Origin of the sequence: Meiothermus hypogaeus, assembly GCF_003574035.1 — a bacterium.
GTDB classification, from domain to species: Bacteria; Deinococcota; Deinococci; order Deinococcales; family Thermaceae; genus Meiothermus; species Meiothermus hypogaeus.
In genome coordinates this window covers 1-55,325 of the sequence record NZ_QWKY01000015.1, presented here as the reverse complement: position 1 = coordinate 55,325, position 55,325 = coordinate 1, and the positions used below count along the sequence as shown (strand labels likewise).

Sequence of the window (55,325 nt, the reverse complement as noted above, 5' to 3'; positions counted from 1 at the left end):
ACCGACAGTGAAGGGCCATCGGCCCCCGGCTAGCGCCGGTACTCAAGGGAGGGGTGTGCTCTAGGATTCAAAAAGACAGCCTCTGGTGTTTTTGGTTTTGTAAACTGTCTTTTTGAATCCGGTATTATCGCGCCCTTCACAGATGTTGCCGCCCGCGAAAACGAGAATGCGTCTGCGCCCAGACGCATGTTACGCACCCAAGCGTGGGCCGGGCCCGGCCCACGCTTGGGTTTCGAGTTTCCGGGCGGCAACTGTTTTGTCTGGGGCAGAAGATTCTTGATTCTCGGGAGGCTCATTCTATGTGAAGAGCGCTCTAAAGCCCTATTTAATCAGCCCGAGCTGTAACACCGCATCCCGCTCTTCGGCCAGTTCCCTGGCGGTGGCGTCCATCTTGCTGCGGCTAAATTCGTTGATGTCCAGCCCTTGAACAATCTCAAAGTCACCGTTCCTGCAGACGCAGGGGTAGCTGTACACCAGCCCCTCGGGGATACCATACGAGCCGTCGGAGGGGATGGCCATGCTCACCCAGTCGCCTTGCGGGGTACCCAGGGCCCAGTCGCGCATGTGATCAATGGCCGCACTGGCTGCCGACGCCGCCGAGGAAGCGCCACGGGCTTCGATAATCTCCGCCCCACGCTTGGCTACCTTGGGAATGTAGACATTGGCGTACCAGTCGTGATCGCCCACCAGCTCATAGGCGCTTTTGCCCCCTACTTCGCAGTGGTACAGGTCGGGGTACTGCGTGACCGAGTGGTTGCCCCAGATGGTCATTTTTTTGATTTCGCTGACCGGCACCTTGAGTCGGGCCGCCAGTTGGGAGATGGCCCGGTTGTGGTCGAGGCGGGTCATGGCGTGAATCTGGCGGGGGGAGAGGTTGGGAGCGTTTTTGTAGGTAATCAGGGCGTTGGTGTTGGCGGGGTTGCCTACTACCAGCACCTTGACATGCTTGCGGGCGTTGTCGGAGAGGGCGCGGCCCTGGGCGGTGAAGATGGCCCCATTGGCCTGGAGCAAGTCGGCCCGCTCCATACCCTGCTTGCGCGGCATGGCCCCGACCAGCAGGGCATAGTCGGCATCCCCAAAGGCCACGTTGGGGTCGTCGGTGGGTACGACCCCAGCCAGGGTGGGGAAGGCGCAATCTTCCAACTCCATAATCACCCCATTGAGGGCTTTGAGGGCTGGGGTAATTTCTAGAAGTTGCAAGATAACCGGCTGGTCTTTGCCCAGCATTTCACCGGAAGCAATACGGAACAGCAAACTATAGCCAATCTGACCGGCAGCACCGGTCACCGCCACACGCACAGGGGATTTCATCCTAGAAACTCCTTTCGTTGGGCTTCTGCCCATTTCTACCGTTCACGATAATAACGCGCTGAAAGCCGAATGTCGAAGGACAAAGGTCGGGGGTAGTTACACCAATGCGCTGTGGGTAGTTCCATCGAGGGGCGGCAATTTCTAAAAGGCTCGCCGTCTGGGTGTATGAGCAGGAAGCCGCATGGTGCAAGACCGCTTGCGAGCATTTGCTCTAGACCTAAAATACCCTCTGGGCGTAACATTGCCCCTATGACAGTAAGCCGCTATTACGACGTAAAGCGCGACGAGCGGGGCAAGCGTTACCTGGAGCCTTTCATTGAAGGTTCACTGCTGTTGGGGCTGCCCCTTCTGAACAAAGGAACTGCTTTTACCCACGAGGAGCGCAAAGCCCTCAAACTCGAGGGGCTGTTGCCGCCGCATGTGACCAGCCTCGAGGAGCAAAAAGAGCGTAACTACCGCCGCTATCGCCTGATTGAAAACGATCTGGAAAAGCACATCTTCCTGCGCAACCTACAAGATCGCAATGAGGTGCTGTTTTTTGCCCTTTTTGCCGACCACATGAGTGAGATGCTTCCCATTCTCTACACCCCCACGGTCGGAGAGGCGGTCAAGCAGTTTTCCCACATCTATCGGTACCCCCGCGGTTTTGCTGCTTCCACCGACAACATCCACGATATTGACCAGGCCCTCGCCAACGTGCCCCTCAACGATGTGCGCCTGGCTGTAGCGACCGATTCCTCGGCCATTTTGGGCATCGGCGACCAGGGCTTTGGGGGTATGGCCATCTCTATCGGCAAGCTGGCCATCTATACGGCCGCCGGTGGGCTGGGCCCCGACAAGGCCCTTCCCATCGAACTCGATGTAGGCACTAACCGCGCCGACCTAATCAACGACCCCCTGTACCTGGGGGTGCGCCACCGCAGGCTTTCGGGCGAAGAGTACTATGCCTTTATGGATCGCTTTGTGGAAGCCTTCTGTAGGCGTTACCCCAATGCGGTCATGCAGTGGGAAGACTTTGGCAAGGATACGGCTTTTGCTGTACTCGAGCGCTACCGCAAGGTGCTTCCCTCCTTCAACGACGACATCCAGGGCACCGGGGCGGTTACCCTGGCCGGGGTCTTGTCGGCTTGCCGCATCAAGGGCGAACAACTTTCCGACCAGCGCATTCTGGTGTATGGGGCGGGAGCAGGAGGGGTGGGTGTGGCCCAGGCCATGCTCGACGGTCTGATGCGCGAAGGCTTGAGCGAGGCACAAGCCCTGGACCGCATATTTGTCCTGGACTCCAAAGGTTTGCTGCTGAGCAACCGCAGTATGGAAGCCTACAAACAAAAGTTCGCCAAAGACCCCGCCCTCATTCAGAACTGGCGGGTCGAGGGCGATGCACCCAACCTGTACGAGACCATACTCAATGCCCAAATCACCGTTCTTCTGGGTCTTTCGGGTCAGCCGGGTTCGTTTTCCGAGCCTATCGTGCAGGCGGTGCGGGCGCACACCGACCGCCCCATCATCTTCCCGTTGTCCAACCCCACCAGCTCGTCGGAGGCCATTCCGGAAGACATCCTTCGCTGGACGAACGGCAAGGCCCTGGTGGCAGCCGGGAGCCCCTTTGAACCGGTGGAACTGGATGGACAGGTCTATCCCATTGGGCAGGGCAACAATGCCTTTGTATTTCCGGGGTTGGGTTTTGGTACGGTGCTTTCCAAGGCCCGGGAAGTCTCCGATGCTATGGTGCTAGAAGCCGCCTACACCCTTTACGACTACACCAGCAAGCATCACCCTGAGCGCATCTATCCCCCCACCTCGGAACTGCGTGAGGTGAGCCAGTTTGTGGCCTCGAGGGTGATTCGCCAGGCTATGAAGGAGGGCCTGGCCCGTGAAGAACGCCTGAAGGGGCTGGGTATGGAGGCCATTCAAGCCTATGTGGCCGAGCGCTTCTGGCAGCCCCGGTACTTGCCTTACAAACCCGCGGTGAGCAACCCATAGCGCAAACCTTTTAGCCGCAAACGTCTATCACCTAAGGCTGTTTCCGGCTTCACACAAAGCGACCGCCCCCAGCTTCGGTCAGCAAGCTATCTGGAGCTGGCCGGTTGGCCTATGCGCTAAACCTTGTAGATTTTCGTATACTGTACATGTCAAGGGCTCTTAGCCCCTTATATATATGGACAAAAAAGACCGCCCGGTGTACATCATTTCGGTTGCTGCCGAACTGGTGGATATGCACCCCCAGACCCTGCGGCTGTACGAGCGTAAAGGCCTCATTCAGCCCAAGCGTTCGGGGGGCAAGACCCGTTTGTACTCCGAACGGGATGTCGAGAAACTCCGGGAAATCCGCCGACTGACCCAGGAACTCGGGGTCAACCTGGCGGGGGTGGAAGAGATCATGAAACTGCGCGAAGAGCTATGGACGCTCGAGCAGCGCTTTCGGGAGGAAGCCGAGCGCCTCAAGGTAGAACTCGGCGAGAAGCTCGAAGCCTTAAAGACCCCCCCAGCCCTGCCTGCCCCCGGCGAGGGCAAGAAAAAAATCAACGAGAAGGAGCGGCCGGTCTATATCATTTCGGTGGCCGCCGAGCTTGTGGGCATGCACCCCCAGACCCTGCGCCTGTATGAGCGGGAGGGTCTGGTTGCGCCCAGCCGTACCTCCGGCAAGACCCGCCTCTACTCTGAGCGGGATGTGGAAAAACTAAAGGAAATTCGCCGCCTTACGCAAGAATTGGGCGTTAACCTGGCCGGGGTAGAGGAGATCATTCGCCTGCGTGACGAGCTGGATATCCAGCAAAACCGCCTCGAGTCGGAAATTGCCCGCCTGCGCCTGGCCCTGTTGCGTGAGCTGAAGCCACAAAATAGCGAACAAAAGAAAACGAAAACCACGGCAAGCTAGCCCAAAACCCAAAGCCGAAGGCCGAAAGCATGGGCCATGTCTTTTTGGCATATCGCGTCATGGCAACTTTGGGCTCACCGTAGCTTCAGCGGAAGCCGGAGCGCATAGGCCAGCCCAATAAATACGACCAAACCCGCCAAACCCCCCAGGGCCAGCGGTAGGAGGTTATGCAAAAAAAAGGTCGGAATTCCAAACTGCATCGCTACTATGTAGGATACCCAGCCTGCGGGGGTGGCAGCCAGTACGGTTTTTCCCACCACCCGCCCTACCTCGGCAGGGGTTACCATTTGAAAAGCCTGCAAGCGCCGGGTGTAAATCGCCAGGCCCAGCCAGCCAGCAACTGCCGTGGCCAGGTTCAGCACAAACAGCCCCTGTTCGCGCAACAGCCAGTAGCCAAAGGTGTTCAGCAGCGCCACCATTACCGTCACGCTGACCGCCTGGCCCACCTGCCCCACCGCGTAAAAGCCGCGAAGCAGCAGTTGATTCAAGCCCCAGGGCAGCAAGGCCAGGCCCAGTGCCATTACGGTCTGGGTGGTAAAGGCCCGGTTGGCGTCGGAGAAGTTTGTGGTGATGGCATAAAGCGTCCCCACCACCCAGGGGGCCAGCGCGACCATCATGGCGGCTGCGAAGGCCAGGGGTACCGCCAGCCGGGCCATCATGCGACGGAGCAACTCGCGGGCTGCCGTTAGGTCGCCGCCGCCCGCCAGTGCAGAGAGCCGGGGAAAGGCGGCCATGGCGGGCGAGACGGCCAGCAAGCCCAGCGCAGTGGTAAAGATGAGTTCGCCGTTCTGGAAGCCCGTGACCGCCGCCGAGGGGTAGGCGGCCAGAATGCCAAGCAAGACCAGGTTCAGAAACTGCCGTACGGAGGTGGTGAAGGCAAAAGGCCCGATGCGGGTGAGGGCTAAGCGGAAGGCCGGATGCCATTTGAACTCGAGCCCATACCCCCTTAGGGCGGGAAGCTGCACCAGGGCTTGCAGCGCGCCCCCCAGCGTGACCGAGAGGCCCAGCGCGACCACGCTGCCGGGAAAAAGCAGCATAAGCACGATAGAGCCCACATTGAAGGCAATGGGGCTAAAGCTGGTAATACCAAAGCGCTCACCCGACTGGAGCATCGAAGAAAAAAGCGAAGCCATCGAGATGGAAAGCAAAAAAGGCATCACCAGCCTTATCAGGAGCACCAGCTGCTCGAAAACAACCGGGTCGCGCAAGGGGCTGGCCTGGGCCAGGGAAAGCTCGGCCAGCCAAAGCAGGACACCCGCAATTTGGGGGGCAAAGAGTAGACCCAGGCCCAGAATGACCAAATTAATGCCCAGCAAAAAGGCCCCGAACCGCCGGGCAAACACCCGCGCCTCTTCAGCTGGCAGGCTGGTGAGTACCGGAATCAGGGCGTTCTGGATGGCCCCTTCGGCCAGCAGCTCGCGCAGCAAGTTGGGAATGCGGTACGCCACCCAGAAGGCGTCCTTGAGGGTGTCGGACAGGGGCAGGTTGGTCAGGATGGTCTGGCGTACCTGGCCCAGAAGGCGACTGGACAGGGTACCGGCCATGACCAGGAGAGTGTTGCGAACGATGCGAGACATAAGAAGGGCGGGGTTCGGCTAAGTCGAACGCTTGCGGGGTTCTGCACGGTCCAAGGCAGGCCAGAAAAAGGATACCCCGAAACATGGACCCCACTCCGCGCGACCCTTCAGGGGTTAATCCACCCAGCGCACCTTGCTGCCTGCAGGCGACTTCTCGACCTGCAAGCGGGCGGGCAGGCGTTCGGCCAGGGCCTCTACATGGGTCACGATGCCGACCAGGCGGCCCTGGGTGGGCAGGGCTTCCAGTATCCCGGCGACCTGTTCCAGCGTTTCGGCGTCCAAGGTGCCGAAGCCTTCATCCAGGAAAAGCGCCCCAATGCGGCCACGCGAAAGGTGCTCCGAGAGGGAAAGGGCCAGCGAGAGGCTGGCCATGAAGCTTTCGCCGCCCGAAAGGGTTCGCACGGGGCGAAGGGAGTCTGTCCAGCGGTCGAGCACCTTGTATTCGCCCTCCTCGAGGCGCAGGCTGTAACGGTTTTGCGAGAGGGTCTGGATGAGTTCGGAGGCCCGGCCCAGCAGGCCGGACTGGTAGCGCTCGAGCAAGAAGTCCTGGAAGCGGTCGCCCTTGAGATCCTGGGCCAGTTGTTCCCAGAGATCGGTTTGTTTGTCCAGCTTAGCTTTTTCCTTCTGGGCCTGGCGTTTTCGGTCAAGTTGTTTTTGCAGCCGGTCCAGGTCGGACTTCTTGCCGCCCAGCCGTTCTCTGGTCTCGGCCAGCGAGGTTTTGAGGCTGGCTACGCGGTTTTTTTGTTCCGATACCTGGGCAGGCGTAACCGGCTCCTGACCACTCAGGGCTTGCTCGAGTACGCGCAACGCCCTATCAATTTCAACCCCTTCGTGCTCGTGATCCTTGAGCTTTTTTTGCAGCGCCTCCACCTCCGCAGGGCTCAGACGGGCCTTTTGCACCGCCTCCGGCCCCGCGAACCCTGCCTCTTTGAGCAGAACCTGCACGTCCCGTTGCTGTCTGTCCAGGTTGGCTTGTAGAACCCGCACAATTTCGGCTTGGCTCGAGACCTTACTCTTCAGTTCGCTTTGCCGGTTTTCCATTTCGGCCACCTTCTGGGCCAGGGCGCGAGCGGACTCGAGGGCTTGCCGAAGCGCCTCCACATAGACCGCAACCTCGCGGTTGTCCGTGATGGCACGAATTTCTTCGGCCAGCCCTGCCAAGCGCTGCGTGCGCTCCTCTTTGACCTGTTCGGGCGTACCCAGACCGGCCACCTGGGCCTGCAGGTCGGCGAGTTCGGTGGCGGCTTCTTGGGATTCGTTTTGCAGCGTTTGGAGCTGTTCTTGTAGTTTGGGTAGGCGTTGCTGCAGATCCTCGAGGCGCTTTTGTTTGGCCTTGAACTCGGCCCGCAAATCGGTAAGCGTGGCCTCAAGCTGGTCGACCTGGGCTTGAAGAGCCTGTAGGTTGGCTTGCGCTTTGGGAGGGGGTAGGGTCTTTACCGGGTGCCCGCAAAGCGGGCAGGGTTCACCCACCTGGAGATGGGCATGGTACTGAGCAATCCCCTGGTGCAGTTTTTCACGCTCGAGGGTCTGTTTGGCTTCCTCAAGCCTGGCTTTGTCCTTCTGGCCGGTTTCTTTGAGGGTCTGGATTTCCGCCTGCAGCGCTTCGATGGAAGCCTGTTCCTTTTGCAGCTCTTGGGTAGCATTTTGCAGGCGCTCTTGGGCCCGCGCTGCTTTGGTGTGGGCTTTGTTTAGCTCACCAAATAAGCGCTCGGCATCGCGCAGGGCGTCCAGGCGTTCTTCCTCAAAGGGGAGTGGGCGTTCGTGGTAGAGACGTAAGCTGCCGCCATAGCGCTTCAGGCTGGCTTCCTTGGACTTGAGCAGGGGAATCTGATGCTGCTTTTGCTCGAGCGCCGCTAACTGTTCGGGGCGGTACTGGGCACGAAAGCGCTCGAGCTCGGCCCCGAGCGCCTCCAAGGCCGACTGGTCGCGCTTTAGGGCGTTCTCCTTTTGTTGAAGTTCGTTCTGGGCGGCCTGGAGGGCTTCCAACTGCGGCCAGATGCGCTCGGCCTTTTCGGCCTGGGCAACCTTGGCGGCAATTTCGGCCATGCGCGCCTGGTCGCTTTGCCAGGCGGCGCGTCGGCGGCGCAGGGCCTCGAGTTCGGCAAACTGCTTCTGGCGTTCTTCCAGGGTATGCAGGGTTTGTTCGGCGCTCTGAAGCTGGCTACCCAGGTCGCGCTCGCTCAGCTCGAGCCCCTTAATCTCCTCTCGTAGCGCCGAAACCCGCTCTTCCTCGGCCTCCGCCAGCGCATCGAGTTCGCCTTGCAGGCGGGCTCGTTCCTCGCCCAGGGTTTTGAGCCGGGCGGTTACCCGCTCCCGCATGGCCTTGAGCGATTCCAGACCGTAGAGCTTGATCAGGGTTTCGCGGCGTTCTTTGGGCGCGCCCCGCAGAAACAGGTCGAACTGGCCCTGCGGCAGCAGGATAGCCCGGGTAAAGGTCTCGTAGTCCATGCCTAGAATCTCGGCCAGCTTGGCGTCGAGCTCCTTGACCTTTTCTGAGGCGGGGTGGGTCTTCCAATCGGTGGATTGCAGGTATTCCAGGCGGCTCTGGTTCTCCTTGCCCACCACCCGCACGACCCGCCAGGTGCGGTCGCCCAGGGCGAAGGTCAGCTCCACTTTGGCCGAATCGGCCAGGGGGTGTTTCAAATCCTTCAAGTCCTTCGAGCTGATGCGCGGGGTGGCCTTGTAGAGGGCATAGGTTATGGCATCAAGCAGGGTGCTCTTGCCTGCGCCGGTCTGGCCGGTGATGGCAAAAAGCTCCACATCATCGAAGCTGATTTCCTGTGGTTCGGCGTAGGCGCCAAAGCCTTCAATGCGTAGTTTGAGCGGTTTCATAAAAAGTTGGGGAAGAAAGGTCTGGGGCAGGCTACTGTTTGCTGGCGGCGTGTACCTCTTCGTAGATTTGCCTGAAAGCGTCCAGCAACTCGGGGCTGGCCTCGCTAGCGGTGGCCTCCCGACGGTACTGGGCATAAGCCTCCACCCAGTCCAGGTTTTCCACCGCTACCACGGCTGGGCCGGCCTCCTGCACATCGGCGGTGTGGAACTCGACCTCGAGCAAATCCGGTAGCTCTTTGAACATGCGTTCGCGCAGGGCTGGGTTGCCCTTGCCTTCAATCACCACTTTGCTGTAACCCGGGAAGTCCCGAATTTCGTTCCAGCGCCGATCGAGTGATTCCCGGCTGACCCGGAAGGTTTTGAGCGGCTTGCCCCAGTGTTCTTTCACCTCATGTACCCTGGGGCGTAGCCCTGGCTCAACCTCCACAATCAGGGCGCCGCGGGGGCTGTCCTCGCTCTCGCCAAAATCGAGCTGGATGAGCGACCCGGCATACCAGGTCTCGGGGGCCTCGCTCACTTGTTGCTGGCGGTGCAAATGCCCCAGCGCAACATAGCTCAGGTTCAAGGGAAAATGCGCCGCCGGAAGGGCGTAGCTGTTGGTGGTATAGAAAGTGAACTCACCCCCGCCCAGCCTGGCGCCTTCTACGGTCAGGTGGGCCATGAACAGGTTGATATCTGCATCACAGCCTTGCGCGAGGTGGGCAATAATCTGGCGCATACCCTCAGAATAGATGCCTTTCCACTGCGCGGTATCGCCATTCAAAAGGTGGTGCGCTTTAACCAGCCGGCGCTCGGAGAGGAAGGGGAGCAGGGCTACCTTGGCCCCGTTGCTCCTGGCCACCCCCCCCTCCTCGACAAAGCGCATGTTGCCAAACACGGTAGCTCCGGTGAGCGAGAGCAGGGGCGATAGGGCCTCGAGGCGTTCGCGGCTGTCGTGGTTACCGGCGATGACCAGCGCCGGCACCTTGAGCTCCCGCAACCCCATAAAAAACTCGAAGGCCGCTGCCTCGGCCTCGGTGGACACCACGCTACGGTCGAAAAGATCGCCCGCTACCAGTACCAGGTCTATGCGCTCCGAGCGCACCAACCCCAGCAAGCCCTGAAGGGCCTGTTGAATTTCGGGGGTTCGCTCCCGTCCCTTAAGCACCTTACCCAGGTGCCAGTCTGCTGTGTGCAGAATACGCATGGGCTGATTGTACTTTTACAAGCCGGCTTTGAACATTAATTTGAACGTTACAACACCCCACCCCTGGCAAGCAGGCTAGCGCAAGCCCGGGTTGAGCTTCGTTCTAACAAACAATCAGGCCACAACCATCGGCTTTTCCGTAGGTTTTTCGGTCAGGGCAGCCTTGGTGCTCTCGATGGCCACCTCGATCATGTCGTCGGTGGGTTCGCGCACGGTGAGCATCTGGAACTTGAAGCCAATCCAGCGGAACAGCCGGGAGATGGGGTCCTGGTGGGCCGCCGAGTAGCGCAACACCTCAAACGAGACTGCCGCCACCACCGGAATCATCAGCAAACGCGGGATAATCCAGTACCAGGCCACCGTGAGGGGAGGGAAGAAGCTATAGACGAAGACCCCCACCACCGCCGTAAAGGCGATAAAACTGGTGCCACAGCGGGGGTGGTAGGCGGGCTGGGCCCGCACATTTTCCACGGTGAGCTCGAGGCCCTTCTCGTGGGCAGCGATGGCCTTGTGCTCGGCCCCGTGGTACATGAAGAACCGCTGCATGTCTTTCATGCGGCCAATAAAAACCAGGTAGCCAATCAGGATGGCGGTCTCGAAAAGCCCAGCCACCACATAAAACAAAAAGCGAAACCGCTCCTCGTCCACCAGCAAACCCGCCAGCCGGGCCGGCAGCCAGACAAAGAGCGCCAGGCCAATCACCAGCGAGACGGCCAGAGTGCCGTACATGGCCGCCCCAGAAATTTTTTCGTCTTCCTCGCCCGCAAGCTCGCCGCTGCGCGAGAGCGACTTGTAAGAGATGCTCATGGCATCCCACAAAGCCACCACGCCCCGAATCAGGGGCAGGCGGGCCCAGGGGTATTTTTTGGTCAGGGCCTCCTCCTCGTGTCGCTCCACATGAATCTGGCCGTTGGGCAGCCGTACCGCCAGGGCCCAGGCATCGGCAGCTTTCATCATGACCCCCTCGAGGGCCGCACTACCCCCTAAGGCTGCCTGACTCAGAAAAAACCCCAGTTTGCGAAAAAGATGTATACCTTTGACCCGTACCTTCATCACGGTTCATCTTAGCCTATTGGTGTGACCACACGACAGAGCGGCATGAGAAGGATCCTTCAAACCCCATAGAAATCGCCGATGGTCTGTGAATACCGCTCAAACCCGTTGTAATACCAGATTCGGTTAGTTCGTCACCGTTTGGTGACGAACTAACCCGACCGAAGTTATCCGCGTAGCGGAGGGCGATACCGCCCCTTGGAAGTTATCCGCGTAGCGGAGGGCGATACCGCCCCTTGGAAGGGAGACGCTTTCTTCGCCGACCGACAGTGAAGGGCCATCGGCCCCCGGCTAGCGCCGGTACTCAAGAGAGGGGTGTGCTCTAGGATTCAAAAAGACAGCCTCTGGTGTTTTGGTTTTGTGAACTGTCTTTTTGAATCCGGTATAAAAGCAGCTTAATCGTGTCTGCTTTGACCACGCGATCCAGCTCTCAGGGCAACCGTAAAGTCAGAAAACCACAAGGCGCACTCCCCTCTCCCATCAAGCGAGAGGTTGCATAAGGCAACTTTGCAGTTGCCCTACCCAGTACTGACCTGCTGGTCAGTTTGCCCCCGTGATATGTTATAGTTCGCACATTATGGAACTTTCACTAAAGTCTGCACGGCGCTTCGTAGACGAGATTCCTGTATCGCTGGCAGTGGTGGGGGTATGGGGGGGTGAGCTGAGCGAGGAAGGGCAAAGGCTGGATAGCAAATTTCGCAAAGCCCTCACCAAGTTGATGGACGAACTCCATTTCAAGGGGGACTTTGGCGAGACTTTGCTGGTTCCACTGGGCACAAGGCGCACCGAAGAGAAAGGCCCTGGCTTTGCCCTGCTGTTTGGTCTGGGCAAAAAACGCGGGGTCAGCCTGGAAACCGTCCGCAAGGCCGGTGCTAAGCTGGTGCAGGAAATTGCCCGACTGGGCTTCAAGGAAGCCGTTACCGAAACCTTTCTCTCGGAGAAATTAGGCAAAAAGGAAGCCAGCTATGCCCTGGCCGAAGGGGCTTTGCTGGGCGGCTATGCCTGGAACAAATACAAGACCAGCAGCCCTAGCAGTAAGCGGAGTGAAAAACTACGCCTATGGCTGGCCCGCTCTTCGGGGCCGGCTGTGGACCGGGCGGAAGTTGTGGCCGAGGCGGTTAATTATGCCCGCGACCTGGTTAACGAGCCCCCCAACATCCTGACCCCGGCAGAACTGGCCAGTCGTGCCAGCCAAATGGCCCAGGAGCTGGGGCTCGAGGTGGAGATTTGGGATGAGCGCCAGATCCAGCAGGCCGGAATGGGGGCTTTTTACGGGGTGGCCCAGGGTTCGGCCAATCCACCCCGGTTTATCCAGCTGACCTATAAGCCGCAAAACCCAGCAGAGCGCACGATTGCCCTGGTGGGTAAAGGACTGACCTTTGACACCGGCGGCTACTCCCTCAAGCCCTCCGAGAGCCAGATCACCATGAAGTGCGATATGGCCGGGGCAGCGGCAGTACTAGGAGCAATGCGGGCCATTGCCAGGCTACAACCGTCGGTAGAAGTGAGAGCTTATGTGGCCGCCGCAGAGAATATGATCTCGGGTGCGGCCTACCGGGTCTCCGATGTGCTCACCAGCCTTTCGGGCAAAACCATCGAAATTCTCAACACCGATGCCGAAGGCCGCCTGACCCTGGCCGACGCCATCACCCATGCCGATCGACAAGGGGCAGAGGCCATCGTCGAACTATCTACCCTGACCGGTGCTTGCGTGATTGCCCTGGGCGAAAAGGTGGCGGGCTTGTTTTCCAACGATGCACGCTGGGGCCGCGAGGTGCAAGAGGCCGCCGAGCGAGCGGGTGAAAAAGTCTGGCCGCTGCCCATGGAAGAGGAGTACCTCGAGGCCCTCAAGTCCAATACCGCCGACCTGAAAAACACCCACGGGCGCAGCCGCTACGCCGGGGCCATCAATGCCGCATTGTTCCTGGGCGAGTTTACCGAAAAGCCCCTGGTGCACCTGGATATTGCCGGCCCAGCCTACAGCGAAAAAAGCCACCCACTGGGCCCGGCGGGGGGTACAGGCTTTGGGGTTCGCACCCTGGTTGAATTGCTGGGGGTGTAATACCAGATTCGGTTAGTTCGTCACCCTTTGGTGGCGAACTAACCCGACCGAAGTTATCCGCGTAGCGGAGGGCGATACCGCCCCTTGGAAGTTATCCGCGTAGCGGAGGGCGATACCGCCCCTTGGAAAGGAGACGCTTTCTTCGCCGACCGACAGTGAAGGGCCATCGGCCCCCGGCTAGCGCCGGTACTCAAGGGAGGGGTGTGCTCTAGGATTCAAAAAGACAGCCTCTAGTGTTTTTGGTTTTGTAAACTGTCTTTTTGAATCCGGTATAATGCTCTACCCCTTGGTTCTGGTATCACCAACCAGAGCTTGTCTCCAGGAGCTTGGGCGACCAATCCGGGTCAGAAAGCTGGCTTTACAGGTATCAGTCACAGTTGGGGGTTCAATGCCTGCGCAGTGTGCAATAAACCTGATCGTTCAAACCTCAATACCGGTTTGGGACAGGTTTTGCTCTGTGTTTTGTACTTGACCCGATGCGAGCTTGATAGGAAAAGAGGCTTCAAAGGAAACTATAGCGCCGGGTTTATCTGCGCACTACTGGCATTCCGGGCAGACCCCGCGTAGCTCGAGGCGGGCTTCTTCCACAAACCAGCCATTTTTGGCTTCTATTACTTTCTTGATGGGCTCGGGATCGAACTCAGGTAGGTCATTGACCAGCACATCTTCTATCTTGCCGCACTGGAGGCAGAAAAGATGATGATGCCGCTCGTTGAAGCCGTCGTAGCGGGTATTGCCCTTCTGATCCTTGAACTCCCACAAAAGACCCGCGTCGCGCAGCACCTGGAGGTTCAGGTAGACCGTTGAGAGCCCGATGTTGTAGCCTTTCTTTTTCAGTCCGTGGTATAGCTCTTCTGGCGTAGGGTGGGTGCTTTTGCGGTCGAGGTAGGCCAGTATCCGTTCCCTGGGCAAGGTATGGCGCAGTCCCACCGCTTTTAACCGCGACCTGTAGCTTTCCCGCTCCTTGGTCTTTGACATTATTGACCCCCTGTACAACTTTCATTACTATAAAACATTTTCAGAAAAAAATCACTATTGCGATTACTATCGCATAATTCAGAGCCGGAAGACCGGTTTTGTAATGAATTCAATCCGGGAGTATGGCGATGGTCTGCGGCCGGCTGTCCAACCTTGCCTCAAAGGGGGTAATTACGGGTTGGGTACTGGGAATTTAGCCAGCCGTCACATGACAAATAACACCAGCACGCAACGGTGAAAGGTGATATACTGATTATATTGTGGAGAGGCCCATTCATCGCTTCTTACATTTGGTTTTTGCCCTTGGAGCGCTGCATTTGTTGGTTTTGCTTAGTCTAGAAATACAGCGCCACTTTCAAACCCGGCACGACATTGCAGCCGCCCAAATTCGCTTGGAGGAGCTCGAGCAGCGCAACCAAAAACTAAACGACGAGCTTCAGCTAGCTGCCGATGCCCGCTACCGTGAAGGGCTCGTGCGACAGATGGGCTATGTCCACAAAGATGAGCTTCTCTACTTGCGTGCGCAGCCCAAAGCGGCCCCAGCCCCCAACTCTTCTAACTGAGAAAGTCTACCCGTGTACATGTCCAATGATTTCTTGAACTGTTGTGCCTTGATAACAAGCAGTCAAACCAGGTCGTACTGCTCAGTCGAGGCCAAACGCCAAGCGATAAAGCAATCCGCCGTAAGACAGAACCTTGAACGGGCTCGCTGAGCAAATTTCAATTTCTTTTTAGTTCGGCTTAGTATGAAGGCCGCATATGCTTGAACGGCTGACCGAACAGTTTCTCGAGGACGAGGCACTCACCGATGGGCTCTCCGATGAGGATGCCAGCGAGCTGGTGGGCTGGCTGATTGGCATTGTAGAAGATCTCGAGGCCGAGTCCAGCGAGATGTCGGAGCAGTATGTGGGTCAGCTCAAACGACTGGGACATGAGCTGGCCCGAATAGCCCGCCGCTACAGCGTTCCCATTGAAGAACTAATCGATTTGATCGAAGTTGCCTGGGAAGAACCTGGTCAAGAACAATCCCCCAAACCCATGCAAGCCTGACCGGAGCCATAGACCCGGTCATCAAAACATTAAGGTTTCTTAATGTTTTTTGGTGCAAATGTAACGCGCTTGTAACGACGCAGGGTTTACTCTACGGGCATGAGCAGAGAGCATGCATTGATAACTGAATTTGGTAGCGCCCGGCCCTTCCGGGTTCGGCCCCACCCGATGAGTAGCATTCGTACCTCGGTTCGTAACTGGCTGCTACCCGCTCCAATCGAGTTTAGCGGCTATGTCGCCATGCGTAACCAGGTGGGCCGTTTGCGCTCGAGACATCTTGCCTGACGCCTTTGTCACGCTGGTAACTGCCCTGTGCCTCCCGGGGCAGTTATTTTTTTGCCTGCTGGATTGGCCCTTTCCTACTGATTTTGACCATTGGGGCTGGTGAAGTCGGCACCAATACGTACAGTCAGATCGGCATACAAAACGGCCTCCCCCGAGACCCTCGAGGGCATCCCGATGGCTTCTCCCAGCACCTGGGCCAGCTCCGAAGCACCATTGGAGAGCACCTCGCTCTGTGGGGGGGCACTCTCCACTTCGCGTAACAGCACCCGCAGCCCAAGTTCGCGAAGCTTGCGGCGCATCTCGATGGCGGCGGCCTCTTGAGGGGCCGTGTAGAGTACTACGGCCTGCTGTCCTCGTAAGTCCTCGAGGGTGGCCTGAGAGGTTGTGGGCGTGTCGCCAAAGTAGCGCTGTACCAGCTTGCCCAGTTCGGCCCGGTTGACCTCCCAGCCCTGGCCGAACTGGCCGGGAGTCAACAGGGAAACCAGCTGGGGCTGCTGAGCCGCGAAACCCATCAGACTGGCCATCTGTTCGCGGGTGAGGTCGGTACGGATGTTCTTTTCCACACTGGCAATGGCCTGGGGAATGCGCAACAAGCCGGCTGGCGTCAGCAACTGTTGCTTGAGGGCGTTAAAGAAAGCCTGTTGCCGCTGTATGCGACCAATATCGCCCAGGGCATCGTGGCGAAAACGCAGATACCCTTCGGCCTGGACACCATTCAGGTGCTGGCAGCCCGGCTCCAGGTTGATGTCCAGTTTGGCGGCGGTATCCCGGTACTGCATGGGCTTTTCCACACAAACCGTAATACCGCCCAGCGCATCCACGCCATTGCGGATAGCCTCTACGCTTACGGCTACATAAGCGTCAATCTCAACGCCTGTGAGGTCGGTGACGACCTGCTTAGCCAGCTCGGGGCCGCCGAATTTATTGGCGTGGTTGATGATGTACCAGCCATAGCCGGGAATACGCACGTAGACGTCTCTGGGAATGGAGAGCACCGCGACGCGTTTGGCTTTGGGGTCAAAGCGCACCAACAGATTTACGTCGGAGAGGCCGCGAAAGTCTTCCGGGGCCCGTTGGTGGTAGTACTTGTACTCGGGGGCCACCCCCAGCACCAACACCGTGAGAGGCTGCTCCAGATTGCGCGGTATTGCGCCAAAGCGCAAAAGTGGTTGCAATAGAGGATAGGCCCACCAGGCCGCTCCGGCTAGAAAAAGCAAAACCAACAAGGGAACGATACGCCGCATATCCTTGCCAGTCTAGCCTACTGAGGGTGAGAAAAGCTCGACTGCTTCAGTCCAGGGTGAAGCGGGGTTCCGACTCGTGCAGGCGTACCCGGCGGATGATGCGCTGGTCGTGTTCGGTGTCGTGGGTGCTGGCAATCACCGTCACGTAGTCGCGGATGGGGCTGCGCAGTACCTTTTTGGTCAAAACCTCTTCGACCTGGAAAATGCCTGCAGAGTTGTTCATAACCACCCGGATCTCTACCGGAACCTGTTCGCCCTTCAAAATCTGTACCTCGTCCACTGCCAGGGCGCTGATGGAGTGGATGTCCACCGAACCCAGGGCAAAGGCCTTGCGCCCCCGGCCTTTGGTGATGTCGGTGCCGTCGGCCACTGCGGTAATGCCTGCTTCGATGGTGAGGGGTTCGGGCTCCAAATCGTGGCAGTAGATGGAGTGGAGCATGAAGGCCCTGAGCTCGATGCGCTGTTCGGGGTCGCGGTAGAGCTTTTCTAAAATTCTGTCCAGGATGGGAATGGCCAGCGTTACACTGAAGGACTCGTGGCGTGCGCGGTGTACCTGGTTGCCAATGTCGTGCAGCATGGTGGAGAGCAGCACGGTCAGGAAGGTGTCATCGAGGTCGCCGACCCCGCTTTCCATCACATCGGGTTTGACCCCGTGGTCGGTGAGGAGTTGCAGGATGGTGACGCTGGCGGCCCCCGTCAAGAGCGCGTGCACCCGTCCGTGGTCGTTGTAACCCAGCTTACGTACGGTGATGTAGTTGGCCATGTCCCAGTGGCCCCGAGCTTCGGCATCGGAGGTAAGCATATCGTAGGCCGCAAGCGCCTTGGGATACCGCTGCAAACCCTCCCGTATGGCCAGGTCGGCCTCGACGTATAGCTTGGCCTTGGGCTGGGTGACCTGAACGGTGCGCTCGTTCATGACCGTACTGCCATCGCTCATACCCTAATGTTAGGGGCTAGAAAGGTGAGGGGCCGTGATAAAAGACACATGAGGAAGGGTCAAGGGCCAACTGCAAATGGCTCAATCTTGCTAAGCTTACGCTTTTCTGCCATGCAGGATTGCGGCATTACTCGCCCTTGAAATGTGCGGGGCGCTTTTCCAGGAAGGCCCGGGTACCCTCGCGCATGTCTTTGGTAGCGCAGGCCAGGCCGAACAGGTCGGCCTCGATCTCCAGCGCCTCCTGCAAGTCCAGGTTTTCACCCCGTCCGACGGCTTCCTTGGCCAAAGCCAGGGCCACCGGGCCGTTTTTCAGGATGGCCGCGGCCAGCTCTTTGGCGGTTTGCAAGGCGTCCTCGCCTACCCGGTTGACCAGACCCAGGCTCAGGGCCTCTTCGGCGCTGACGTGACGTCCGGTAAAGATAAGATCGAAGGCCCTTCCCCGGCCCACGAGGCGCGGCAGACGCTGAGTACCACCAAAGCCGGGGATGATGCCCAGGCCCACCTCGGGAAGCCCCAGCCTGGCTTTATGGCTGGCTACCCGCAGGTCGCAAGCCAGGGCTAACTCGAGGCCCCCTCCCAGGGCAAAGCCGTTGATGGCGGCGATGCTGGGCACCGGCAGGGCCGCGATCTCGTTGAAGACCGACTGGCCCATAATGGCGAACTCCCGGGCGGCGAACACGTCCTGCAGGTCGGCAATCTGCCCAATGTCGGCCCCGGCCACAAAAGCCTTGCCTTCCCCGGTGAAGATGGCCACCTTGACCTCGGGGTCCTGGGTGATGACCTCGGTCACGGCGGCCAACTCAATCAGGACATCCTGGTTGAGGGCGTTGAGGGCCTGGGGACGGTTGATGGTGACGATGCCCAGGTTTTCTTCCACGCGGTAGGTCAGGTACTCAAATTCGGGCATCTCGAGTTCAAAGGTTTCTGACACACTAAACCTCCTGGTAGGCCCAAGGGCCTGTTGTCCTGGGCCAAGCATAACAGAAGCGAAGGGCGGTAAAACCCTACTGCAATCCAGCATAACTTGCTGACGAAAAGGCGACGTTGATGACCTTTGGTAGAGGTCGAAGGCTACGTCAGGTTATCTGGACGGCGAGGACTTGCCAAGACTGGTGAAGGTCTATTTGCCCTTGAAGGCTTGTTACTTGGCCTCGAGCCAGTTATCCCCTACGCCTATGCCGACCTCGAGGGGCACCTCCAGTTGCCAGGCCCCTTGCATGACCGCCCGAACCGCTTCCGATACCTCCGGCACCCGGCTTTCTTCGGCCTCGACCAGAAGCTCGTCGTGCACCTGTAGCACCAGGTGGGCATCCAGGCGCTTTAGCTCGGGCTGCAGCTTGACCATGGCCAGTTTGATCAAATCGGCTGCTGTACCCTGTACCGGCATGTTGAAGGCCATGCGTTCGGCAGCCTCCCGCACGCTGCGAATGCGCGAGTCCAGGTCGGCCACGAAGCGCCTGCGGCCAAAGAGGGTCTCGACGTAACCTTTGTGCCGGGCCTCGGCCAGTACTTGCTCAATCCAGGCTCGCACCTTGGGGTAAGAAGCAAAATAACGCTCGATGAAGTTCTCGGCCTCGGCGTAGGGAATGGAAAGCTCGTTCGATAGGCGGTGCGCCGACATGCCGTAGAGCACGCCGAAGTTAATGGTTTTGGCGGCCCGGCGCTGCTCCGCCCCAACCTTGTCCAAATCAAGACCGAACATCCAGGCTGCGGTCTGGGTGTGGATATCCTTGCCTTCGCGGAAGACCCGGATCAGGTTCTCGTCGCCGGACATATGGGCCAGCACCCGCAGCTCGATTTGAGAGTAATCCGCAGCGATGAGCTTCATACCGGGTGCGGCCCGGAAGGCTTTGCGAATGCGGCGGCCTATCTCGGTGCGAACCGGGATGTTTTGCAGGTTGGGGTCAGTAGAGGAGAGCCGCCCGGTAGCGGTGCCGGTCTGGTTGAAGCGGGTGTGCAGGCGGCCTGTTTTGGGGTGGATCAGCTTGGGCAGGGGGTCGAGGTAGGTGCTTTTGAGTTTGGTGAGTTCGCGGTAGGTGAGGATGCGGTCTATAATCTGGTGCTGACCCAGAAGTTCTTCCAGCGCGCTGGCCGCCGTAGAGCGTTTGCCGGTCTGGGTTTTGCGGCCCGAGGCGTTAAGCTTTAGCTCATCGTACAGCACAACCTCGAGCTGATCCCTCGAGTTCACGTTAAAAGGATGCCCGGCCAGGCGGTGAATCTCGGCTTCCAGGTAGGAGATTTCTTTACCGAGTTCCTCCGAAAGCTGCCCCAGATAGTCGGTGTCGAGCGAGATGCCCCTGGCTTCTACCCGGGCCAGCACCGCCGAGAGGGGTTTTTCGACCTCGCGGTAGAGCCACTCCATCTGGGGGTTCTCGCCCATACGGCGCTGCAAGGTTTCCCACAGCTCATGGGCGGCCTGGGCCCGCTCGACGGGCTCGTTGTTCCAGTCGCCCGCGCCATAGCGCCGCACGGTGCTGGCGGGGTCAGTGTTGGAGGGGTCGTAGAGATAAGCCAGCAGCAGGGGGTCGTCGCCAGGTGGCACCCAGACCCCTTCCTTGAGGGCCAGCACCGATAAGTCCTTGGCTGCGATGCTACGAATTTCGGGGAAGCGCCGAAGCTCTTGCAGGCTGGGTTGGCTCCGGTAAACCTTGCCCTGTGCAAAAGCGGCGAACCCTACCCAGGTGGCCCACATGGGCTGGGCCCGGTCGAGGGTGTAGCCCAAAAAGGCGTCGGGTGGCGGGGGCCAGGCCGCTTCCTCGCTGGGGGGTGGGGCTGCCAGTAGGTTCAAGTCGCGCAAAATGGAGCCAAACTCGAGCCGCTCCAGTGCTTCGCGCAAGGCCGGGCGATCCGGTTCGCGGCGGTGACAGTCGCGGAAATCGAGCTCGAGGGGCACATCGGTGTGAATCTGTGAGAGGCTGTGGGAAAGCCGGACGTTATCGCGGTTTTCCTCGAGGCTGGCCCGCACCTTGGGGGCGAGGGCTTCCAGGTTGGCATATAGCCCCTCCAGCGACCCCCATTCCTGCAACAGCTTGGCCGCCGTTTTCTCGCCAATACCTTTAGCCCCCGGCAGGTTGTCGGAGGAATCCCCCACCAGCGAGCGGTAATCTACCCATTGCGCTACCGATACCCCATACTTTTCCTGCACCGCCTGAGGGTTCATCAGTCGTCCGTCCGGCAGCATGACCTGCACCCTCTCCGAGACTAGCTGAAAGCTGTCGCGGTCGCCGGTCAGAATGCGTACCGGATAGCCCTCCTGCTCACCTTTTTTGGCCAGTGTTCCAATTACATCGTCGGCCTCGTAGCCGGGCACCTCCAGCCGCCTGAGCCCCAGCAGATCGACAAGTTCCTTGATTTTTTCCAGTTGCGGGTGGAAGTCGTCCGGGGTGGGGGCTCGCCCGGCTTTATACTCCTCGAAGGCGTCGTGGCGGAAGGTTCTGGTGGGCGGGTCGAAGACCACGATCACACAGTCGCCGTCTTCTTTCAGCAGTTTGAGCAAGGTGCGCAAAAAGCCAAATACCGCCTGGGTGGGCTCGCCCCTCGAGGTACTGAGTTTTTCAAAAGCAAAATAGCTGCGGTAGGCCAGGTGATGACCATCGACCAGCCAGATCCGATCCGGCCTGGGTAACTCGGCCGAGGACGGTTCGCTAGAAAACAAGGTTGGTTGCTCCACCCAAATATTCTACCCTCATTCGGTTGATAGCAGAAAGCTCCTCGAAAGCTGCAAACCAATGGCATTGACTGTTTCCTTTGGCCTTTTGGAAGCCTTCGAACTCCTTTCGAAGCGGGTCATGCTGGTAGTATGTGGGGGTTGTGCGCGGGCAGTGTGCCCAATGAGGAACTTATGCAAAACGAGACCGAGAAACTCGAGTGGTTCGAAATCCAGCTCCGAATCAAGACCATTGAAGTGATGCTAGGGCCCAAGTACCGCGAGGCTATGGCCCTGACCCTCGGCACCCTGTACGACGAGCAGAAGATTATCGCTATGGCCAAGCGGCTGGGGGTTACGCCTGAGGGGCTCCTGGATCGCCTGGAAAAGATGCGCCTCGAGCTTGGTATCGAGCAAGAAATTACCAAAGGCGTACTGAAACTAAAGAAGTAGGGACAGCCCTTACGTCGTTCGGCGGTGTCGGTCGCGAGGTTACGGCGTGAGGCGGTGTCGGTCGCGGGGGAAGGCCCGCGCGTAGCGCACGTTGGGCAGGCCGACCAGCTTTTGCGTGAGGCGCTCGGCCCCAATGGCAAATCCGCCGTGTGGCGGCATACCAAACTTGAACACTTCCAGGTAGCCCGCAAAGTGGGCGGGGTCGTTGCCTTTCTTTTTGAGTTGCTCAACCAGGGTTTCGTACCGATGGATGCGCTGTCCGCCGGAGGTAATCTCCAGCCCCCTGAACAGCAAATCGAAGCCTCTTGTGGACCCGTCGCCCTCGGGATAGGCATAGAAGGGTCGGGCGGCTTCGGGGTATTTGGCGATAAAGAGGAAATCCACACCCCATTTCTCCTTGGCCCAAGCCCCCAGGGCCCGCTCGGCTTCCTCGTTGAAGTCGGCCCCTACCGGCATCCCCAACTCTTCGCGCAAAATGCGACGGGCTTCTTGGTGCTCGAGGCGGGGCATCTCGGCTAAGTTGGGCCACTCTACCTCCAGAAGTTTGCACTCCGCCGCAGTGCTGTGACGGGCCTCGTCCAGCATGGCCCGCAGGAGCTCTTCCTCGAGGTCCATCACGTCGTATTCCGATTCGATAAAGCCCATCTCCACGTCGAGCGAAAGGTATTCGTTGAGGTGGCGGCTGGTGGCGTGTTGCTCGGCCCGAAAGACCGGCGCGACCTCGTAGACGCGTTCGTAGACCCCCACCATAATCTGCTTGTAGAGCTGAGGGGACTGGGCCAGATAAGCCCGGTGCTCAAAATAATCAATTCCAAACAGGTTGCTGCCCCCCTCGGCCCCTGCCGAGACAATCTTGGGGGTGAAAATCTCGGTAAAGCCCTGGCGGTCAAGGTAGTTACGAAAGCCCCGCACAAGCGCAGCCTGAACCTTTAGGGGGGCCCGGGCTTTTTCTCCGCGCAAGCTCACATAGCGGTACTCCAGCAGCGTCTCGGGGTTGACCCGCCACTCCTCCTTGGGAATTTCTATGGGGCTGGGCTCGCTGGCTTTGGCGTAAAACTCGAGGTCTTCTGCAATAACCTCGTAGCCACCCGGTGCTTTGGGGCTGGCTACTACCTGGCCCACCACCTTCATGGAGGACTCGGCCAAAGGCAGCTCGAAACGCTTATCCACCACCACCTGCACGATGCCACTTTTGTCGCGCAAGAGGGCAAACTGAATACCGCCGAGGTTGCGCTTCCAGTGCAGGAAACCCTGCAGGGTAACGGTCTGGCCCACATGCTGGGCAACTTGGCTGGCGAGGGTTCTGGACATGTTCTCTCCCGAAAAAGTTTTTTGCGGCGGTGTGGGCTCAACAAAAAACCCCCGATACAACGAGGTATCGGGGGTCGAAATCTCGCCCCCTCAAGAATTATTGTCCGTCCGCAACATCCTGCACTGCATATTACGTGCCAAATCTCACTTGGTCAAGCCAGGCTAGAGGTGTCTCGTCGATTTAAGTCCGGCGACATGATCACAAGCACCCCCCTACACGGCCTGATTCAAAATTTGCAGGATTTCTCGGCCATATTTCTGGATCTTGGCCTGGCTAAACCCCCTGATCTCACCCAACTCTGCCGGGGTTTTGGGCTTGCTCTTTAGAATGGCCTGTAGCTCGGCATTGGTGGCGATGACATACGGCGGAACCCCCTCTTCCTTGGCTTTCAGGCTGCGCCATTTGCGTAGGGCCTCAAAGGCAGGGCTGCTGGAGGGTTCTGCGGACGGGCTGATTTGACGGGAACTGGGGGTCTTGGGTTCGCCCTCGTAAAACACCAGCACGCTCCAGAAGGGGGTATGGCCCATCACCAGGCTGCTGGATACCTGGATGGGCATGACCTGGGCTAAAAACTCGTTGAGCTGCTCGAGGTCCCGGGCATGGTCCAACCGAAGCGTAAAGGTCTGGCACTGCATGGCTTTAGTTTACTGCCCACCCCTGCTGTGCAGGACATTCTCCGCAGCCGCATTCACAGAGTTCTTGTCGTTTGGGGCTTACGCAGGCTGCCCTTCGCCAGGATTTACTGCCCGCCTGGAGATAGCTATGCCGTGCTCAGAACCCAAAACAAGCCTGGGCATTCTGGTCGGTTACTCTTTCCATTTCCTCTACTTCCAGTTGACGAAGCTCGGCCAGCCTGGCCAGGGTAAAGCGCACCAGGGCCGGGTGATTGCGCTTGCCTCGGTGCGGCTCAGGGGGCAGGAAAGGGGCGTCGGTCTCTACCAGCAGGCGGTTCAGGGGTATTTGCATTGCAGCTTCTCGTAAGCCCACATTCTTTTTGTAGGTTAGCGGCCCGGCAAAGCCAAAGTAGGCCCCCAGCAAAAGCCCCACCTCTAGCAGCCTGGGGTGTCCCCCAAAGGCGTGAAGAACGAACCTCGAGGGCTTGTTTTGCAAGAGCCAGCTGGCTATTTCGATTTCGGCCTGGCTGCCTTCCTTGCTGCGAACGTGAAAGATGAGCGGGAGCCTCAGGGTCTGAGCAAGCTGGTGCTGGAATTCCAGGGCCTTGTACTGGGCCAGCCGGGTCTCGGGTGTCCAGTAGAAGTCCAGCCCGGTTTCGCCAATGGCGCGTACTTTGGGGTGTTGGGCCAGGTGGAGCAGGTCGGCCTCGAGCTCCGGCGAAAGCAGCATGGCCTCGGTGGGATGCAGGCCTACGGCGGCCCAAATGTGGGGGTGGCCCTCGGCCAGGGCCAGGGCCTTGCGGTTGCGGACGGGGTTGGTCCCGATGGTCAGGATGGCCTTGAAGTCCCTCGAGGCTTCGATGGCGGCCTGGGTTTCCTCGGGCTGCATATAGTCCAGGTGACAGTGGGTGTCGGTCATAGCGTCTTTCCGCGGCTCAGTTTACGCCCTGTGCTACAGCTCGTTGCGCCCCGGCTTGTTTACACTGGCGGCATGCGCCTTTGGACCATAGCCCTTCTGTTTGCTCTTACCGGCTGCTTGCCTACTTTGCAGGCCGTGAATCCTGATCGGGCTCCGAGCGCCGACAACTGGGGGCCCAACAATGCGCCCCTGGAATGGTGGTACGTCTCGGGCTACCTGCCCGACGAAGGGCTGGCCTTCCATTGGGCCTTGTTCAAGGCCTACGCACCGCAGAACTGGCAGGTGGGCTTCATCAACCCCGCTATATTTTTCCCCGGCCCCTACCACGCCTCGCACATCGCCCTAACCGACCTGCGCACCAACCAGAAGCTGTTCGAGGAACGTTTCGACTTCCGCACCGACCGCCCGCGCGGCGATAGCCTGGTAGCCTACCCCCCCTTGCGCATCGAGCAGGGGGACTGGAAGTTGTTGCAGGAGGGCAATAGCTACCGGCTTTCGGCAGGCCCCATCCAGGTGCGCCTGACCCCGCTCAAACCCGCGGTGGTGCATCCGCCGGGGTACTCGGGAACCGCCGAGACCGGGCGCATGTACTACGTGTCCTTTACCCGCATGGCCCTCGAGGGCGTAATTGCGGGCAGGCCAGTGCGTGGCGAGGCCTGGATGGATCACCAGTGGGGCGACCAGATTGGGAGCCAGGGGAATGCTACCGGGCTGGGGGCGCTATGGGACTGGTATGGACTGCATCTCTCCGATGGCACCGACCTGATGCTCTATCGGGTCAAGAACGCTAAAGGGCAGGTGGTGCAACTCGCCGGCACCGCCACGCTTCCCAACGGGCAGATTCGTGAACTGCCGAACCTCCAGATGACCCCCCTGGAAAGCTGGACCTCGCCCAGTGGGCGCACCTACAACCTGGCCTGGCAGGTTGCAGCCGAGGGGCTGAGCCTCCGCCTGGAGCCCCTGCGAAAAGACCAGGAACTCCTGACCGTCTCGACGCGGGTGGCCTATTGGGAGGGCCCGGTTGCGGGCAGCGGAACCTGGCAGGGCCAAACTGTGCAGGCAAAGGGCATGGGCGAGTTTGTGGCCGGGCCCTACGACCCGCCGGGAAGCCTGTTTGGTTTTCCGGTTCAGGGGCGATAGGGCCGCGTAAGTGTGTTGGTGTGTGCTGACGGCCCTTATCAGCGGATAACGCGAGGTGCTCGAGGGCTTGCCAGAACCAGACGCACAAACTTAAGCAGCCTGGGGAATCGGCTCCAGCGTTTTCGGTCACTGGCAATGCGCACCAGCCACTCGATTTTGAGCTTTTGTGCCCAGCGCGGAACCCGGCGTACCTCACCGGCCAGCACATCTATCATGCCGCCTACGCCAATGGCTACCCTGGCACCCAACCGGGCTTTGTGGCGGTGGATGAAGGTGTCCTGACGCTCGCCCATCCCCACGACCAGTAGATCGGGTTGGGCCTGGTGAATGGCCGCGACAACCGCTTCTTCATCCTTGAAATAACCGTCCTGCACACCGCAAACCTGAATACCCCAGCGTGTCTGGGCATTCTGGGCCGCTCGTGCGGCCACCCCTGGAAGCGCCCCCAGGAAATAGACCCGCAAGCGGCTACCAAAACGGGCAAAAGCAGCAGGCAGGATTTCCGATCCCGGCACCCGGTCTGCAAGTTTGTGGTTGGTGAGTCGGTTCACGGCCCAGACGATGCCCACCCCGTCGGCAGTGACAAGTTCACTCTCTTGCAGGGCTTGTTTGAGGGTAGGGTCAGACTGGGCCCGCACCACGGCCTCGGGGTTGGTGGTGATGATCTGGGCACAGTGGGGGAGGGGCCGGGTGAGTTTTTCCTCTATCCAGGCCAGGGTTTGCTCCAGGTTCACCAGGTCTACCGGAGTCCCGAGTATCTCTACCCGCTGCATCCCTACCTCTCCTGAAAACAAAAACCGAAGCGGTCCTTGCTGAGGCCGTACTGATCAGCCTTCAGTACCCGCACCTGGGTCAGCCGGGGTACCCGCTCTTCCACACTGACTAAGCTCGCCAGGGCCAGGTCTTCACTGCGTCCAACGCGATAGAGTTGCTTGCCCAGATCGGACTGTACCAGCGATTCCTGGGGGTCAGGAAAGGACTTGAGCAGGGCAGTGGCCAGCCGGGCCCCGTCCTGCAAGGTGCCCCACTGGCCCAGGGCCTGGTGTAAGCGCTTGGCAAGAAAGCCTGCCGCGACGGTGTTGGCCAGGCTGGGCTCGAGTTTGGCCTGGGTGGCTGCGACCACGGTGTCTATCTGCATGTCCACCGCGTACTGGATGGCCTGTCGAGCGTTGCGGAAGTAGGCCAGGGCACTTCCCTGGGGTAGCTGCTCGAGCGACTCGGCCAGGGGCTTGGCCAGCAGAACACAGCTTTGTGCCTGGAAGCGCTGCTTGCCCAGGGCGACCAGCGACAGGCCATTGTGGAATCCCTCGGGCGGAAGGCCTTCCTCTTCGCCCAGCAGCAGGCTGCCACCCTCGGCTAGAATCCGGGCGGCCCGCACACTTTTGGCAACCCAGACCTCTTTGACGCCGGCAGCCAGCAACATGCCTACTGCGCTGCCGTAAAAAACATCTACCAGCAACACCGGTTGGGGATAGGGGGGTTTGGGAATCAGATCTACCCGAATCGTCACGAAGTAAGGGCCTCCCTCAAAGCGCCATGCGCCTGTCCTGCGGCATTATAACTATAGAGCTGTTGAGACCGAAGGCAAGCCTGAGGCTAAACCGCATTCTCTCCATCCTTTCGTGCGTAGCTTCGTGCTATTGCAAAAACCTCTGCCCTGGGTGTAGCGCTGTGTCAATGTGTCCTCAAGAGTTGTGATACCGGATTCAAAAAGACAGTTTACAAAACCAAAAACCCCATAGGTTGTCTTTTTGAATCCTAGAGCACACCCCTCCCTTGAGTACCGGCGCTAGCCGGGGGCCGATGGCCCTTCACTGTCGGTCGGCGAAAAAAGTGTCTCCCTTCCAAGGGGCGGTATCGCCCTCCGCTACGCGGATAACTTCCAAGGGGCGGTATCGCCCTCCGCTACGCGGATAACTTCCAAGGGGCGGTATCGCCCTCCACTACGCGGATAACTTCGGCCCTGTTGATTCGTTACCATTCGGCAACGAATCAACCGAATCTAGTATGAATAGTAGAGCCCTTTTTGTTTGCGGTCAGCTTTAGCTGCGTAAAAGCAACACCGGACCTTCGCCCACCGGGGGTAGATCGGCCAGGCTTTCCAGGCCAAACATTTCTAAAAACCGCTCGGTGGTCCCAAACAGCTTAGGTCGTCCAACAGCGTCTTTTTCGCCCACAACCTGTACCAGCTGGCGCTCCAACAGCCCGTCCAGAACCCCCTCCACACTCTTGCCCCGCAAGGCTTCCAACTCGGCCCGGGTGAGGGGTTGCTGATAGGCTATCAAGGCCAGTACCTCGAGGGCTGCCTTGGAGATGCGTGGGGGGGTCGGGCGCAATACCTGCTCGACCGCCGTCAGGTGCAGGGGGTGCACCACCAGCCGCCAGCCCCCCGCCACGCGCTCGAGCTGTACACCCGACTGGCCGCCGGCGAGGTCGTGCTCGAGGGCCACAATGGCCCTGGTGAGGGCTTCCTCGGTGCCTAGGGGGCTCAGGTCACGAAGAGAGAGCGGCCTTCCGGCAGCGAACAACACGGCCAAAATCTGGGCTTTGAGGGTCTGGGTGTCCATAGAGTATGAGAGATGTGGTTATTTCACCACCAATCGAACTGCTCGAGGCTATACTAGAGCGAGTATGCCAACCTATCAATATAAGGCCAGGGATCGTCAGGGGCGGTTGATCAATGCCGTCATCGAAGCCGACGACATGCGCACGGCGGCCCGGAATCTGCGCGAAAAGGGCCTGTTCATAGCCGAAATCAAGGAGCCCGGCAAAGGCTTGCAGGCCGAAATCAAGCTGCCCGGTCTGGAACCCCAGCCTGGACTGAAGGATTTGGCCATCTTCAGCCGCCAGCTGGCCACCATGCTCAACGCCGGTTTGCCCATCGTGCAGGCCCTGGCCATCCTCGAGCGCCAGACCGAGAAAAAGAAGTTCCAGGCTATGCTCAAAGAAATCCGCACCGAGGTGGAGGGCGGGGCCAACTTCAGCGAAGCCCTGAGCAAACACAAGCTCTTTAGCCGCCTCTACATTAACCTGGTGCGGGCAGGTGAGACCTCGGGCACGCTTGACGCCATCCTGGACAGGTTGGCGACCTTCCTGGAAAACGAGCTGGCCTTAATCGGTAAGATTCGCTCGGCCCTGACCTACCCGGCCATCGTGTTCGTATTTGCGGTGGGCGTAACCTACTTCCTGCTGACCGGCATTGTGCCCCAGTTTGCCCAGATCCTGACCGGTCTGGGTTCGGAGCTGCCCCTCCTGACCCGCGCCCTGATGAGCATCTCCGATTTTTTACGCCAGGGTACTATTTTTATTGTGCTGATTGTGGTGGCACTCTTTTTTGCCTACCGGGCCTACTACCGAACCGATAAGGGGCGACACCAGATCGATCAGATCAAGCTCAAGCTGCCGGTATTTGGAAACCTGATGAAGAAAAGCGCGCTGGCCCGCTTTTCCCGTACCTTCGGTCTGCTCATCTCGAGCGGTGTGAACATTGTGGAGGCCCTGGACATTACCAAGGGCACTGCCGGGAATGCCATTGTGGAGGATATCCTCGAGCAGACCAAAATTGCCATCCAGGCCGGTGAGCCGGTTTACACCACCATCCAGGCCCACCCGCAGGTCTTCCCGCCCATGGTGAGCTCGATGATCGCCATCGGTGAAGAGACCGGTGCGCTGGACACCATGCTCACCAAAATTGCCGACTTCTATGAGCGCGAGGTAGACGAAGCGGTGAGCGCTCTGACCGCCGCCATCGAGCCCCTGATGATCATCTTCCTGGGCTTTATCGTAGGCGTGATTGTGGCCGGGATGTTCCTGCCGCTGTTCAAGATCATCGGGACGCTTTCAACGCAATAATCCTGTCTGCAACCCCAGAAGCAATCGGCATCACCGATAACCGGTTGCCCCGGCGAAGCAGAACCAGCTCGTCGGGGCTGAACTTTGCCCGCAAGACCTCGAGGGTGATCATCTGCTTATATTTCTCCACAAACCCCACCCGCACCGTCCACCAGCGCGGCTTGTCCTCTGAACTCTTGGGGTCGAAGTAGGGCGATTGGGGGTCGAACTGGCTGGGGTCGGCAATATGGGTCTCGAGAACCCGGCAAAGCCCCACGATGCCGGGCGGTTCGGTGCTGGAGTGATAAAAAAAAGCCAGATCCCCCACCTGCATGGCCATAAGAAAATTGCGGGCCTGGTAGTTGCGTACCCCGTCCCAGAGGGTGGTTTTTTGTTTTTTCAGGTCGTCTATGCTGAATACGTCGGGTTCCGACTTGAGCAGCCAGTAGTTCATACCAGGCCAGTTTAGCCTTAGCCGGACTTTAGATGCTGCTGTTTGAGCCACCAACCTAAACGCGGGTTTAGGTTTCGCTTATGCCAATACCAGCACCTCGAGCAACGATACAACCATGAAAAAGCCACTCTTCGCCTTTTCCCTGCTGCTGGTTTTTGCCGGCTGCATCCCCATCGGCACCAACCCTGCCGATACCCTCTTGATTTCCGACCTGCGCTACGAGAGCAACTTCCGCGATGCCAGTGGGCGCTCGTACATCTGCGATAACAAAATCACCACCCTGACCTACAGCTTCCGCTACAACGACTTTGCCCGCATCGCACGCTGGGACGCGCGCCTGGTGGGCGAGACCACCGGCCAGGCCACCCATACCCTCAGCATGAGCAAGGACACCGGCGGTTACCTCAACCAGAACAACCGCATCAGCGTGAACTGGGCCTTGAGCCAGGGGACGGCCCCCTTGAGCGTATCGCCACAGAGCATCGTAGTAACCCCAGTGCCCCAGCCCCGCCAGATTGGGGCGACCCGCCTTGAGCTAACCGTTTTTGCCACCAACGGTAGTTCGGCCCGACTGGTTTTTCCGGGCATTCCGGTCATTGACAACTGTCCCTGATAAGCTATAAGTGTGACCCTGAACCTTGGCAAGAAGCCCCTGCCATCCTCACCCCGCCCCACATACCCCCAACCGGCCCGAACGGCCCAGGAACTACAGGCTCGGCTGGGCCGGGAGAAGGTTTTGCTCGAGCTGGCCCAGCGGCGCAACTACTCCTACGACGGCATTGCCATGGGCGTGACCCCGGCTGTGGTGGTGCTGCCGACCTCGACTGCCGATGTGGTCGAAGCGGTGCGGTTCGCCAATCAGGTGGGTCTGCCCATTGTGGCACGCGGGGCGGCCAGTGGTTTGTCGGGCGGGGCGGTGCCAATCCAGGAGTCCATCGTGATGTCATTTACCCGTATGACCGGCCTGCACATCGACCCCCAGGCCCGCATCGCCACGGTGCAGCCGGGGGTGGTTACGCTGCAGATCAGCGAGCTGGCCAAACCTTATGGGCTATGGTATCCCCCTGACCCAGCTTCTTTTCGCACCAGCACCATTGGGGGTAATCTGGCCGAAAACGCCGGAGGGCCGATGTGCTTCAAGAAGGGTGTGACCGGCGATTATGTGCTGGAGCTCGAGTTCGTGGACTTTGCCGGGCAGGTGCACCGCTTGCGGCGCGAGGCCTACGACCTGGTGGGCTTGCTGGTGGGTTCCGAGGGTACGCTGGGGCTCATCACCGAAGCCAAACTGCGCCTGGAGCCCATCCCGCGCTATACCCGTACCCTGATGGCCATTTTCAACGAAGTGGGGCGAGCCGCCGAAGCCGTCTCGGAGGCGATTGCTGCCGGTGCGGTGCCAAGCAAGCTCGAGTTCATGGACAACGGTTGCATCAATGCCGTAGAAGACTACCTCAAGCTAGGGCTACCCCGCGAAGCCGCCGCCATTCTGCTGGTAGATACCGATGGTGATGACCCCCTGATAGTCGAGGAGGAGCTGGCCTGGGTGGCCGAAGCCTGCCAGAAGCATGGGGCCACCGTGCGCTTAGCCCGCGACAGCGGCGAAAGTGAAGCCCTATGGAAGGCCCGCCGCTCCATTTCCCCCGCCATCGGCGCCATCAAGCCTAAGCGCATGAACGAGGACATCGCGGTACCGCGCTCGAGTCTGCCCGAGGTGGTGCGCAGCATCGAAGCGCTGGGTCAGGCCTATGGCCTGCGGGTGGTGCAGTTTGGGCATATTGGCGATGGCAACCTCCACCCCAACGTGCTCTACGACCCCAAAGCGGACCCGGAAGAAAAGGTCTGGGAACTCCTGCACGAGATAGCCCGGGTGGCCCTGCGGCATGGGGGGGTTTTGTCGGGAGAGCACGGCATCGGCATCATGAAGCGCGACTTTATGAGCGAGGCGGTAGACCCCGAGACCTTAGAGGCTTTGCGCAAAGTCAAGGCGGCTTTCGACCCACAGAACCGCTTGAATCCGGGTAAAGTGTTGCCCGAAGCCCACTCGTTCACGCACTGAGCAGTGAAGCTGAATAAATGATCAAAAACCTGTGGCTTTTGCTGCTGGTGCTTTTTAGTACTCAGGGGCTGGCCCAAACTCAAAATCAATTCTCGGTAGGGCCAGCAATAGTGGCTGAGCCGCTGATCTTTGTTGAACAGGCCGAGGGGCCAAGCCGAGAACCTGAACGACCCTCCTGGGATCGGCTACTCCTGGGCCCTGCCCCGGAGGGCTTCCGGGGGCTGGCCATCTCGGCCCGGCTGCTGGCCTGGAGCGTGCCCTGGACGTTGGCAGGCTCTACTGTGGGGCTTTTGAGCGACGACCCCTGGCAGCGCTCGTTCTGGCTGACCCACTCAGTCTGGACCGCAGTTAACTCCGGCATTGCCCTGGTGGGGCTGCTGGGCCCCGAGCCCGACAAAAACACCCTGCGCGACCTGCTCTACATCAACGCCGGGCTTGACGTGCTTTACATTGCAGGGGGGGTGTTCTTGGCCCTACAGCCCGATGCCCGCAGCCAGGGAGCGGGGTGGGCCATTGCCCTGCAGGGGGCCTGGCTGCTGCTTTTTGACCTGTTCAATGCCCTGGCGCTGGAGAATCCTTGACCCTCGTTAGCGAAAGGATAAAGGCGATGGCTTCCTCGGACTCCAACAGGCGGGGCCCACGCCCCTGAAACCAGGCCCAGAGCCCGTCTATATCCAGGCTTTGCAGGTTCTGGGGTTCCCCCAGGATTATTTTGTGGTCGCCGTCGGGTAGCCAGATCATGCCCAGTACCTCGCCCAGGAGCCAGGTTCCCGCCGCAACGGGTTCCCGGCTTGCCCAGATAGCGTCCAGCGCAGCCTGGTCGGCGGGGTTGAAATACCCCGGAATCAGGCCGTAATTCACCGGCGGAAGGCCCCATTCGGCCCGCCAAGGGGGGTCACGCGGTACCAGCTTGTGGCCGTCCCAATCAAAGCGCAGGGGGCTGCCCAGGCTCCACTCCACAATCATCTCGAGGCGCATGGTTGCTCCTGTTCGCGCTGCTGGCGGGCCAACCACTCAGACTTTCATAGGTTGAGCAGCCATCGGGCCACACTCAAGTACACCACCAGCCCGCTTACATCGGTCACGGTGGCGATGAGGGGGTTGGAAATCAGGGCCGGGTCGAGCCGCAGGCGGCGCAACAGAAGGGGCAGCATGGCCCCCACAACATTGGCCAGCAGAACCACGAGCCCTAAAGAAATGCCCACCACCACCAGCAGGTCTTTTTGTCCGTCAATGATAACCTTGATGGTCAGCAGGGTGGCCAGGGTCAAACCCAGCAGCATGCCTACCCCCAGCTCTTTGCGCATGATTCGTAACCAGTCGCCCAGGGTCACGTCGCGGGTGGCCAGCGCCCGCACGATCAGGGTGCTCGACTGATTACCGGTGTTGCCGCCGGTACCCACCAGCACCGGAACATAGAAAGCCAAAGCGGTGACCGCCTCGAGCACCGACTCGAAACCTTGCAGAATGCTGCTGGTGATGCTGCCAGTCACGATCAGGATAATCAGCCAGCGCACCCGGGCGCTCCAGAGCTCCCACACGCTCGACTTGCTGTACACCAGCTCGGGTGATTCCACCGCGCCCAGCCGGTAGATGTCTTCGGTAGCCTCTTCCTGGATGACGTCTACCACGTCGTCAATGGTGACAATCCCCACCAGTTTTTTATCCTCGTCCACCACCGGCAGCACCGTGAAGTTGTAGTCGGCCATCAGGCGGGCTACTTCTTCCTGGTCGGTGTCGTCGCGCACAAAGATGACATCGGGGTTCATGATCTCCGCGACGCGGGTTTTGGGGTCGGCCACAATCAGGTCGCGTAGCGTGAGCACCCCTTCCAGGTGTTCTTCGGCGTCCACCACGTAAATCACGTAGATCTGCTCGGCGTCGGGGGCCTCGCGGCGCAGAAAGCGGAACACCTCCTCGACCCGCATGGCATCGCGTACCGCGATGTACTCCGAGGTCATGATGCCCCCGGCCTCGTCCTCGTCGTACTCGGTTAGCTCTTCGACCTCGGCCCGGGTCTCGGGGTCGAGCTGGCGGAGCAGGGCCTCGGCCTGGGCGGGGTTTTCCTCCTCGACGGCGTTGATGGTGTCGGCCAGGTCGTCCAGCGAGAGTTCGTCTAAAAGCTCCTTGACCCGCCAGGGGGGCAAAGCCTCCAGGAGCTCGGCTTGCTCGGTCTCCTCGAGGTGGCTGAAGACCTCCGCCGCATCGGCAGGGGAGAGCAGGGTCAGGATGGGCAGGCGATGTTCGGGAGCAAACTCTGACCAGTGCTCCAGAATTTGCGCCGGATACAGCTCTTCCAGCGCAGCCTTGACCTTGAAGGCGTCGCTCTCCTCGAGGGCCCTTTGGAGGGCGTCCAGCCCAACCAGGTTTTGGGTGTCGTACATGTGCGGCCTCCTTCGGTTTTCGGCCTGGGCCGAATCTTGGAAGGAAGCTCCGCAGGGTACACGGTTTGTCGAGGATTACACGGTGTGGGAGCACACCGGGTAAAATCTTCGACTAGAACTGTGATCTTCCACGGTGCCTCCTGAACCTTGCGCTTTGAACCCTGTGTTCTTGGCCTTACAAGGTGGCAAAAATGCCTCTAGTAGGTTAACACCTAAGGCCCCACGAGGCAAGCAAATCTGGCCATGTCGCCTGCTTCAATGTGCCGATGTGTTGTCGCAGGTCGCAGGCTAATGAATGGGTTTAGAGGGTCATTCCTTGGTAGACCTGGGCTACCTCGAGCTGCAAATCCAGGCAAGGCAGCTTGAAAACGCCCTTCTATCCCACAGGGGTATAACGCCAGGATTTATACCAGATTCGGTTAGTTCGTCACCCTTTGGTGACGAACTAACCCGACCGAAGGGAGTGCTCTAGGATTCAAAAAGACAGCCTCTGGGGTTTTTGGTTTTGTAAACTGTCTTTTTGAATCCGGTATTACCCTCTAAACGCTCGAAAATCTCGACCCGCCATGGCAAACAGATAACCGTCCACCCATTTGTGGCGCTCTTGGGTGTGGGCCTCGAGCTCCAAATACTCATTAAAGCTGGCCTGGCCCACCGGGTTCTGCCGTGCCATAGGTGCAGTATACCGTTGCGGTTTGGTCACTTAGTTGCCTGGTCTTTGGTAACGATTTTGCCGAAGCCATTCTGCCCTTGCTCTGGGCCTTAGGCATTTTCACACCAAGCCCTGAAGATTAGTTTATTGTCATATTACCTGATATTGACATACTCAATCCATTGCTGCTACCCTAGCGGGCGGCCTTTGGGAAGTGGCCTTGAAATCGCAAAAGTAATATGAGTGGTTTCTTGGGCACCCCTCGGCTAGACTAAACCTATGTTTGAGACCCTTTCCCAACGCATTCGCGCTGCTGTGGACAAGCTGCGCGGGCGGGGCCGCATTAGCGAGGCCGACCTCAAGGCCACCCTGCGCGAGATTCGCATGTCGCTCCTGGAGGCCGATGTCAACTTCGAGGTCGCCAAAAACTTCGTAAACAGGGTACAGGAGAAAACCCTGGGCCAGGCTGTGCTGGAGAGCCTTACCCCGGCGGAGCAAATCCTGACTGTGGTCTACGAAGAGCTGGTGCAGATGCTGGGAGGGGAAGCCAAACAGCCGGTGCTCAAGAACGAGGGCAACCTGTGGTTTATGGTGGGCTTGCAAGGCTCGGGAAAGACCACCACCACCGGCAAGCTGGCCCAGTTCTATAAGTCCAAGGGGCGCCGCCCCTTGCTGGTCGCTGCCGACACCCAGCGCCCCGCCGCCCGCGAGCAGCTGCGCATTCTGGGCGAGAAGATTGGGGTGCCGGTGCTCGAGGTCGCCGATAACGAGCGCCCCGAGACCACCCGCACCCGCCTGCAGCAGCACCTGACCTTCGACTACCGCGACCTGGTCATTGTGGACACCGCAGGTCGCCTGCAGATAGACGAAGCCCTGATGGACGAGCTGGCCCAGCTCAAGCATGTGCTGGGGCCCTCCGAGACCCTGCTGGTAGTGGACAGCATGACCGGCCAGGAGGCCCTGAACGTCTCCAAAACCTTCGATGAGCGGATTGGAGTCTCGGGTCTGATTCTGACCAAGCTCGATGGCGATGCCCGGGGTGGCGCGGCGCTTTCGGCCCGGCACGTGACCGGAAAGCCCATCTACTTTGCGGGGGTTTCGGAGAAACTCGAGGGTCTCGAGCCCTTCTACCCTGATCGGCTGGCCCAGCGCATCCTGGGCATGGGCGACCTCCAGACCTTGCTGGAGAAGGCCAAGCAGGCCGAGCTCGAGGCCCCCCAGAAAGACCTCAAGGAAATCACCCTGGAAGACCTCATTACCCAGATGCGCCAGATGCGCAAAATGGGCAGCTTCACCGAAATCCTGGGCATGATTCCCGGTATGTCGCGGATGCTCCCGGCTGGCTTTTCGGTAGACGAAAAACAGGTGAACCGCATGGAGGCTATTGTGCTCTCCATGACCCCCAAAGAACGGCGTGACCCCAGGATACTCAATGCCTCGCGGCGCAAACGCATCGCAGCAGGCTCGGGAACCTCGGTGCAGGAGGTCAACCGCCTCATAAAAACCTTCGAAGACGCCAAGCAGATGTTGAAAACCCTGGCCAAACAACAGCAAAGAGGGGGCAGGGGGCTCTTCAGGCCATAGGTCTCAAGTCGCAAGTCAAAACCCGGCCTTTCGGCCCTGGACCTGCGACCAGCAATGCGGAAAAAAACCATACCGCTGTAGACAAAAGAAAAAGGAGAAAACCATGACCAAGATTCGTCTCTCTCGTTTCGGCTCCAAAGGCAACCCGCACTACCGCATAGTGGTAGTGGACAGCCGCGTCAAGCGCGACGGCGGCTATATCGAGCGCATCGGCTACTACGACCCCCGCAAGACCACCAAAGACTGGCTCAAGCTAGACCAGGAACGCTTGCAGTACTGGCTGGGTGTTGGCGCCCAACCCACCGACACCGTCAAGAAGCTCATCAAACAAGCCAGCGCTTAAGCTGCCCAAGGCGATAAGCCGAAAGCTAAAGGCTCAAAACCCCTGGGCTTTCGGCTTTTAGCATTTGGCTTTAGGCTAGTGCTTATGAAAGACCTAGTTGAGTACCTGGCCAAAGCCGTTGTGGATCACCCAGCCTCCATTTGCGTAGATGAGCGCCGGGGCCGCGAAGGTTTGGTGTATTACATCGAAACCCATCCTGAAGACAAGGGCCGCATCATCGGGCGGCAGGGTCGCGTCATCGAGAGTATCCGCACAGTGGTGCGTTCGTTTGCTCGAGGCCGGGTTTCGGTGGAGGTGCGCTAGACCCAAACCCCTGACCTAATACCAGATTCGGTTAGTTCGTCACCCTTTGGTGACGAACTAACCCGATCGAAGGGAGTGCTCTAGGATTCAAAAAGACAGCCTCTGGTGTTTTTGGTTTTGTAAACTGTCTTTTTGAATCCGGTATAACCCCTCTATATGCGGCGCATCGAAATTGGACGAATCGGAAAAGCCTATGGCATGGCGGGGGGCCTCAAGTTTCGAGGCGAACCGGTGGTGTATGACCTCGAGCGGGTTTACCTCGAGGGACTGGGTTACCGGGCGATAGAAGAAATTGAGGAGCTGGGTAACGAGCTGGTGGTGTATCTCTCCGGTGTGCAAAACCGCCAGGAGGCCGAACAGCTGGCCGGTTTGCGCGTATATGCCGACCAGGACGACCTTCCCAAACTGGAGGAAGGCGAATACTACTACTTCGAGCTTATGGGCAGGCCGGTTTTTGTGGATGGGCGGCCCTTTGGGGAAGTGGTGGATGTGGAGGACGGCGCGCAGGAACGGCTCGTCATCAAAGCCAAAGGCACCTCGCTGCGGGCCCAGAGCAAAACCTACCTGGTGCCGCTCCAGGCGCCTTATGTGAAAATCGAGGCCGACGGCATTCACATTGAGGCTATTCCGGGTTTGCTCGAGTAGCCGATATCTGGCTCGACCATGAAATACACCATCCTGACCCTGTTTCCTGACCTGATCCGCCCCTGGACAGAGGAGTCTATTGTTCAAAAAGCCATTCAGAAAGGCCTGATTGAAGTCGATATCCGCGATATCCGGGCCTACAGCGAAGATAAACACAAAACCGTAGACGACACCCCCTATGGCGGTGGAGCCGGCATGGTGATGCGGGTGGACGTGGTGGTGCGGGCCCTCGAGGCCGCCGGACCAGCCGACGAACGCATTCTGCTAAGCCCCGCCGGAGCACCCTTTACCCAGCGCATGGCCGAGGAACTGGCGCGGAAGTCACACCTGGTGCTTTTGTGTGGGCGCTACGAAGGGATTGATGCCCGGGTGGAACACTTTGTGACCCGTGAGGTTTCCATAGGCGACTACGTGCTGATGGGCGGTGAGCTGGGGGCGCTGGTCATTCTGGAAGCCACCGCCCGCCTGATTCCGGGGGTCATTAAGGAAGCTGAAAGCCACCAGCAGGACTCCTTTTCTACCGGTCTGCTGGACTACCCCCACTACACTCGGCCCCCGGAGTTCCGGGGCCAGAGCGTGCCAGAGATCCTGACCTCGGGCCACCACGCCAAAATTGCCGAATGGCGGCGCAAGCAAGCCCTCAAGCGAACCAAAGAACGCCGACCCGACCTGCTCGAAAAAGCCGAGCTAACCGCAAAGGATTTGGTCTGGCTCGAGGAAGAAAGCACGTAAACTACCGTTGCTACCCACCGACAGCACCGATTTTGACAAGCTCCTTCCCGGCTGCTAGAATCACAACTTGCTGACCTGTCCCGAGTATCTGCTTTGCGGGTACGTTTGAGGGCAAGTATCCATGAACCCGCAGTTTTGCCTAAGGCAAAAGGCGCACAAGTAGGTTCCGCTGGAACAAGGAGTCAGACCATGAACCGTGGTGCTTTGCTCAAAGTAGTAGAAAAGAAGTACACCCGTACCGACATCCCCCAGTTCAAACCCGGCGATACCGTGCGGGTCAACTACAAGGTGGTGGAAGGCAACCGTACCCGCGTACAGGCCTACGAAGGCGTGGTGCTGAAGATTAAGCGCAACGGCTTCAACAGCGCTTTCACGGTACGTAAAATCTCCTTCAACGAAGGGGTGGAGCGGGTATTTCCCTTCAACTCACCGCTCATCGAGAGTGTGCAGGTTGTGAGTCGGGGTAAGGTGCGCCGGGCCAAGCTTTACTACCTGCGTGAACTGCGTGGTAAAGCGGCGCGCATCAAAGGCGACCGCAAGCGCCTCAACCAGGATGTGGAAGCCCGTGCGGTGGCTGCTAAAGAAGCCGCCGAAGCCAAGGCTGCTGAGGCTGCCAGGCAAGAAGCCGAAAGCGCGGCCCAGGCCAGCGAAGTGGCTGAAGAAAACAAGGAATAGAGCGGCCTCCCACGAATACCCCACACAGCATCCTTTGGAAGCTATCGCGTGTAGCGTAAATGTGGGAAACGCGATAAGGCTCGTCGGGCAAGACCGGAGTGGATTACCCACTCCGGTTATTTTTTGCGTTGCCTTAGCCACTGGCCTACCCGCCGCAAGACCTCGGGGATAGACTCCAGTAACCACAGATATCCCAATAGCCCCATGGCCATCCAGAAAATCAGGCGCGTGTCGCCTGGGTTGAACAGGGCAAAGCTCAGGCTCAGGGGTAAGGCGATCAGAATGACCCTGGAGAGTCCTGGGCGCAGGTGGCGTAATCGGTAGATTTCGCCGATGCCCAACCCAACCCACAGCAGGGTTTCCCAGCGCAGCACCTGGTTCCAGTGGAAGGTCGGCGGCCAGGAGAGCCAGGCCATGAGGGCCAGGGAAAGCAGGGGATAGACCCCAATTTCCCAAGGCTCGAGGGGGGTCGCGGAACACCTACCCAGTATGCCAGCTTTGCAACGACCTGACCGGCAGGCCAAAGCTGCGGGCCCGCCGGATGGCCTCGAGGCTCCACTTTGCCCCTTCCAAAGTGGTGATGAAAGGCTTGCCGGTCTCCACGGCCCGTCGCAGCTCGGGGTGGGGGGTAAGGGCGATCAGCAGGTCGTAGTCGTCTTCGGAGACCTCAAACCCGGCCGCCAACCAGTCGGCTTTCAGGCTGTCGGCGTCGATAAAACGCACGTTGCCCGAGAGTGGCAGCCGCTGGCCCACACCTAGCTCGGCCCGGTAGTAGGCCAGGTAGGGGTCGGTGTCGAGGCCCATGCTCTCGCCGGTGGAGCGCATCTCCGGCCCCAGCACCGGGATCACACCGGGGAACTTGAGCCAGGGGATGAGCACCTCCTTGACCGAGTAGAAGCCGGGGGTGGGGTCCTCGGTGAAGTCCAGCTCTTCTAGGGTTTTGCCCACCGCAATCAGGGCAGCGTACTTGGCCAGCGGATGACCGATGGCCTTGGAAACGAACGGCACCGTGCGCGAGGCCCGGGGGTTGGCTTCCAGAATGTAGACTGTGCCGTTCTTGACGGCGTACTGCACGTTGATAAGGCCCCTGACCCCCACGCTTAAGGCCAGCTTGCGGGTGTATTCTTTGACGGTTTCAAGCTGCTCGGGCGAAAGTGAAATGGGGGGCAGGATGGTCGCCGAGTCGCCCGAGTGAACCCCGGCCCGCTCGATGTGCTCCATGATGCCGGCCACCACCACCCGGTTGCCGTCGCAGAGGGCGTCCACGTCGAGCTCGAGTGCATTATCCAGGTACTGGTCCAATAGAATCGACGGCCGCTCGGCCAGGGCCGCATAGATGCCGTTCAGATACCAGCGCAGCTCCTCAGCGTTTTGCACGACCTGCATGGCCCGCCCCCCCAGTACGTAGCTGGGCCGGGCCATCAGGGGGTAGCCGAGGGTCTCAGCCAGTTGCAGAGCTTCCTCTGGGGTGCGGGCGACGGCCCCTTTGGGCTGAGGAATGCCCAGTTCGGCGCAAAGCCGGTTGAACTCGGCGCGGTCTTCGGCCCTGTGGATGGCCTCCCAGGGGGTGCCCAGCAGGGTTACCCCGGCATCGGCAAGCTTTTTAGCCAACTTGAGGGGGGTTTGGCCGCCCAGGGTGGCAATTGCCCCCAGGGGATGCTCGTGCTCGGTCAGGTTGAGCACGTCCTCGAGGGTTAGAGGCTCAAAGTAGAGGCGGTCGGCGGTGTCGTAGTCGGTGCTCACGGTCTCGGGGTTGGAGTTGACCATAATGGTTTCAAAACCGGCTTCTCGCAGGGCCCAGACTGCGTGCACGGTGGCGTAGTCGAACTCCACCCCCTGCCCGATGCGGATGGGGCCACTGCCCAGGATCACCACCTTGGGCTTGCTGGTCGGGCGTACCTCGTCTTCCAGCTCGTAGGCGCTGTAGTGGTAGGGGGTGTAGGCCTCGAACTCGGCCGCGCAGGTATCCACGGTTTTGTAGACCGGCCTGGAGCCTGCGGCCAGGCGCTGCTTGCGGGCCGCTGCCTCGGAGACCCCCACCAGTTCGCCCACCTGGGCGTCGGACAGGCCCAGGCTCTTCACGTAGCGCCAGTCCTCGGCGTCCTGCAGCCGGTGGCTTTCGGTCTCGAGGTCGTGCTCGGCCTCCACTATTTCCTTGAGCTGGGTCAGGAACCAGGGCTCGATGCGGGTTTTGTCATAGAGGTTGTCCACCTGCTCGCCCCGCCGCAACAGCTCCAGGATTGCATAAATTCGCGTAGGGCTGGGGTAGAGCCGGGCCCATAGCTCCTCGGTGGTGTAGGTGGAAAACTCCGCTCGCACGTCGGCCTCGAGGCTCCGCAGGGCCTTGCCAAAGGACTCTTTGAAGGTGCGGCCAATGGCCATCACCTCGCCCACGCTCTTCATCTGGGTGCCCAGCCGGTCGGAAAAGCCGCCCGGGTTCACGTTGGGCAAAGTGCTGAACTTTTCGAAGGCGAAGCGGGGAATCTTGGTGACCACATAGTCGATGGTGGGTTCGAAGGAGGCCGGGGTTTTTTGGGTGATGTCGTTGGGGATTTCGTCCAGGGTGTAGCCTACCGCCAGCAGAGCGGCAATCTTGGCAATAGGGAAGCCGGTGGCCTTGGAAGCCAGGGCACTGGAGCGCGAGACCCTGGGGTTCATCTCGATCACGATCATGCGCCCGGTCTTGGGGTCAATGGCGAACTGGATGTTGGAGCCGCCGGTCTCCACACCAATCTCGCGGATGATGGCGATGGCCGCGTCGCGCATGCGCTGGTACTCCACGTCCGAAAGGGTCTGGGCCGGGGCTACGGTAATGGAGTCGCCGGTATGGACGCCCATGGGGTCTACGTTCTCGATGGAGGTGATGATTACCACGGTGTCGTTCTTGTCGCGCATGACCTCGAGCTCGTACTCCTTCCAGCCCACAATAGACTCCTCCACAAGTGCGGAGTGGGTGGGGGAGAGCGAGAGCCCACGGGTGAGAATCTCAATGAACTCTGCTTCGTTTTCGGCAATACCCCCGCCGGTGCCTCCCAGGGTAAAGCTGGGCCGCACCACCACCGGATAGCCGGTCACCTCGCGGGCAAAGGCCAGCCCCTCTTCCAGGCTGTGCACCATCTTGCCCCGGGGCACGTCCACCCCAATTTTCAGCATGGCCTTCTGGAATTCTTCGCGGTCTTCGCCCTTCTTGATGGCGGCGGCATTGGCCCCAATCAACTCCACCCCGTATTTGTCCAGAATCCCCTGCTCGAAAAGGGCCATGGAGAGGTTGAGCGCGGTCTGTCCCCCCAGGGTTGGGAGCAGGGCGTCCGGGCGCTCGGCGGCGATGATTTTTTCCAGGAACTCCACCGTGAGGGGCTCGAGATACGTCCCCTCCGAAAGCTCGGGGTCGGTCATGATGGTAGCGGGGTTGGAGTTGGCCAGCACCACCTCGTAGCCCACGCTGCGCAGGGCCTTGACGGCCTGGGTGCCGGAGTAGTCGAATTCGGCGGCCTGGCCGATGGTGATGGGGCCAGAGCCAATGATGAGTATTTTTTTGAGGTCGGTGCGGGCGGGCATACCAAGGGGAGAGAATATCACTTATCCCGCCTTCTGGCTACGGGGCTTTGCATACTGATTCAGGTTATTGGCATAAACTTTCAAACTTCAAAAAAAGCCCCCTGGGGTGGCAGTCTCGGCAAAAACCACTTACAACTTGCTTTCCTCCCGAACATTGCTTCTTCAGGGCAATCGCCCCTCGGCACGATGCCTTATCTTATAGACATGCGTACCCTGAAATCCGAGTTGCTCAAAAGCTTTATGCAAGACAATCCGCTGGTGGTGGACGTACGCCCGCCCGAACATTACAACCAAGACGACTTCGAGGGAGCTGTGCACATTCCCCTGCACGACATCCAGCATGGCAACCACAACCTGCCCAAAGACCGCCCCATCCTGCTTGTCTGTGAGCGGGGAGTGATGAGCGAGCTGGCAGGGCTGTACCTTGAAGCTGCGGGTTATGAGCTGGTGTACAACCTCGAGGGGGGCCTGCAAAAGCTGCGAAAAGAAGCCAATAGCCAATAGCAAAACAGAACGGGCTGGACAAAATTGGCCACCGATCATTGACCATCGTCTATCGACCATCGTCTCTTTTTGGTAAATCCTCCAGCCGCACCCCATGCCACTTTTCCAGGTGTTCACGGTGGGTTTGCAGGTAGGCCCCTGGCTCAAAGAACCTGTCGTAGTACTCGAGGTCGAGGTGGTGGGTCTGTAAAAACATTAGGCTGTAGATGGTAGGAACGGTGGCCGGGAACTTCCCGAAGGTATCGAACAGGTATTGGGCCTGCAGGGCCACAACCTCCACCAGCCACTCCGCGTGGGGGAAGGCCTGGGAGCGTACCGCTTTGCTATCTTTCCAGGGGCCGGGGGTTTCGGGGTTAAAGGGGCCGCCCGCCTTATATTTGCGCTCGACCAGGGCCTCTACGGCAGCCTTCATGTGGGGGTAGTGAGGGGGGCAGTAGCCTTCAAAAACGCCCTCGAGGCCGGTGGGGTTGGGCCGCGACCAGCCGGGCTTGAAATCGTAGCGGAAGCCCAGGCCCGGCACTGCGGGGTCGCCCGAGGCCCCCAGGGTTCGTACCCGGTCAAGTCCGTTGAGCATCCAGCCGCCCAGGCCCATGGCCTGCTGCATCAGGTGGCCCGCAAATACCGCTGCGCTTATCTCGGCCGACACTTCGGCCAGGGTGGCCTGGTCGAAAGCGGTGAGGGGATAGGGTTTGTCCACGGCGACGTAATCCTTGAACTTTTCCAGCCCTGGAATGCTCCGGTTGTGTACGTCGTCGTAGAGCACAAAGCCGTTCTGGGCAATGAACAGCAGTTTCAGCAACTGGTGTTGGGCCACGTCGGCGATGGGCCAGACCAGTAGCGAGCCCGGTTTATTGGCGTTCCAGGCGTTGTGGCCGGCCATGTAGGGCTCGTGGGGGGGAATGTAGAGCCGGGAGTCAGAGAGCCGCACAATGTACTGCTTATGCGCCAGCAGCAGCGCCACCGGGTCTACCTGTCCTTGGGAATTGCGGGCTACCGGCGGGTTGGCGTCGCGGGTTTTGAAGGTGTAAGTACCGCTATCATCGGTGAAGAAAATCTGGCTGGTGTGGAAGCCTGCAGCGCTGGGGAAGGTGCGCCCGGCGGCCATGCCCGAATAGCTGGGCAGCTTGGGGGCCACGTTTTTGTGGTGGCTGATCAGGTTGTGCCAGCCGGTCAGGCCGCCTACCGTGGTGAGGATGAGCAGGCGCTCGAGCTCCGAAAGGGGATAGGGCTCGTAGCGCGATTTGTAGGCCAGTGGCCCCTCGGGTAGCTCGCCCCCCAGGGCAAAGCGGCGGCTCCGACGGCCAAAAAGCGCCTCGGTAAGCGGAAATTGCAGGAGCGCCTCCAGGGCCCGACGTTCATGTGGATGGATTTCAAAGTCGGATGTGGTATCGGACATTTCCCCCAGTCTAGCCTGATTACACCCGTTAGGTAATGCATGGGGCCATACTTGACGATACCGCCCCTTGGAAAGGAGACGATTTCTTCGCCGACCGACAGTGAAGGGCCATCGGCCCCCGGCTAGCGCCGGTACTCAAGGGAGGGGTGTGCTCTAGGATTCAAAAAGACAGCCTCTGGTTTTTTTGGTTTTTGTAAACTGCCTTTTTGAATCCGGTATAAAAAATCCCCCCCGCACGACGAGCAGGGAGGGAAAGGCTACAGGTAAGCTGCTTGAAGCTACTTTTCCGGGCCTTTTTCGATAGGGACACCCACCGCATTGCCCCACTCCGTCCAGCTTCCGTCGTAGTTCTTGACGTTGGGGTAGCCCAGCAGGTGCTTGAGCACAAACCAGCTATGGCTGCTGCGCTCGGCGATGCGGCAGTAAGCGATTACCTCTTTGTCGGGGGTCACGCCTTTGGGCTCGTAAATGGCGCGCAGTTCGTCAGCGCTCTTAAAGGTGCCGTCGGGGTTGACGGTGGTGGCCCAGGGAATGCTTTTGGCACCAGGGATGTGCCCCCCACGCAGCACCCCTTCCTGGGGGTACTCCGGCATGTGCGTTTTTTCGCCGGTGAACTCTGCAGGGCTACGCACGTCCACCAGTGCGCCCTTGCCCGCTTTGACCTTTTCCAGGTGTGCCAGTACCTCGTCGCGGAAGGCCCGCAGGCTGGGGTCGCGCTTTCCAGGCGTGTAGTTGCCCTTGGGATAGGTAGGAACTTCGGTGGTGAGGGGCTTGTTTTCTTGTGTCCACTTGATGCGCCCGCCGTTCATCAGCTTGAGGTGTTTGTGTCCGTTGTAGCTAAAGAACCAGAAGGCATAGGCTGCCCACCAGTTGTTTTTGTCGCCATAGAGCACGATGGTGGTGTCGTTGGAGATGCCCAAACGCTCAAACAGGGCGGCCAGCTCGTGGGGTTGGATAAACTCGCGGATGGTGTCGTCCCAGAGGTCGGCCTGCCAGTCGATCTTCTGACTGCCGGGGATATGGCCGGTGTCGTAGAGCAGGATGTCCTCGTTGACCTCGAGAATCCGGATATTGGGGTCCTGGTGGTGCTCCAGCACCCAGTCGGTGGAAACCAGCACATCGGGGTTGGCGTAGCTCATCTCTTACCTCCAAATGAACAGTTGGTCACTGCAACAGTTAACCTGAAACAGCTTAGAGCAAAGTTGTCAAAGGTCACGCTGACATAGATTACAAAAAATGTAATCTAATGGCGAAATGATACACAAGGTGGTTTTCGGTTTCAATACGGCAACGTGCCCGATAGCCCGAAGCAAGTTTGCATGTGCGTTTCACGGCGGGCTGGGCCAGGCCACCTGCGGCAGGCTAACGCTTGGATGGCTTGGGACGGGTAAGCGGTTTGGTAGCCCGGCGGGTGAGCAGTTCGCTCGAGGGTAGCAGGTGATCCAGGCACTCTGAATAGTCTACCCCCTGGCGGAAGTCGGCGGCCAGGTCGGCCACGCTCACCTGGCTCAGGCTTTGTAAAACTGCATCGCGCACCTTGAGCCAGACCGCGCTACGGGCGTGGCAGTGCGCTTCCTTAGCGCAAGCTTTGGGCCAGTTCAGGCTGACGCAGGCCAGTGGGGCAATGGGCCCATCTACGGCCCGGATTACGTCGCGTAGATTGATTTCCTCGGGTGGGCGAGGCAGCGTATACCCCCCGCCTTGCCCCTTTTTGGAAACCACCAGATTGTGCCCGACCAGCGCAGCCAGAATCCGCACCAGGTAGGTGTGCCGCACACCTGTGGCCTGGCTGAGTTCCTCGCTCCCCACCAGGCGCCCGGGGGGCTGGGTGCCCAGGTAGCCCAGGGTTTTGAAGGCATAGATGTCGGTTTTGGAGAGGCGCATAGGCCTTAATTTAGCCGAAAGCGGAAAGCCTAAAGCCAAAGGCCAGGTGAAACAGGTCAACGGGTGTACCTGCTTGGCGAATCAAGTATCTCCACTACCGCGCGCACGAAAGTGTTGCCCGTAGCACTTTCAGCCAGAGCCAATGGCGCACCAGCCTGGTAGATGCCGCTCTTGCCCTCGAAGTAGAGATCGTAAAAATGTCCGTTCAGCATGGGGTTAAGCCCATAGCGTAGATTTTCGCGGTTTTGCAATTTTTTAGCCAGCCCTTCGCGCAGCCAGACACTGCCCTCTATTTCCCTGGGGTCGGCGCTCCAGGGCCCCTCCCAGCGCGCAGCGTTGGCCGAGGGTTGCACCACCAGCCAGGCCCCGGCGGCGTCGGCTTGCTCGATCAGGTCGTCGTGAAAAGCGTCCAGGCAGATCAGGTTGGCCAGGGTGCCCAGGCGGGTCTTTAGGGTGTGCCTGCCGGGTTGACCGCCCGTCAGAAAGGCGTGGCGTTCCTCGGCGGTCAAATGAACCTTGGGGATGCGCCCCAGCACGGTGCCCTGGGGCGAAACGACCAGCGACAGGTTGTAAACGCCCTTGCCCCGGGGATGGAGTTGCTGCACCGGTTCCCAGTCCATGTGCGGGCTAAAAATACTGCCGGCCACAATGTAGGCGCGCACTGCCCGAGCGGCTTCCTGAAAGGCTTGCTCATACACCGGCCATACCAGCGGGGCGCGCAGATGGTATAGCGCGGCGGGGCCCCAGACGCCAGGCCGCAAGAGTGCGGGCCAGTGCTCGCGGAGCAACTGCAGGGCAGCCTGCAGGCTGGTTTTAGCCTCGAGCACAGCCCTCGAGGTCTCCAGCCAGAACACCAGGGGCAGGGCAAACGCCTCGGGGAAGGCCAGAATGCGGGGTTCGTCCTGGGGTAGGCCCTCCGTAGCGGCCCGGGTTAGCTCGAGCACATACTGATTGAAGGCCTGGGCGCTGGTGTAGGGCGCGGTTTGCAGCTCGGTTTGAACGGCAATCAGATGCACCCGCATGTTCCTAACCTTACTACAGCACGGGCCAGTGGTGGAAAGCCCTGAAGGCAAAGCTGCTTTTCTCGAAAGAACCAGTAAAAAATCGTCCGCTACTTTGTAATGCCTGGTGGGGTGGCATCTGGCGCGGCCTGGCTGGCTAAGGCGGCCCGGTATGTGGCTTGCCTTCCCGAAAAAAGGGCCAAAATTCCGTATGCTGGCCTTGATGAAAGGTTGGATGTGGGGTCTGATACCGCTGGGGCTATTGGCGGGGTTTTGGCTATTGCAACCTCGAGCCGGGTCCAAAGTGGAGGTGCTGCCCTCTTTTACCCTTACGCAACTAGACGGACAAACGGCCAACCTGACCGATTTCAAAGGTAAACCCATTGTGCTCAATGCCTGGGCTAGTTGGTGTGGGCCCTGCCGCCGTGAAATGCCCCTGTTGGTAGAAGCCGCCAGGGCCAACCCGGAGCTTCATTTCGTGTTCTTGAACATTAGCGATGGCCCCGAGGCTGTGCGGGCCTTCGAGAGAGAGCTGGGGCTCAAAATACCCAATGTCTTGCTCGACCCTGATGCCAAACTGAGCGACCCGCTCCGAATCCAGGGCTTGCCGGTCACGCTCCTCTACGATGCCCAGGGAAAGCTGGTAAACCGGCACATCGGCGAGATAAGCGCTGCTGAACTTGAAGGACTGCTCAAAGAGTTTTAGCGAATAGTAACAGCCAATGGTCTGTCTATAGCCGTTAGCGGCCAGCCAAGGCTTTTGGGTTGACCCTGTTGATTCGTTGCCGAACGGTAACGAACTAACCCGACCGAAGTTACCCGCGTAGCGGAGGGCGATACCGCCCCTTGGAAAGGGAGGCTTTTTTCACCGACCGTTCGGGAGGGGGGTGCCCAGGATTCAAAAAGACAACCTGTGGGCTTTTTTGGTTTTGTAAGCTATCTATTTGAATCCAATATGACGCCTGGCACGAACAGCGTTCATTCCAGTGCGCCTTGTTCTGGTATTCAGATGGCTAGTGCAAGCAATCGGTGCAGCGTCCGTAGAGCACGATTTCGTGTTTTTCGGTTTTGAAACCTTTGGGCACCATGAAGGAGAAATCGCCCGGGCAGCCCTCGAGCTCGAACACCTTGCCACACCTGGTGCAGTGGAAGTGGTGATGGTGTTTTTTGCCTGCTAGCTCGTAGCGAGGTGCTTCGCCGGGAAGTTCGACCGCTACTGCGCTGCCTTCCTCGACCAGGCTTTTGAGCGTGCGGTAGACAGTGGCGATGCCGAGGCCCGGTACTTTAGCGCGGGCGGCCTCGAGGACTTCGATAGGGGAGAGCGGGCGGTTGAGTTCGGTCATCACCTCTCGAATAGCCTGCCGCTGGCGGGTCGAGCGTTCCATAGTCTTCAGAATAGCAAACCCGGGTCTTGACAATATGATAACGAGTTATCATTATGAATAGTTGGCGTAAAAGGAGGTTTTCATGAAATTTATTCTCCCAATGGGATTTTTGCTGATGCTCGGGTTGGGTGTGGGCCTGGCTCAGCCGGTACAGGTAGCAGCGACCACGGGCTTTATTGCCGATATGGTGCTTAATGTGGGAGGAAACCGTGTCAGTGTAGTGCAGGTCGTCCCCAACGGCAGTGACCCACACAGCTTTGAGCCGCGCCCTTCAGTAGTCCAGGCCATCAGCCGGGCCAGGGTCTTTTTTGCCAATGGACTCTCCCTCGAGCCCTTTTTCGAGAAGCTCGAGGCCCAGCTTCCCCAAAACGCCCGCATCGTCGAGCTGGCCGATGGAATGCCTGACCTGATCAAGGCCGGTGAAAAAGAAGCCCATGCTGATGAGCACGGTCACGAACACGCCGGGTACGACCCCCACCTCTGGCTCGACCCCACCTACGGCATTCGCTACGTGGAGAAAATCCGCGATACCCTCTCGGCAGTGGACCCTGCCGGACGCTCTATGTATACCCAGAATGCATCGCGTTATATTGCCCAGATCCGCCAGGCCGATACAGCCGTACAACGCTGCCTGGCCGAGATTCCACAGAACCGGCGCGTTCTGGTTTCCCAGCACGAGGCGCTCCTTTACTTTAATCGCCACTACCGGCTCAAGAGCATCGGAACCATTGCCGACTTTGCCGGACAGGAACGCGGCCCGGCCAGTTTGGCCCGGCTGGCCCAGGCCATGAAGAAGGAAAATGTCCGGGTGATTTTTGTGGAGCCCCAGTTCTCTCAAAGCCAGGCTCGGGCGCTTGCCGAGGCCACCGGGGCCAGGATCGCCCGTATCTACTCCGACGCCTTTGACAACACGGTCAATACCTACCTCAAACTCGTCCAGGCCAACGGGCAGGCCATCTGTCGGGCCTTCAAGTAGAGCCCTGAGCCTATGCCACATCCAAAGAACCCGATGCTGGTGCAGTTCTGGCTGTGGGGCCAGGACGCGCTCACCGGTAGCCTACTGGCCTATGGTTTCCAGAAAAATCCAAGTCCAACAGGCCGGGGCTCGAGCCTTTACCTCAAAGGCCAGGTAGGGCTTCACTCGACGGCAGCCTGGCTACTACGCTCCGACGGGGTGTTGTTATACCACCGCCCCAGTGAATCCTTTTACTGGCTGGAGAACGCCGATGGCCTGCCCGAACTATCCGCCCGCAGGAAGGCCTGCGACCTCGACGCAGGTACGGAATACTTCAGACCCTTTGTAAGTGCCTATGAGGCATGGATTGCAGGCCGATATGGCCTGGACTATCGTCGACAACAGCTTACGAACCTTCCCAAGCTGGCCCGAAGCTCCCTGGACATTTGGGAGCACTGGGTGCAGCCTGTTTTGTATGAAAGTAAGCTTTTTCCAGCCCAGCGAAGCCCGGTCTAGCGCTGGGCATTGCCACTGTTCAAAAAAGCAATTATTCCCCCCGCCAGCCCACTCGCAAGCTGTTGCCGGTACGCGCTGGTGGCCAGCTTTTTGCCTTCAGCGGGGTGATTGACAAAGCCAATCTCCACCAGAATGGCCGGAATGCGGGCGTTGCGGATCACGTAAAAAGGTGCGGTTTGGACACCCCGGCTTACTGCACCGGTTTCGCGCACCAGGGAGCGCAAGGTTTTGAGGGCCAGTTGCTCGGAAAACTTGAGGTTGGCCTGGGCGATGAGGTCGCGCATGAGGCGCTGGGCCACGCTCTGGGCCTCGCGGGTCAGGCGCTGCCCCAGCGCGCCCCCACCGTTTTCCAGAATGGCCTTAGACAAAAGCCGCTGATCAATGGTCTCGCCGAAGTAGTACACCTCAATCCCCTGCGCGACCCGTTCGGCGGCGTTGGCGTGGATAGAAACAAACAACGTGCGCTTGCTGTCGGCCATGGCGGCCCGTAGCCCCAGGTCGGTGGCCTTGTTGGCTGAGAGGTGTTGGTCGGTGGTGCGCGTCAGTATGACCCGAATGCCTCTGGCCTCGAGGAGTCGTTTGGTGCGCAGGGCCACTTCCAGTACGGCCTCTTCCTCCCGCACCAGACCCACTGCGCCGGGGTCAACCCCTCCATGGCCGGGGTCCAGCACCACCACCGCAGTGGGCGCACGGGAACCATTGCGGGGTCGGGGCTGGGTAGTGGTCGTGGGCCGGCTGCTGCTGCGCACCTCCAGCACCAGGCGGCGGGGATTGGCGAGCTCCTGGGTACGGTAGCTGGCACCGGCCCGCAGCGTCACCACATAAATCGAGCCACCCGGACTGGGGGTGGCTCGGTAGCCGACAACCTGCGGCGTGTTCAGCAAAGCCCGCAAGGTTCGGGGCAGAGTGCCCTGGAAGCGGATGGAAACCTCGTTGCCTTCACGTTTCAGGCTAAACCTTGCTTCGCTGGGGATGCCAAATACCAGTCGGGTCAGGCCGTCTTCGGTGCCCACTCGAGGTTGAGCCAGTCCCAGAGAGGCCAAACAGAACGACAGAGCCAAAATGTATCGCATCTAACGTAATTGTATTGCTATCCCATGAGAATTGTCACGCAGCGCTCGAGGTTGCATTCGAAGCGGGTGGCTCTCGTGGGCTGAACACCCCTTATTGCCCCGGCCACCTTCGCTCGATGTAGTCCAGCTTTCGCCCCCGCAGCAGCCAGGCGGCCATCAGGGTGGTGAGCGGAACCGCCAGCACCAGGGCCAGCGAACCCACCAACATGGTGACAATTTCGGCGGCAAAGGTCTCGTTATTTATCAGTAGCACCAGCGGAACATCGCTCTGGCTAATCAGCAACAGCAAAGGCAGTGTACCCGCTGCATAGGCCAGAATCAGGGTGTTGACCAGACTGCCGATGTGGTCGAAGCCCACCGTCATGCCCCTGCTGTAAAGCTCCCGCAGGCTGTAGCGGGGGTTGGCCTGTACCAGCGCCTGAACGACTGCGGCCTGGGTCACCGTCACATCATTCAGGGCCCCCAGCGCCCCCACCACCACCCCGGCCAGGTACAGCGAGACCAAATCGAGGTTGCCCCCTAGCTGGAAACGGGCCAGGAAGGCCTCCTCCGAAGTGAGGCCGGTAAACTGCATCCACTCGGTCAGCAGTACCGAAAGCACCAGGGCCACCAGCGTGGCAAAGGTGGTTCCAATCAGGGCCGCGGTGGTCTTGCGGTTGATGCCGTGAACAAAGTAAATCGAAAGCGCCAGGATGCCAAAAGCGCCCACAAAAGTGATTAGCAGGGGGTTATTTCCAGCCGAGATTTGTGGCACCACAAAAAAGGCCAGTACCGCCATGCTGGCGGCAGTTCCCAACAGACCCCGCAAACCTTTGCCGCGCCCCAGGGCTACCGTTACCAGCACAAACAGCCCGAGCAAGCCCCACAGGTAGGGGATGCGATAGGGTTCGGCAATATACGTTCTGCCATCGGCCTCGTACACCACCACCTGCTGCCCCGTGCGAAAGGCCGCCGATTCGGTGGGAAACTCCGCTTCCTTGAGCTTCTCACCAACCCGCACGGTCGCGCTCTTATCACCCATCGAGACGATACGGGCAATCGAGTACGCGCCAGGTGAACTGGGGGGCGCCGGGGCTTGCTCGGGTGCATCCTGCGCCCAGGCCAGGCCCAGAACAACCATGAAAACGAACCAAAAACGCATGGCTCTAATCTTATTTGGCTTTTAGATGAGAGGGTAAGGGCCCTCGAGGAAAAGCGTTTGATTAGATTTGGTTGTAAACTACACATGTACCAAAAACCGGGGGGTCATGTATGAATACCACACCGTCCATTGCCGATACCGTGATGAATATGGTCAGCCAGAGCATTCAGGTGCTCACCAAACCCAGCGTGGAAACCTTTGAGCAATACGAAAACAAAGGCACCCTGCGGGATGCGGTGATCTACGTGATGATTGCCGCCGTGATCACCGGTCTATTCAGTCTGGGCAGCGGCCTGGGGGCTTTTTTGAACGGCATTATTGGTACCCTGGTGGGCTTCCTCATCTTTACCTACCTGGTGCACTACATCGGCAAGACCCAGGGCGGTACCGGTACGCTTGACAATGTGGCCTACACGTTTGCGTTATTCTGGGCCCCCATCAATGTATTGTTTGCGGTGGTCAGCCTGATTCTGCTCATCACGTTAATCGGTATCTTCTTGATTCCTTTACTGGCCATCGGGGCGCTGGTTATAAACGTCTACTTTGCCTACCTGGCCGTGCAGTCGAGCATGAACCTGCGCGAAAGTGGCAAAATCTGGATCACCCTGGCGGTGGCTTTTGTCGGCACCCTGATTGCCAGCATAGTTATTGCCGGCATTTTGCGATAAATCAGAATGCGCCAAGAGATCCCTCAAAGCCCAGAGGAAGCGGTAAGGAGAGAGGGTGGTCTTGCAGGTAGCCTTCGTTGACCCCAGCGGGTACGCATAGGCACCCTGTTTAGTAAAAAAAACGCCGCTGGTCTTTCACCCACTGGCTCATGGCCAGGGTATTGTGCTGTTCTCAATCGAATCTCGAGCAAGCAGACGAGCATCGGTTCTTGTCTGCAATGTTAGGTTTTCAGCTACTTGTGCGGGTTGGGCTTCTGGTCCAGGTAGCCACATGCATCAGCCAGGGGCGTTCGTCTAATACCGGATTCAAAAAGACAGTTTACAAAGCCAAAAACACCAGAGGCTGTCTTTTTGAATCCTAGAGCACACCCCTCCCTTGAGTACCGGCGCTAGCCGGGGGCCGATGGCCCTTCACTGTCGGTCGGCGAAGAGAGCGTCTCCCTTCCAAGGGGCGGTATCGCCCTCCGCTACGCGGATAACTTCGGTCGGGTTAGTTCGTCACCCTTTGGTGACGAACTAACCGAATCTGGTATAAAGCCAGGTAAACCCAAATCTGGCGGCAAAATTTGAGCATATCGCCCCATCGCATAAGGTGCTTGCCGAAACCAACGAAAGCGCTTGACGGTATAGTTTGGCTATGGTTTTTCAAGATCAGGAAGTGCATGTGAGAACGGCGTTTATCGGACTTGGGGCTATGGGTTATCCGATGGCGGGGCACCTGGCCAAAAAATACGAGACCCTGGTATGGAACCGCACCTTCGCCAAGGCCGAAGCCCATGCCAAAGAGTTTGGCTCGAGGGCCGTGGAGCTTCCCGAGGTGGCCTCAGCCGATATTCTCTTGACCTGCTTGCCAACTTCCCTCGAGGTAGACGAACTCGCCCAGAAGCTTTTGCCCTACTTGCGCCCCGGGATGCTGTGGATAGACCACACCTCGGGTGAACCGGAGCTGGCTAAAAAAACCGCCCATATGTTAAAGGAGAAAGGGGTTTCCTACCTGGATGCCTGCCTGTCCGGAGGGGTGGCCGGGGCTTTGCAGGCCAGGGCAACCGTTATGGCGGGGGGCTCGCTGCAGGACTTTGCCCGGGCCAAGCCGGTGATGGAAGCCTACGCGACCAAGATTGTGCATGTGGGGCCGCTGGGGTCGGGCCATGCGGTCAAGGCGGTCAACAACGCCCTACTGGCGGTGAACCTGTGGGCCTTGAGCGAGGGTATGGTGGCCCTGGTCAAGCAAGGGGTGGATGCCGGGCTGGCCCTGGAGGTCATCAATGCTTCCTCGGGGCGCTCCAACGTGAGTGAGAACTTGTTTGGCCAGCGGGTCATTTCACGCCAGTTTCCCAACACCTTTGCCCTGGGTTTGCTGGCCAAGGATACGGGTATTTGTGTAAAGGTGCTCGAGGCCGCCGGAACCCCGGCCCCCCTGCTTCGGCAGGTGCGGGAGTTCTTCGAGATTGCCAAACGCGAAGTGGGCGCTGCCGAGGTAGACCACACGGCGGTGGCCCGGTTGCTCGAGCGCTGGTCGGGGGTGGAAATCAAGTGACAGCCTTTTCAGGCGCGGGAATGAGAAGCTTTGGCCCTAATCGTAGAACATTCTCAGATTGAACCCAGCATTGCATCATAAAGTAAAGCATGGAACAGGTCAGAATAGGCTCGCTGCTCAAAACCCTTGGGTTGGGCCTGGCTACGATGGTTTTGTTGGGCACGGGGTTTGTGCTCGGCCGCCTTTCAGCGCAGCCACAACCGGGGGAGGTTGTGCAGGCCCAGCGTGGGGTTCGGCTTCAAGCGGTTCAGTTTGACCAGCAGCAGCAACTCCTGCCCGCACCTGATCCCCGCGAGTTGATTCCGCTTCAACCAGGGCCGGGCCAGGGTCCAGGGCAAGGGCCGGGCCAGCCCCAACCAGGCCAGGGCCAGGGCGAGGAATGCCCCATACTGATTTATCAGGATGGCCAGTTGTTCCGCTTTGACCTGCCCGGACAACAGATGCCAGGGCCTGGCGGCCCCATGCCGGGCCCAGGGATGCCTGGAGGTTCTCCAGAACTTATTCCGCTCGAGCCGGGCGCGCCCTCCTTGCCAGGCTCGCCCCCGTCCCCCCAGCCCGCCCCCCCCCCCACACC

General features: G+C 59.4%; 53 protein-coding genes. 23 read left to right on the top strand and 30 right to left on the bottom strand.

Annotated features, from left to right (window positions below; translation table 11 throughout):
- Positions 1-321 precede the first annotated feature (321 nt).
- On the bottom strand, positions 322-1,311 hold the full coding sequence (locus Mhypo_RS05850) for a malate dehydrogenase (protein ID WP_119340372.1): 990 nt from the start codon (positions 1,309-1,311) through the stop codon (positions 322-324).
- Between the two features lie 249 nt (positions 1,312-1,560).
- On the opposite strand from Mhypo_RS05850, the gene Mhypo_RS05845 reads away from it, so the two are divergent.
- Both Mhypo_RS05845 and hspR read left to right on the top strand, forming a co-directional pair.
- Positions 1,561-3,294, top strand: coding sequence for an NAD-dependent malic enzyme (locus Mhypo_RS05845; RefSeq protein ID WP_119340371.1), 1,734 nt, complete (start codon positions 1,561-1,563; stop codon positions 3,292-3,294).
- Positions 3,295-3,469: 175 nt separating this feature from the next.
- Entirely contained in the window at positions 3,470-4,189 is a 720-nt protein-coding gene (gene hspR / locus Mhypo_RS05840; RefSeq protein ID WP_119340370.1) for a heat shock protein transcriptional repressor HspR, fused homodimer type, read from the top strand.
- 74 nt (positions 4,190-4,263) lie between these two features.
- On the opposite strand, the gene murJ is transcribed toward hspR, so the two are convergent.
- From murJ to Mhypo_RS05820, 4 genes are all read right to left on the bottom strand, one after another.
- Positions 4,264-5,766, bottom strand: coding sequence for a murein biosynthesis integral membrane protein MurJ (murJ, locus tag Mhypo_RS05835; protein ID WP_119340369.1), 1,503 nt, complete (start codon positions 5,764-5,766; stop codon positions 4,264-4,266).
- Between the two features lie 114 nt (positions 5,767-5,880).
- Entirely contained in the window at positions 5,881-8,598 is a 2,718-nt protein-coding gene (locus tag Mhypo_RS05830) for an AAA family ATPase (protein ID WP_119340368.1), read from the bottom strand.
- 31 nt (positions 8,599-8,629) lie between these two features.
- Positions 8,630-9,784, bottom strand: a complete 1,155-nt coding sequence (locus Mhypo_RS05825; protein WP_119340367.1) for a metallophosphoesterase family protein — start codon at positions 9,782-9,784, stop codon at positions 8,630-8,632.
- 114 nt (positions 9,785-9,898) lie between these two features.
- On the bottom strand, positions 9,899-10,837 hold the full coding sequence (locus Mhypo_RS05820; RefSeq protein WP_119340366.1) for a DUF1385 domain-containing protein: 939 nt from the start codon (positions 10,835-10,837) through the stop codon (positions 9,899-9,901).
- A gap of 577 nt (positions 10,838-11,414) precedes the next feature.
- Here Mhypo_RS05820 and Mhypo_RS05815 point away from each other — a divergent pair.
- Positions 11,415-12,899: a leucyl aminopeptidase gene (locus tag Mhypo_RS05815; RefSeq protein ID WP_119340365.1), complete on the top strand. Its 1,485-nt coding sequence runs from the start codon at positions 11,415-11,417 to the stop codon at positions 12,897-12,899.
- Between the two features lie 537 nt (positions 12,900-13,436).
- Here the strand turns inward: Mhypo_RS05815 and Mhypo_RS05810 are convergent.
- Positions 13,437-13,877 carry a Fur family transcriptional regulator gene (locus Mhypo_RS05810; protein WP_119340364.1) on the bottom strand — a complete coding sequence of 147 codons (441 nt, stop codon included), beginning with the start codon at positions 13,875-13,877 and terminating at the stop codon, positions 13,437-13,439.
- 317 nt (positions 13,878-14,194) lie between these two features.
- On the opposite strand from Mhypo_RS05810, the gene Mhypo_RS05805 reads away from it, so the two are divergent.
- The gene (locus Mhypo_RS05805; protein ID WP_240637133.1) at positions 14,195-14,440 is read left to right on the top strand and encodes a hypothetical protein; all 246 of its coding nucleotides are present in this window, start codon (positions 14,195-14,197) and stop codon (positions 14,438-14,440) included.
- 196 nt (positions 14,441-14,636) lie between these two features.
- Positions 14,637-14,927: a hypothetical protein gene (locus Mhypo_RS05800; protein WP_119340362.1), complete on the top strand. Its 291-nt coding sequence runs from the start codon at positions 14,637-14,639 to the stop codon at positions 14,925-14,927.
- A 359-nt stretch (positions 14,928-15,286) separates the two neighbouring features.
- Here the strand turns inward: Mhypo_RS05800 and Mhypo_RS05795 are convergent, their stop codons facing one another.
- The 4 genes from Mhypo_RS05795 to polA form a co-directional block, all read right to left on the bottom strand.
- Positions 15,287-16,456, bottom strand: coding sequence for an LCP family protein (locus Mhypo_RS05795; protein ID WP_119340361.1), 1,170 nt, complete (start codon positions 16,454-16,456; stop codon positions 15,287-15,289).
- 46 nt (positions 16,457-16,502) lie between these two features.
- Positions 16,503-17,372, bottom strand: a complete 870-nt coding sequence (locus Mhypo_RS05790; protein ID WP_371862143.1) for a phosphohydrolase — start codon at positions 17,370-17,372, stop codon at positions 16,503-16,505.
- Between the two features lie 148 nt (positions 17,373-17,520).
- A complete protein-coding gene (locus Mhypo_RS05785) occupies positions 17,521-18,372 on the bottom strand; it encodes an enoyl-CoA hydratase/isomerase family protein (protein WP_119340359.1) in 852 nt (283 codons plus the stop codon).
- A 162-nt stretch (positions 18,373-18,534) separates the two neighbouring features.
- Complete coding sequence (gene polA / locus Mhypo_RS05780) at positions 18,535-21,063, bottom strand: DNA polymerase I (protein ID WP_119340358.1); 2,529 nt, start codon at positions 21,061-21,063, stop codon at positions 18,535-18,537.
- A 171-nt stretch (positions 21,064-21,234) separates the two neighbouring features.
- Here polA and Mhypo_RS05775 point away from each other — a divergent pair, with 171 nt between their 5' ends.
- Positions 21,235-21,492, top strand: a complete 258-nt coding sequence (locus tag Mhypo_RS05775; protein WP_119340357.1) for a hypothetical protein — start codon at positions 21,235-21,237, stop codon at positions 21,490-21,492.
- 39 nt (positions 21,493-21,531) lie between these two features.
- Here the strand turns inward: Mhypo_RS05775 and aspS are convergent, their stop codons facing one another.
- From aspS to Mhypo_RS05760, 3 genes are all read right to left on the bottom strand, one after another.
- Complete coding sequence (gene aspS / locus Mhypo_RS05770; RefSeq protein WP_119340376.1) at positions 21,532-22,803, bottom strand: aspartate--tRNA(Asn) ligase; 1,272 nt, start codon at positions 22,801-22,803, stop codon at positions 21,532-21,534.
- A 213-nt stretch (positions 22,804-23,016) separates the two neighbouring features.
- Positions 23,017-23,439 (bottom strand): HRDC domain-containing protein, encoded by a 423-nt coding sequence (locus Mhypo_RS05765; protein WP_119340356.1) that lies wholly within the window; start codon positions 23,437-23,439, stop codon positions 23,017-23,019.
- A gap of 136 nt (positions 23,440-23,575) precedes the next feature.
- A complete protein-coding gene (locus Mhypo_RS05760; RefSeq protein WP_119340355.1) occupies positions 23,576-24,337 on the bottom strand; it encodes a TatD family hydrolase in 762 nt (253 codons plus the stop codon).
- A 72-nt stretch (positions 24,338-24,409) separates the two neighbouring features.
- Here Mhypo_RS05760 and Mhypo_RS05755 point away from each other — a divergent pair, with 72 nt between their 5' ends.
- Positions 24,410-25,477, top strand: a complete 1,068-nt coding sequence (locus tag Mhypo_RS05755; RefSeq protein WP_119340354.1) for a lipocalin family protein — start codon at positions 24,410-24,412, stop codon at positions 25,475-25,477.
- Positions 25,478-25,515: 38 nt separating this feature from the next.
- Here the strand turns inward: Mhypo_RS05755 and Mhypo_RS05750 are convergent, their stop codons facing one another.
- The 3 genes from Mhypo_RS05750 to scpB all read right to left on the bottom strand — a co-directional run bounded on the left by Mhypo_RS05750 (position 25,516) and on the right by scpB (position 28,044).
- Positions 25,516-26,250 carry a WecB/TagA/CpsF family glycosyltransferase gene (locus tag Mhypo_RS05750; protein ID WP_119340353.1) on the bottom strand — a complete coding sequence of 245 codons (735 nt, stop codon included), beginning with the start codon at positions 26,248-26,250 and terminating at the stop codon, positions 25,516-25,518.
- Between the two features lie 2 nt (positions 26,251-26,252).
- Positions 26,253-26,987, bottom strand: a complete 735-nt coding sequence (locus Mhypo_RS05745; RefSeq protein ID WP_119340352.1) for a 2-phosphosulfolactate phosphatase — start codon at positions 26,985-26,987, stop codon at positions 26,253-26,255.
- A gap of 532 nt (positions 26,988-27,519) precedes the next feature.
- On the bottom strand, positions 27,520-28,044 hold the full coding sequence (gene scpB, locus Mhypo_RS05740; RefSeq protein ID WP_119340351.1) for an SMC-Scp complex subunit ScpB: 525 nt from the start codon (positions 28,042-28,044) through the stop codon (positions 27,520-27,522).
- A 64-nt stretch (positions 28,045-28,108) separates the two neighbouring features.
- Between scpB and pilC the strand changes: the two genes are divergently transcribed.
- Positions 28,109-29,329, top strand: a complete 1,221-nt coding sequence (gene pilC / locus Mhypo_RS05735; protein WP_119340350.1) for a type IV pilus assembly protein PilC — start codon at positions 28,109-28,111, stop codon at positions 29,327-29,329.
- Here the strand turns inward: pilC and Mhypo_RS05730 are convergent.
- Positions 29,304-29,762, bottom strand: coding sequence for an EVE domain-containing protein (locus Mhypo_RS05730; protein WP_119340349.1), 459 nt, complete (start codon positions 29,760-29,762; stop codon positions 29,304-29,306). The genes pilC and Mhypo_RS05730 overlap by 26 nt on opposite strands.
- 115 nt (positions 29,763-29,877) lie before the next feature.
- Here Mhypo_RS05730 and Mhypo_RS05725 point away from each other — a divergent pair, with 115 nt between their 5' ends.
- From Mhypo_RS05725 to Mhypo_RS05715, 3 genes are read left to right on the top strand one after another with little or no spacing between them, the layout of a single operon-like run.
- Entirely contained in the window at positions 29,878-30,375 is a 498-nt protein-coding gene (locus Mhypo_RS05725; protein ID WP_119340348.1) for a lipoprotein, read from the top strand.
- Between the two features lie 12 nt (positions 30,376-30,387).
- Positions 30,388-31,815, top strand: coding sequence for an FAD-binding oxidoreductase (locus Mhypo_RS05720; protein ID WP_119340347.1), 1,428 nt, complete (start codon positions 30,388-30,390; stop codon positions 31,813-31,815).
- Positions 31,816-31,832: 17 nt separating this feature from the next.
- The gene (locus Mhypo_RS05715; RefSeq protein WP_119340346.1) at positions 31,833-32,396 is read left to right on the top strand and encodes a DUF6992 family protein; all 564 of its coding nucleotides are present in this window, start codon (positions 31,833-31,835) and stop codon (positions 32,394-32,396) included.
- Here the strand turns inward: Mhypo_RS05715 and Mhypo_RS05710 are convergent.
- The 3 genes from Mhypo_RS05710 to Mhypo_RS18060 all read right to left on the bottom strand — a co-directional run bounded on the left by Mhypo_RS05710 (position 32,368) and on the right by Mhypo_RS18060 (position 34,872).
- Positions 32,368-32,793, bottom strand: coding sequence for a hypothetical protein (locus Mhypo_RS05710; protein ID WP_119340345.1), 426 nt, complete (start codon positions 32,791-32,793; stop codon positions 32,368-32,370). The two genes, Mhypo_RS05715 and Mhypo_RS05710, sit on opposite strands and share 29 nt — an antisense overlap.
- A gap of 44 nt (positions 32,794-32,837) precedes the next feature.
- A complete protein-coding gene (gene mgtE / locus Mhypo_RS05705; RefSeq protein ID WP_119340344.1) occupies positions 32,838-34,199 on the bottom strand; it encodes a magnesium transporter in 1,362 nt (453 codons plus the stop codon).
- Positions 34,200-34,731: 532 nt separating this feature from the next.
- Positions 34,732-34,872 carry a hypothetical protein gene (locus tag Mhypo_RS18060; RefSeq protein WP_170148222.1) on the bottom strand — a complete coding sequence of 47 codons (141 nt, stop codon included), beginning with the start codon at positions 34,870-34,872 and terminating at the stop codon, positions 34,732-34,734.
- 258 nt (positions 34,873-35,130) lie between these two features.
- Here Mhypo_RS18060 and ffh point away from each other — a divergent pair, with 258 nt between their 5' ends.
- The 6 genes from ffh to rplS all read left to right on the top strand — a co-directional run bounded on the left by ffh (position 35,131) and on the right by rplS (position 39,133).
- Positions 35,131-36,435, top strand: a complete 1,305-nt coding sequence (gene ffh / locus Mhypo_RS05700) for a signal recognition particle protein (RefSeq protein ID WP_119340343.1) — start codon at positions 35,131-35,133, stop codon at positions 36,433-36,435.
- A gap of 103 nt (positions 36,436-36,538) precedes the next feature.
- Positions 36,539-36,778 carry a 30S ribosomal protein S16 gene (gene rpsP / locus Mhypo_RS05695; protein ID WP_119340342.1) on the top strand — a complete coding sequence of 80 codons (240 nt, stop codon included), beginning with the start codon at positions 36,539-36,541 and terminating at the stop codon, positions 36,776-36,778.
- Positions 36,779-36,862: 84 nt separating this feature from the next.
- On the top strand, positions 36,863-37,081 hold the full coding sequence (locus Mhypo_RS05690) for a KH domain-containing protein (RefSeq protein WP_119340341.1): 219 nt from the start codon (positions 36,863-36,865) through the stop codon (positions 37,079-37,081).
- Positions 37,082-37,237: 156 nt separating this feature from the next.
- Positions 37,238-37,726: a ribosome maturation factor RimM gene (rimM, locus tag Mhypo_RS05685; RefSeq protein ID WP_119340340.1), complete on the top strand. Its 489-nt coding sequence runs from the start codon at positions 37,238-37,240 to the stop codon at positions 37,724-37,726.
- Positions 37,727-37,744: 18 nt separating this feature from the next.
- On the top strand, positions 37,745-38,458 hold the full coding sequence (trmD, locus tag Mhypo_RS05680; protein WP_119340339.1) for a tRNA (guanosine(37)-N1)-methyltransferase TrmD: 714 nt from the start codon (positions 37,745-37,747) through the stop codon (positions 38,456-38,458).
- Between the two features lie 189 nt (positions 38,459-38,647).
- Positions 38,648-39,133 (top strand): 50S ribosomal protein L19, encoded by a 486-nt coding sequence (gene rplS, locus Mhypo_RS05675; protein WP_119340338.1) that lies wholly within the window; start codon positions 38,648-38,650, stop codon positions 39,131-39,133.
- 116 nt (positions 39,134-39,249) lie between these two features.
- On the opposite strand, the gene Mhypo_RS05670 is transcribed toward rplS, so the two are convergent.
- Positions 39,250-39,549 (bottom strand): hypothetical protein, encoded by a 300-nt coding sequence (locus Mhypo_RS05670; protein ID WP_119340337.1) that lies wholly within the window; start codon positions 39,547-39,549, stop codon positions 39,250-39,252.
- 64 nt (positions 39,550-39,613) lie between these two features.
- Positions 39,614-42,691, bottom strand: a complete 3,078-nt coding sequence (gene carB / locus Mhypo_RS05665) for a carbamoyl-phosphate synthase large subunit (protein WP_119340336.1) — start codon at positions 42,689-42,691, stop codon at positions 39,614-39,616.
- A gap of 204 nt (positions 42,692-42,895) precedes the next feature.
- Here carB and Mhypo_RS05660 point away from each other — a divergent pair, with 204 nt between their 5' ends.
- Positions 42,896-43,195 (top strand): rhodanese-like domain-containing protein, encoded by a 300-nt coding sequence (locus Mhypo_RS05660; protein ID WP_119340375.1) that lies wholly within the window; start codon positions 42,896-42,898, stop codon positions 43,193-43,195.
- A 49-nt stretch (positions 43,196-43,244) separates the two neighbouring features.
- Here Mhypo_RS05660 and Mhypo_RS05655 read toward each other — a convergent pair whose 3' ends face one another.
- The 4 genes from Mhypo_RS05655 to Mhypo_RS05640 all read right to left on the bottom strand — a co-directional run bounded on the left by Mhypo_RS05655 (position 43,245) and on the right by Mhypo_RS05640 (position 47,497).
- The gene (locus Mhypo_RS05655) at positions 43,245-44,591 is read right to left on the bottom strand and encodes a hypothetical protein (protein ID WP_119340335.1); all 1,347 of its coding nucleotides are present in this window, start codon (positions 44,589-44,591) and stop codon (positions 43,245-43,247) included.
- A gap of 278 nt (positions 44,592-44,869) precedes the next feature.
- Positions 44,870-45,730, bottom strand: coding sequence for a sulfurtransferase (locus Mhypo_RS05650; protein WP_119340334.1), 861 nt, complete (start codon positions 45,728-45,730; stop codon positions 44,870-44,872).
- A 223-nt stretch (positions 45,731-45,953) separates the two neighbouring features.
- Positions 45,954-46,475, bottom strand: a complete 522-nt coding sequence (locus Mhypo_RS05645) for an RrF2 family transcriptional regulator (RefSeq protein ID WP_119340333.1) — start codon at positions 46,473-46,475, stop codon at positions 45,954-45,956.
- 56 nt (positions 46,476-46,531) lie between these two features.
- Positions 46,532-47,497, bottom strand: coding sequence for a carbon-nitrogen hydrolase family protein (locus tag Mhypo_RS05640; RefSeq protein WP_119340332.1), 966 nt, complete (start codon positions 47,495-47,497; stop codon positions 46,532-46,534).
- A gap of 202 nt (positions 47,498-47,699) precedes the next feature.
- On the opposite strand from Mhypo_RS05640, the gene Mhypo_RS05635 reads away from it, so the two are divergent.
- Positions 47,700-48,182: a TlpA family protein disulfide reductase gene (locus Mhypo_RS05635; protein WP_119340374.1), complete on the top strand. Its 483-nt coding sequence runs from the start codon at positions 47,700-47,702 to the stop codon at positions 48,180-48,182.
- Between the two features lie 307 nt (positions 48,183-48,489).
- Here the strand turns inward: Mhypo_RS05635 and Mhypo_RS05630 are convergent, their stop codons facing one another.
- Positions 48,490-48,861 (bottom strand): Fur family transcriptional regulator, encoded by a 372-nt coding sequence (locus Mhypo_RS05630; RefSeq protein WP_119340331.1) that lies wholly within the window; start codon positions 48,859-48,861, stop codon positions 48,490-48,492.
- Positions 48,862-48,943: 82 nt separating this feature from the next.
- Here Mhypo_RS05630 and Mhypo_RS05625 point away from each other — a divergent pair, with 82 nt between their 5' ends.
- Both Mhypo_RS05625 and Mhypo_RS05620 read left to right on the top strand, forming a co-directional pair.
- On the top strand, positions 48,944-49,837 hold the full coding sequence (locus Mhypo_RS05625; RefSeq protein ID WP_119340330.1) for a metal ABC transporter substrate-binding protein: 894 nt from the start codon (positions 48,944-48,946) through the stop codon (positions 49,835-49,837).
- Positions 49,838-49,849: 12 nt separating this feature from the next.
- On the top strand, positions 49,850-50,332 hold the full coding sequence (locus Mhypo_RS05620; protein ID WP_147075544.1) for a hypothetical protein: 483 nt from the start codon (positions 49,850-49,852) through the stop codon (positions 50,330-50,332).
- On the opposite strand, the gene Mhypo_RS05615 is transcribed toward Mhypo_RS05620, so the two are convergent.
- On the bottom strand, positions 50,329-51,405 hold the full coding sequence (locus tag Mhypo_RS05615) for an N-acetylmuramoyl-L-alanine amidase family protein (RefSeq protein ID WP_119340328.1): 1,077 nt from the start codon (positions 51,403-51,405) through the stop codon (positions 50,329-50,331). The two genes, Mhypo_RS05620 and Mhypo_RS05615, sit on opposite strands and share 4 nt — an antisense overlap.
- A gap of 91 nt (positions 51,406-51,496) precedes the next feature.
- Positions 51,497-52,546 carry a YibE/F family protein gene (locus Mhypo_RS05610; RefSeq protein ID WP_119340327.1) on the bottom strand — a complete coding sequence of 350 codons (1,050 nt, stop codon included), beginning with the start codon at positions 52,544-52,546 and terminating at the stop codon, positions 51,497-51,499.
- 110 nt (positions 52,547-52,656) lie between these two features.
- On the opposite strand from Mhypo_RS05610, the gene Mhypo_RS05605 reads away from it, so the two are divergent.
- A complete protein-coding gene (locus Mhypo_RS05605) occupies positions 52,657-53,214 on the top strand; it encodes a YIP1 family protein (protein ID WP_119340326.1) in 558 nt (185 codons plus the stop codon).
- Between the two features lie 664 nt (positions 53,215-53,878).
- Entirely contained in the window at positions 53,879-54,751 is an 873-nt protein-coding gene (locus tag Mhypo_RS05600) for an NAD(P)-dependent oxidoreductase (RefSeq protein WP_420845997.1), read from the top strand.
- A gap of 185 nt (positions 54,752-54,936) precedes the next feature.
- On the opposite strand, the gene Mhypo_RS18055 is transcribed toward Mhypo_RS05600, so the two are convergent.
- Positions 54,937-55,325, bottom strand: a 389-nt coding sequence (locus tag Mhypo_RS18055) for a hypothetical protein (protein ID WP_170148221.1), incomplete at its 5' end; no start/stop codon positions are given.

Excerpts from the sequence above, each read along its gene's own strand:
- Mhypo_RS05710 (WP_119340345.1), bottom strand. The coding sequence starts at position 32,793 with ATGCGCCTCGAGATGATTGTGGAGTGGAGCCTGGGCAGCCCCCTGCGC.
- Mhypo_RS05785 (WP_119340359.1), bottom strand. The coding sequence starts at position 18,372 with ATGCTTGGCCCAGGACAACAGGCCCTTGGGCCTACCAGGAGGTTTAGT.
- rpsP (WP_119340342.1), top strand. The coding sequence starts at position 36,539 with ATGACCAAGATTCGTCTCTCTCGTTTCGGCTCCAAAGGCAACCCGCAC.
- Mhypo_RS05750 (WP_119340353.1), bottom strand. The coding sequence starts at position 26,250 with ATGCAGCGGGTAGAGATACTCGGGACTCCGGTAGACCTGGTGAACCTG.
- Mhypo_RS05815 (WP_119340365.1), top strand. The coding sequence starts at position 11,415 with ATGGAACTTTCACTAAAGTCTGCACGGCGCTTCGTAGACGAGATTCCT.
- Mhypo_RS05690 (WP_119340341.1), top strand. The coding sequence starts at position 36,863 with ATGAAAGACCTAGTTGAGTACCTGGCCAAAGCCGTTGTGGATCACCCA.
- carB (WP_119340336.1), bottom strand. The coding sequence starts at position 42,691 with ATGCCCGCCCGCACCGACCTCAAAAAAATACTCATCATTGGCTCTGGC.
- Mhypo_RS05605 (WP_119340326.1), top strand. The coding sequence starts at position 52,657 with ATGAATACCACACCGTCCATTGCCGATACCGTGATGAATATGGTCAGC.
- Mhypo_RS05645 (WP_119340333.1), bottom strand. The coding sequence starts at position 46,475 with ATGCGCCTCTCCAAAACCGACATCTATGCCTTCAAAACCCTGGGCTAC.
- Mhypo_RS05730 (WP_119340349.1), bottom strand. The coding sequence starts at position 29,762 with ATGAACTACTGGCTGCTCAAGTCGGAACCCGACGTATTCAGCATAGAC.
- trmD (WP_119340339.1), top strand. The coding sequence starts at position 37,745 with ATGAAATACACCATCCTGACCCTGTTTCCTGACCTGATCCGCCCCTGG.
- rplS (WP_119340338.1), top strand. The coding sequence starts at position 38,648 with ATGAACCGTGGTGCTTTGCTCAAAGTAGTAGAAAAGAAGTACACCCGT.
- hspR (WP_119340370.1), top strand. The coding sequence starts at position 3,470 with ATGGACAAAAAAGACCGCCCGGTGTACATCATTTCGGTTGCTGCCGAA.
- scpB (WP_119340351.1), bottom strand. The coding sequence starts at position 28,044 with ATGGACACCCAGACCCTCAAAGCCCAGATTTTGGCCGTGTTGTTCGCT.
- Mhypo_RS05650 (WP_119340334.1), bottom strand. The coding sequence starts at position 45,730 with ATGAGCTACGCCAACCCCGATGTGCTGGTTTCCACCGACTGGGTGCTG.
- ffh (WP_119340343.1), top strand. The coding sequence starts at position 35,131 with ATGTTTGAGACCCTTTCCCAACGCATTCGCGCTGCTGTGGACAAGCTG.
- Mhypo_RS05775 (WP_119340357.1), top strand. The coding sequence starts at position 21,235 with ATGCAAAACGAGACCGAGAAACTCGAGTGGTTCGAAATCCAGCTCCGA.
- Mhypo_RS05825 (WP_119340367.1), bottom strand. The coding sequence starts at position 9,784 with ATGCGTATTCTGCACACAGCAGACTGGCACCTGGGTAAGGTGCTTAAG.
- mgtE (WP_119340344.1), bottom strand. The coding sequence starts at position 34,199 with ATGTACGACACCCAAAACCTGGTTGGGCTGGACGCCCTCCAAAGGGCC.
- Mhypo_RS18060 (WP_170148222.1), bottom strand. The coding sequence starts at position 34,872 with ATGGCACGGCAGAACCCGGTGGGCCAGGCCAGCTTTAATGAGTATTTG.
- Mhypo_RS05620 (WP_147075544.1), top strand. The coding sequence starts at position 49,850 with ATGCCACATCCAAAGAACCCGATGCTGGTGCAGTTCTGGCTGTGGGGC.
- Mhypo_RS05715 (WP_119340346.1), top strand. The coding sequence starts at position 31,833 with ATGATCAAAAACCTGTGGCTTTTGCTGCTGGTGCTTTTTAGTACTCAG.
- Mhypo_RS05610 (WP_119340327.1), bottom strand. The coding sequence starts at position 52,546 with ATGCGTTTTTGGTTCGTTTTCATGGTTGTTCTGGGCCTGGCCTGGGCG.
- Mhypo_RS05615 (WP_119340328.1), bottom strand. The coding sequence starts at position 51,405 with ATGCGATACATTTTGGCTCTGTCGTTCTGTTTGGCCTCTCTGGGACTG.
- Mhypo_RS05755 (WP_119340354.1), top strand. The coding sequence starts at position 24,410 with ATGCGCCTTTGGACCATAGCCCTTCTGTTTGCTCTTACCGGCTGCTTG.
- pilC (WP_119340350.1), top strand. The coding sequence starts at position 28,109 with ATGCCAACCTATCAATATAAGGCCAGGGATCGTCAGGGGCGGTTGATC.
- Mhypo_RS05830 (WP_119340368.1), bottom strand. The coding sequence starts at position 8,598 with ATGAAACCGCTCAAACTACGCATTGAAGGCTTTGGCGCCTACGCCGAA.
- Mhypo_RS05640 (WP_119340332.1), bottom strand. The coding sequence starts at position 47,497 with ATGCGGGTGCATCTGATTGCCGTTCAAACCGAGCTGCAAACCGCGCCC.
- Mhypo_RS05765 (WP_119340356.1), bottom strand. The coding sequence starts at position 23,439 with ATGCAGTGCCAGACCTTTACGCTTCGGTTGGACCATGCCCGGGACCTC.
- Mhypo_RS05630 (WP_119340331.1), bottom strand. The coding sequence starts at position 48,861 with ATGGAACGCTCGACCCGCCAGCGGCAGGCTATTCGAGAGGTGATGACC.
- rimM (WP_119340340.1), top strand. The coding sequence starts at position 37,238 with ATGCGGCGCATCGAAATTGGACGAATCGGAAAAGCCTATGGCATGGCG.
- aspS (WP_119340376.1), bottom strand. The coding sequence starts at position 22,803 with ATGTCCAGAACCCTCGCCAGCCAAGTTGCCCAGCATGTGGGCCAGACC.
- Mhypo_RS05810 (WP_119340364.1), bottom strand. The coding sequence starts at position 13,877 with ATGTCAAAGACCAAGGAGCGGGAAAGCTACAGGTCGCGGTTAAAAGCG.
- Mhypo_RS05625 (WP_119340330.1), top strand. The coding sequence starts at position 48,944 with ATGAAATTTATTCTCCCAATGGGATTTTTGCTGATGCTCGGGTTGGGT.
- Mhypo_RS05655 (WP_119340335.1), bottom strand. The coding sequence starts at position 44,591 with ATGTCCGATACCACATCCGACTTTGAAATCCATCCACATGAACGTCGG.
- murJ (WP_119340369.1), bottom strand. The coding sequence starts at position 5,766 with ATGTCTCGCATCGTTCGCAACACTCTCCTGGTCATGGCCGGTACCCTG.
- Mhypo_RS05850 (WP_119340372.1), bottom strand. The coding sequence starts at position 1,311 with ATGAAATCCCCTGTGCGTGTGGCGGTGACCGGTGCTGCCGGTCAGATT.
- Mhypo_RS05635 (WP_119340374.1), top strand. The coding sequence starts at position 47,700 with ATGAAAGGTTGGATGTGGGGTCTGATACCGCTGGGGCTATTGGCGGGG.
- Mhypo_RS05660 (WP_119340375.1), top strand. The coding sequence starts at position 42,896 with ATGCGTACCCTGAAATCCGAGTTGCTCAAAAGCTTTATGCAAGACAAT.
- Mhypo_RS05820 (WP_119340366.1), bottom strand. The coding sequence starts at position 10,837 with ATGAAGGTACGGGTCAAAGGTATACATCTTTTTCGCAAACTGGGGTTT.
- Mhypo_RS05760 (WP_119340355.1), bottom strand. The coding sequence starts at position 24,337 with ATGACCGACACCCACTGTCACCTGGACTATATGCAGCCCGAGGAAACC.
- Mhypo_RS05795 (WP_119340361.1), bottom strand. The coding sequence starts at position 16,456 with ATGCGGCGTATCGTTCCCTTGTTGGTTTTGCTTTTTCTAGCCGGAGCG.
- Mhypo_RS05800 (WP_119340362.1), top strand. The coding sequence starts at position 14,637 with ATGCTTGAACGGCTGACCGAACAGTTTCTCGAGGACGAGGCACTCACC.
- Mhypo_RS05670 (WP_119340337.1), bottom strand. The coding sequence starts at position 39,549 with ATGGCCTGGCTCTCCTGGCCGCCGACCTTCCACTGGAACCAGGTGCTG.
- Mhypo_RS05725 (WP_119340348.1), top strand. The coding sequence starts at position 29,878 with ATGAAAAAGCCACTCTTCGCCTTTTCCCTGCTGCTGGTTTTTGCCGGC.
- Mhypo_RS05845 (WP_119340371.1), top strand. The coding sequence starts at position 1,561 with ATGACAGTAAGCCGCTATTACGACGTAAAGCGCGACGAGCGGGGCAAG.
- Mhypo_RS05790 (WP_371862143.1), bottom strand. The coding sequence starts at position 17,372 with ATGAACGAGCGCACCGTTCAGGTCACCCAGCCCAAGGCCAAGCTATAC.